Here is a 57671-nt window from a genome sequence, read left to right on the forward strand (position 1 = left end):
GCGTGTTGATCATGATCGTGATCAACGCGGGAGAGTACTTTTTTGTCTTTCGCGTTTTGTTTGGTAGTGAAGATTGATTAAGCGGGGAAAGGTTCTAACAGTGCAGCACGCCGTTAGGGGAACGCAATCGGCACTCGGGGAGTCCAACGGGGGGATTCCGGGTGACCAGCAGGCGGCACTAGACGATCACGCGAAAGCGACATGGCAGGTTGTCCGCGAAAAGCTTCGTTCGGAGTTTGGCGCGACTGCTTATCGCTATTGGCTTGATCCCGTCGCATTGATCGCCGTCGAAGCGGGGGTCGCACGTCTTGGTGCGCCAACGCGTGCGATGCGTGACTGGGTAACCCAGCACTATCTGGATCGTATTCAGTCCTTCTGGCATTCCGAGGACGAGAATATCCATTTTGTCGAGATCGTTGTTGTCCAACCGGCAAATGGAAACGGCCAAAAAAACGCATCTTCTTCCGCAACTTCTAATTCAGCGGCCCAGTCTGCCAATAGCAGTGCACGCGGACGCATCTCTGACGATGTCGCGCGACTGGATAAGGCTGCGAACGAGGTGACTGGTGCCGAAGGTTCCGGCCTGTCCTATGCGGGCAATGCAAAAGGGCTGGTGTCGGGTGGTCGCAAGGCAATTGGCACCATGTCCGACGACGGCATATCGGCGGCTCTTGATCCCCGATATACTTTCGACAATTTCGTGATCGGAAAGCCGAACGAATTCGCCTATGCGGCAGCACGCCGTTTGGCAGAGGCCGAATCGGTGCCATTCAACCCGCTGTTCCTTTATGGCGGTGTCGGTCTTGGTAAAACCCACCTGATGCACGCGATTGCATGGCATATTCGCCGCACGCAGCCGCACCGCACGGTGATTTACCTGTCTGCTGAAAAATTCATGTACCGCTTCATCCGGGCCCTGCGTGACAAGAACACCGTCGATTTCAAGGATCAGTTCCGGTCCGTCGATGTTCTGATGGTTGATGACGTTCAGTTCATTTCGGGCAAGGACTCGACCCAGGAAGAATTCTTCCACACTTTCAATGCGCTGGTGGATCAGGGGCGTCAGATCATTGTGTCTGCTGACAAGTCGCCATCCGATCTGGAAGATATCGAAGAACGCCTGCGTTCGCGTCTTGGCTCGGGCCTTGTTGCCGATATTCATGCTACGACCTATGAACTGCGTCTGGGTATTCTCGAATCGAAGGCAGAGCGTCAGAACATAGAGCTGCCACAGCGTGTGATGGAGTTTCTGGCTCACAAGATCACCGCGAACGTGCGCGAGCTTGAAGGTGCGCTTAACCGCGTGATCGCCCATGCGCAGCTGGTCGGTCGTGAAATCAGTCTCGAGATGGTTCAGGACGTGCTGCACGATGTCCTGCGCGCATCCGAACGCCGGGTTTCGATTGAAGAAATTCAGAAAAAAGTTGCCGAGCATTTCAACATCAAGGTGTCGGACATGCATTCCGCCCGTCGCGCCCGGGCAGTTGCCCGTCCGCGTCAGGTTGCGATGTATCTGTCCAAACAATTGACGACGCATTCCCTACCGGAAATCGGTCGTAAATTTGGCGGTCGTGACCATACGACCGTCATGCATGCAGTTCGCAAGATCGAAGAGTTGCACGTGAGTGATCCGTCGCTGTCGGAAGACATCGACCTGTTGCGTCGTATGCTTGAAGGCTGATCGCAGTTTGAAAATACGCTACGGGTCACGGTCCAGGGACGGTGGCCCGTTCTGATTCCAGTCGGATATTTACGGTAATCGACGGGCTGAAAATCAGGCATCGCGCGGGGGTCCGCCTTTTGCGTGCATTGGGTGGAAAAATATACAACGACTCGTTTTGTTTGCTTGGGTTTAAGCCTTAAAAATCCTTCGATTTCCCAGCATGCATGTTATAATGCGTCTGCCTTGCCCGAAAGGGTGGAGCAAAAGCGACAAAACCGATTATAAATCAATTTGTTAAACCAATACTGACAGACGGATAGGACGGGCATGAAGCTGACCATTGAACGCGCGGCTCTGTTGAAATCTTTGACCCATGTTCAAAGTGTGGTCGAACGGCGCAATACCATTCCGATTCTGTCCAATATTTTGCTGCGGGCGGAGAATGACCAGCTTTCTCTGACGGCAACGGACATGGATCTTGAGGTGATTGAAACCACCACTGCAGAAGTCAGTGAAGCCGGTGCAACCACAACCCCCGCCCATACCCTTTACGAGATTGTCCGCAAGTTGCCGGAAGGCTCGCAGGTGCAAATCGCGCTTGAGCCAGGTGCAGGGCGTCTTACCCTGTCGGCGGGTCGTTCGAAATTCAATCTGGCGGTTCTTCCGGTTGATGACTTCCCGGTCATGTCTGGTGGCGAGCTTCCGGTCAGCTTCGGCCTTGCCGCGGCGGAACTTCGCGGTCTGATTGATCGTGCCGAATTTGCGATTTCGACCGAAGAAACCCGTTATTACCTGAACGGTATCTATTTTCATGCGACAGACGCCGAAGGAACCAAGATCCTGCGTGCGGTTGCAACCGATGGCCATCGTCTGGCGCGGGTCGAAGCACCGCTTCCCGATGGGGCGGAAAACATGCCGGGCGTCATTGTGCCGCGCAAAACCGTTGGCGAATTGCGCAAGCTGATCGAGGAAACCGGCGAAGCGGTCGATATCGCATTGTCCGATACCAAAATTCGCTTTGGTTTCGGAAAGGCGGTTCTGACCTCCAAACTGATCGATGGTACGTTCCCGGATTACGAGCGAGTCATTCCGTCTGGCAATGACAAGACCCTTGATATCGAATGCAAGGCATTTGCAGACGCTGTTGACCGCGTTTCCGCCATTTCGATCGAAAAATCGCGTGCGGTCAAAGTCGTCATGTCGGGTAATACCCTGACCCTTTCTGCGTCGAGCCCGGAACACGGAACCGCATCCGAGGAACTCGAAATCAATTATGATGCTGATGACATCGAAATCGGTTTCAACTCGCGTTATTTGCTCGATATCGCCAAGCAGGTGAAGGGTGACACCCTGAACCTTCTGATGTCGGACGGATCATCGCCGACCATTCTGCGCGATACCGATGATCTGTCGGCATTGTATGTTCTGATGCCGATGCGCGTCTGACGGTTAGCGCACTTTTGCTGTGGCTGTTCTTGCCCATAATCTTCCACACCAAGACGGTACGTCGATGACGAACCGTCTTGCAGTTTCCCGTATACAGCTTGGTGACTTTCGGTGTTACGAAAGTCTGCGCCTGTCGCTTGACGGGGCTCCGGTGGTTTTGACCGGTCCGAACGGGGCCGGGAAAACCAATCTGCTTGAAGCGTTATCGCTTCTTTCGCCGGGAAGCGGGTTAAGGCGAGCCAAGCTGGGCGAGATATCGCGCAGGGTGCCGGGCGAAGACGAGGGTAGCGTAAGGGCCTGGGCCGTTTCAGCGCACCTGACCACACCGGATGGTGAATATCAGGTTGGATCAGGCCTTGATCCTGCGGCTCTTGCGCAGGGGCGCGAAAAACGCGCCGTGCGTATTGATGGTGAAAGCCAGCGTGGGCAGGCATCACTGGGCCGGGTTTGTGCCGCGGTCTGGCTGACACCGCAAATGGATCGTCTGTTTCTGGACGGCCCATCGGCGCGTCGCCGTTTTCTGGATCGTCTGGTTTATGGCCTTGATCCCGAACATAGCAGCCGGGTCGCCGCGTATGAACATAGTTTGCGCAGTCGTGCCAAGCTTTTGAAAGAAGGCAAAGGTGACGACAGGTGGCTGGCCTCGATCGAGGATTCGATGGTGCGTCATGGTATTGCCGTTGCGGTTGCGCGCGCTGAATTGCTGGCAAAGCTTGGCCGGGCCGGGACTATGGTTGTTGGGCCTTTTCCGGCGGCAAGACTTGCACTTGCAGGGGATCTTGAAAACTGGCTGGAGCAGTTGCCAGCGATTGAGGTTGAAGACAGGATGCGGGCGGCATTGCGCGATGGACGGTCACGCGATGCTACCTATGGCGGGGCTTCCGTCGGACCACAACGCAGTGATTTGCTGGTGTGGCATGATGCCAAGAACCAGTCGGCAGATCAGTGTTCGACGGGCGAACAAAAGGCCCTACTGCTATCGATGATTATGGCCAATACCCGCTTGCAGAGCAAAGCACGCGGAGCTGGTCCGTTGCTGTTGCTTGACGAGGTTGTGGCGCATCTGGATGCAGAGCGTCGCCGCTACCTGTTTGATGAAATCGTGGCGCTTGGCGTCCAGGCCTGGATGACAGGCACGGACCGGGCGCTGTTTGAAGGTTTGGACGGACGTGCGCAATTCTTCCGCGTGGAAGATGCCACACTGACCGCTGAAACCACTCCGTGAATGCCGAGGTTGTGACGCTATGACCAACGAAACAGAAGCTCCGAAAACCGCCGAACAGCAGGCGCAGGATTACGGTGCAGAATCGATCAAGGTTCTTAAGGGCCTTGAAGCGGTGCGGAAACGCCCGGGCATGTATATCGGCGATACCGATGACGGCAGTGGCTTGCACCACATGATCTACGAAGTTGTCGATAACGCGATTGACGAGGCACTCGGCGGGTATTGCGATACTGTCTGGGTGCAGCTAAACGGTGATGGGTCGGCAACGATCCGCGATAACGGCCGTGGCATCCCGACCGATCTGCACAAGGAAGAAGGCGTTTCTGCAGCCGAGGTCATCATGACCCAGCTGCATGCCGGTGGTAAGTTTGACCAGAACTCCTATAAGGTTTCTGGCGGTCTGCATGGCGTGGGTGTGTCGGTTGTGAACGCCCTGTCGACTTTGCTGAAACTGCGCATCTGGCGTAATGGCAAGGAGCATTACATGGAATTCTCCGGTGGCGATGCGATCAAGCCGCTGGAAATTGTTGGTGATGCGCCGATGACGGCAGAGGGCAAGCCGCTGACCGGGACCGAAGTTACCTTCTATCCCGATGCCGAAATCTTCACGATGACCGAGTTCAACCTGCCGACGCTTGAACATCGTCTGCGCGAACTGGCTTTCCTGAACTCTGGCGTGATCCTGACGCTGCGTGATGAACGCCATGGCGAACCGGTTGAAACCAAGCTGCATTACGAAGGTGGCATTCGTGCTTTTGTCGAATATCTCGATCGTAACAAGGCACCGCAGATCGAGGAGCCAATCGCCATTGTGGGTGAAAAAGACGGTATTACCGTTGAAGTTTCCCTGCAGTGGAACGACAGCTATCACGAAACCACGCTGTGCTTTACCAACAACATTCCGCAGCGTGATGGCGGAACCCACATGGCCGGTTTCCGTGCGGCTCTGACCCGTCAGATCAACTCCTATGCACAGGAAAGCGGGATTGTGAAAAAGGAAAAGGTCAGTCTTTCGGGGGATGATGCCCGGGAAGGCCTGACCTGTGTGATTTCGGTCAAGGTACCGGATCCGAAATTCTCATCCCAGACCAAGGATAAGCTGGTTTCGTCCGAAGTTCGTCCGGTTGTCGAAAACATCGTGAACGACAGGCTTCAGCAGTGGCTGGAAGAACATCCGCAGGATGCACGCAAAATCGTCACCAAGGTGGTCGAGGCCGCGTCGGCCCGCGAAGCGGCGCGCAAGGCACGTGAACTGACCCGTCGTAAAGGTGCGCTTGATATCTCATCCCTGCCGGGCAAGCTTGCCGATTGTCAGGAACGCGATGCGTCCAAAGCCGAACTGTTCATCGTGGAGGGTGATTCCGCAGGTGGATCGGCCAAACAGGGCCGTGAACGTGGCTTCCAGGCAATCCTGCCATTGCGTGGTAAAATCCTGAACGTTGAGCGCGCGCGTTTCGATAAAATGCTTTCAAGTCAGGAAATCGGTACGCTGATTACCGCCCTTGGCACCGGGATTGGCCGCGATGATTTCAATATTGAAAAAACGCGCTACCACAAAATCATCATCATGACTGACGCCGACGTCGATGGTGCGCATATCCGAACCCTGCTTCTGACCTTCTTCTATCGTCAGATGCCTGAACTGGTTGAACGGGGATATCTCTATATCGCACAACCACCGCTTTATCGCGCCAAGCGAGGTAACTCGGTCCAGTACCTCAAAGATGACCGCGAGATGGAACAGTACCTGACCGCACAAGGGACCGAAGATGCGTTGCTGACGCTCAATGGCGGCGTGCAGGTTGCTGGTTCGGATCTGGTGCGGATTGTGGAACTGGCGCGCAAGGCCAAGGGACTGCTGGAGCCGCTTTCGCTGAAATTGCCGATTTCGATTCTCGAACAGGCCGTACTGGCGGGTGCCCTGAACCCGGCATTGCTTGACGATGATGCCAAACGTCAGGAAGCAGCGAATACGCTTGCTGGTCGTCTTGATCTTCTGTCCGAAGATTTTGATCGCGGATGGAAGGGCGAGGCATCCCAGGATGAAATCGTCATGTGGCGTATGCTGCGCGGTGTCGAAGAACGTCACGTCATTGATGGCAATATCCTGCGTTCAGCCGAAAGCCGTGCGATTGCCGGGTTGCTCGTTGAACTTCGCGAATTGTTCGAAAGTGGTGCTGAATTCGGTGCCAAGGACAAGATCTGGAAAATCAATGGTCCGGTCGATCTGGTCAACGCGGTAATGGAATATGGTCGTCGCGGAATTTCGATCCAGCGCTATAAAGGTCTGGGCGAAATGAACCCCGATCAGCTTTGGGAAACCACCCTTGATCCGAATGTCCGCTCGCTTCTTCAGGTCCGTGTTGATCATGCAGATGAGGCTGAGGAAGTCTTCTCGACCCTGATGGGTGACGTCGTTGAACCGCGTCGTGATTTCATCCAGTCGAACGCGCTGAAGGTTGCCAATCTCGACGTTTGATCGGTTCGGAAGTCGCAGAAATATGCAGGGCAGTCCATTGGGCTGCCCTGTTTGCGTTTGGGAGAAGTACTTTATTAATAGCTTGTCGGTTTACTGTACGTTGGCATAGTAAACCTGTGGGAAAAGCGGAACCGGGCGTGGCAGAAGAAGAACGGGACGAACCGCAACGCGGTGGTGCAAATGCCGCGCAGGCGGCAATGCAGGAAATTACAGAACGTGAACTGCGTATCATCAGGCGCCGGCGTCGTCGTCGGCGCACGCTGCTGATCGGCTTTTTCTCGTTAATCGGGTTCGCTGCCGTGATGGCGATTGTACTGACAATTCAGTCCAATCTTGATTTCAGCCGCAACATGATCAGAAGCCCCGAAGTCCGTATCATGGGCTTTGATGGTGCAACGCTTGAAATTGTTCAGGGGCGATACAGCCAGGACGTATCCCTTACCACCATTCCGGAACGAATACAGAATGTGTTCGTCGCAGGAACCGATCCCGGATTTTATGGCCACTTCGGGGTATCGACCAGCGACTTTGTGCGTGTCTTTTCAAGCAACGATATTCCTGGTTCGACCATCACGATGCGGGTTGCACGAAGCTTCTTCAAAACCCCGGAAGTCAGTGCAGGTCGCCACTTGCAGGAACTTTTGGTTGCGCTATGGCTTGAGTTTAAATTCAACAAGAAAACCATTCTGCGCAGCTATCTTGAACGCAGCTATATGGGGCGCGGGATATTCGGGATCACTGCGGCATCGCGTATCTGGTACGGCAGTCCGGCCGAACGGATAACGCTGCATCAGGCCGCCGTTCTTGCGGCTGCGATGAATGACCCGAAAAAATTTGATCCGCTATATCACCCCCGTGACGCAGCGAATGCGGCCAACGAAATCCTTCTGAATATGGGGCGGTATAAATATATCGAACTTGATCGTGTATCCGCCCTTACACTGGTCGAGCCAAAGCTGGATGTTCAGTACAGGGATGGCGTGGTTTCAAGCTATGTTGTCGATATGGTGATGGATGAGGTCGCTTCTCGGATCGGTTATACAAGCCGCGATATCGAAGTCACCACCAGCATTGATTTGACCATTCAGCGTCTGGCGCAGGACGTCGTGCGCGAGGTTTCCAATCTTCGCCTGAAGCCCAAGGGCGTTGAGCAGGCGGCCTTGTTGTCCATGAGCCCGGATGGTCGTATTCGTGCGATTGTTGGCGGTGCAAGTTACAGCCCGTTTCGTCCCAACCGGGCATTGGATGTTCGCCATTTCCCGGGCCGGATGATCAAAATCGTTCCCTATTACTATGCGATGAATGAAAACAGTGATCCTGCCCAATGGGTGCGTGACAACCGTATGGCAGTGGGGGGCTGGCGACCGGTAAATCCGGATCACGAATATCGCGGACAGATTTCACTGCGCGAAGCCTTTGTGCTTGATGTCAATACTGTGCCGGTCAATCTGGCCGATCAGTTTGGTTTGCTCAAGGTCAAGGAATACGCCCAGGCCATCGGGGTCAAAAGCCCGCTTTCGAACGATATCCGGACGGTAGTTGGTCTTGATCCGGTGACCTTGGCCGATATCGCATCCATTCACGCCCTACCGCAAAATTCAGGTAAACCGGTACAGCTTAGTCTGGTCAACAGGGTGGCTTTTGCCGGAACCGGCGAATTGGTTTACCAGCGCGTCGAGCAAACGGTCCAAAAGCGCCTGACAGACGAAGCCATTCAGGGTGCCTATACGCTGTTTTCCAGCGTCACAGACCCACAGCTTCGTCTGGACCGACCGTTTGCCGGGTATGGCACACAGGATAGCGGTGCGTCCGATGCTTGGTTTACCGGCTTTACGTCCGACCTGATTACGGTTGTCTGGGCGGGGAATGACGATAATAGCCGAATTCCGCAAATCCGCGGCGATGTAGAGCTTGCGTCTCTTTGGCGGTTATTTATGCTGGATGCACATGATGGTTTACCAATTCGTTCGATGATTCGAGCCGCATCACAACGACGCCGTGAAAGTGATGGCGTAGCAGATATGTGGAAAAACGATTTATCGAATGAAAAGCAGTAAGATCGTCGAATGAGCAGGGGATTGGGGTCTCCTGCCGATGTTGGGGCACAACCTGTAAATTTCAGTCGAAATGGCTGAGTGGAGCGGTTTGGCACCTGTCGTCCGCAAATCTGGCAGATATGTTGACAGATCGGGCGTTCACGGGCACAAACCGGCGTCCCTATTTGATATCAAAGGTGCTTCGTGGCCCAAAGACCATTCAAACGACAGCAGACCGTGCGCAAGGGGGCAACGACGCCGCGTAAACGCAACAAGAAGCGTGCTAGTGGCGCCAGCAGCACAAGCAGCAAGAAAAACGGGTCGGGCATTTTAAGCAAAATCGGCGGGATGATCCCGGGGCCCGAGGCGATTGCACGTTTTATTGTTATTATGGGGATTTGGGGGCTGGTTATTGCTGGCGGAGTGGTTGCTTATTACGGTTACGGACTGCCTGAAAAGGTAAGCTTCGAGGTTGCCAGCGAACGTAAGCCTTCCATCCGCGTTGTCAGCGTTGATGGCGTGGTACTCGGTTCTTACGGTGATCGTTATGGTAGCCCGGTAGAGGTCGGAGATCTGCCGGACCATGTCGGACAGGCGTTTGTTTCCATCGAAGATCGCCGGTTTTACGATCACTTTGGTATCGATATTCTAGGGATTCTGCGTGCCAGCTGGGTCAATCTGATGTCAGGGCGTATCGCCGAGGGCGGTAGCACGATCACCCAGCAACTTGCAAAGAATCTGTTCCTGTCACCGGAACGCAATTTCGGGCGTAAAATCGAAGAAGTCCTGCTGGCGCTTTGGCTGGAATTCAAATTTTCCAAGCAACAGATTCTGTCGCTTTATCTGAACCGTATTTATTTCGGATCGGGGATGTATGGCATTGATGCCGCGTCCCGGCACTATTTCGGAACCGACCCTCGGCGCCTTAATCTTTACGAGGCGGCAGTTCTGGCTGGATTGCCAAAGGCACCAAGTCGTTACAACCCGCTGGTTGATCCAGAAGATTCCGCAAAACGCGCCAATATTGTTCTCGATGCCATGGCATCAAATGGGGTGATTACTGGCGCGCGTGCCGAGCGCGCCAAACAGCGGACTGTCCGTACCACTCGACAGGGAAAAAGCGGGCCCGGTGTCCGGCATTTTACCGATTGGGTGCTGGATCGTGTCCGTGATTACATCGGTTACGTTGATCAGGATCTGACGATCAACACCACACTTGATTCCCGTCTTCAGGAAATTGCCGAACTCAATCTCGAACGTGCTTTGGCAAGCCCCGTTGCGCAGCAAAAGCGTGTAGGCCAGGCATCCCTTCTGGCGATGACCCCGGATGGGGCCGTTCGCGCAATGGTTGGTGGGCGTAACTATTTCGAAAGCCAGTATAACCGTGTGACACAGGCACGGCGCCAGCCCGGTTCCGTGTTCAAACTGTTTGTGTATCTGGCAGCCTTGGATAAGGGGATCGGGTCGAACGACTGGATGCGTGACATGGCAATATCCGTTAACGGATGGGAACCGCGAAACTTTGATCGCAAACACCATGGCACCATGTCGATCCGCGATGCGGTGGCAACATCGAATAATTCAATCGCGGTTCAGGTCGCCATGGAAGTCGGGTTGGATAATGTGATCAAAAAGGCTCACGATATGGGTGTTTCTGCCGAACTCGGGCGGGAACCCAGTCTGGCATTGGGCACCAGCGAGGTTTCGATGCTTGAGCTGACCGGTGCCTATGCCATCGTCGCCAATGGCGGATTTTCGGTGTTTCCGCATGCGATCCGTAAAATTGTCGGTCAGGGCGGCGAAGTTCTATATGAGCGCAATGACGAATTCCCTGTCCGTCTGATGAACCCGCTGCACGCGGGGGAAATGAACAATATGCTGTCATCTGTTGTTGCCAAGGGCACGGGACGCAATGCGATCATTGATCGCCCTGCTGCGGGCAAGACGGGCACAACATCGGATTCCCGTGATGCGTGGTTCATTGGCTATACCGCTGAACTGGTTGCAGGGGTCTGGATGGGGAATGATAACGGCAGTCCGATGGATGATGTGTCCGGGGGGGACCTTCCAGCCAAGCTTTGGCATGATTTCATGCTGCATGCTCATCAGAACCTGCCGGTTCGCTCACTTGGCAAGGCTGCGCTTGCGCGGTCGCAAAAGGTGGGCGAAGACGGTAGTTGGCGTGACTTTACTTCTGGCTTCACAACCGGCAACAAAAAGCAGTAACCGGCTTTGACACAAGTACCGCAAAGGTGCTTCAGGGGCGGTGCGGATGCATCGCCCCTTTTCGTTTCGGCCAAGAAAAAATGGCCGGTATCCGTTACGGAAAACCGGCCATCAAGTTTGCAGTTTGCATGGCTTCATCGGGGGAGTCCGACGAAGCCGAGGGAGGTCTCACCTGTCGAATATCGCGATGTGATCAAGGGTCAGGGGTGCAATCTTCCCCTTGCATCGCAAGGACATCCGCATGCACCGTTCAGGGCGGTACATCGGCGAGAGCATCAGGCCGCTACAGCCTGATCACTGAGCTTCTCGAGGAATTCCAGACATTCCTCGATCTGCGAAATTTCGATGAATTCATTGGCCTTATGGGCCTGTTTGATACTGCCAGGACCGCAGATGATCGACGGGATATTGCCCTGCTTTTCGAAAATCCCGCCTTCGGAACCGTAAGAAACCTTGCCCGAAACTTCCGGGACGATGTTGCGAACCAGCTCGAACGCTTCTGCATCCGTGCAATCACCCATTCCGGGATAGGAAAAGATTTCTTCCCATTCAAATCCGGTTTCGGCTTCTTTGGCTTTCATTTCCGCATCGAGGGTTTCAAGGATTTTCTCTTTGATCCCGTCAAGGACGGCCTTGGCGTCGTGTTCCGGCAGATGGCGAATTTCGAACGTGAATTCACAGAAATCCGGTGTGACATTGGTCGCTGTTCCGCCGCCAATGGTGGTGGTCAGCATGGTGCTATGCGGCACCGTGAAGTCATTGTCGAAGGGGCCGTTTTCTTCAAATTCACGTGCCAGATCGGAAATCATCGTAATGGCGCGTGCCGCATATTCGATGGCGTTGACATGGCGGGGGGCAAAGGATGAATGCCCGGCTGTTCCGGTGACGGCAACCCGCATCGAAAATTTACCCTTCTGACCATTGATGACTTTCATCTCGGTCGGTTCGCCAATCACGGCAAGGCGTGGCGGAGTTTTAAGGTTTGCCAGATGATCGACCATCGAACCCACACCCAGGCAACCGACTTCCTCGTCATAGGACAGGCAAAGATGGAACGGGATCGCCAGATCGCGTTTGACCAGTTCCGGAACCATTGCCAGCGCACAGGCCGAAAAACCTTTCATGTCGGCAGAACCGCGACCAAACAGTTTGCCGTCGCGTTCGGTCAGTTCAAATGCCGGGCTGATCCAGCTTTTTTCAAGGGCGGGAACCACGTCTGTATGCCCCGAAAGCGCGATGCCAGGGACATCCTTCGGACCGATGGTTGCCAGAAGGTTTGCCTTCTCGCCGGTTTCGTCATGGAACAGTGTGCTTTCGATGCCATATTGCGCGAGATAGTCACGGACAAAATGGATCAGACCGAGATTCGAGTTCTTGCTGGTGGTGTCGAACGCCACAAGTTTGCCAAGCAGATCAATGGCATTATGCAGGCGGGACATGTTTGGTTTGCTCATTTTATTATCGCTTCTCGTTTCTCGGAATATTAGGCCGACTGCGCCGTATTGCGGGACTTCTCGCGCCATTTCTGCCATTCACGGCGAATGGTCAGGGCGATGAACAGGACGGTCAGGGCAAAGAACGCCCATGAAATCCACGAATGGAAGAATACGCCCAGATCGCCGCGCGAAATTGCCAGCGACCGGCGCATATTGTCTTCGAACATCGGCCCCAGAATGAAGGCAATCAGGAACGGTGCTGCCGGAATGTTCAGGATCATCATGACGAAGCCGACAATCCCCATGACCAGAAGGACGCTGACATCAAACGGGCTGGCACCGATCGAATAGATGCCAAACACGCACAGAACCAGAATGCAGGGCAAAAGCAGCGTCTGGGGAATGCGCGAAATTTTCGCAAAGGCACCTGCCGTCAGTTTGCCGGCAACAAACAGGAACACCGAACTGAACAGGATGCCGATAAACAGCGAATAGACTTCACCGATATTGTTCTGGAAAAGCAGCGGACCCGGCGTCAGGCCATGGATCATAAATGCGCCCAGCATCACACCCGTAATGACGTCACCCGGAACACCGAGTGCGAGAAGCGGGATCATGGTCGCCCCGCAGCAGCCATTGTTGGCAGACTCGGATGCCGCAACGCCTTCTAGTTCGCCTTCGCCGAATTTATCGCCGTTTTTCGATGTCCGGCGGGCTTCGCTATAGGAAAAGAAAGCGGCAGTTGACGGCCCGATGCCCGGAATGGCGCCGAGTATCACACCGATAACACTGCCCCGCAGGATCGATTTCACGCTGCCGCGGAATTCGGCCATGGTCAGGCGGTTATCGCCAAGCTTCATGGCCGCATTGTTGTCCTCGGGCCGGAAGACGATCATCTTGATCAGTTCCGGCAAGGCAAACAGTCCGATCAGCACCGGTACAACACCAAGACCCGATTTCATGTCTTCTGTTACCGCAAAACGGAACGAGCCATATATATCCTCGCCCACGGTTGCCAGAAGCAAACCGATACAGGCGGAAATGATGCCAAGAACAAGTGACCGACCTGAAATGCTGGCAACGATGGTCAGTGAAAAGGCCATCAGCATGAAATATTCCGGCGGTCCGACCCGAAGTGCAAACATCGCAAGCGGCATCGCCAGGAAGAACAGCGAGATATTCGAAATAAAGTCGCCAATGCAGCTTGAAACCAGCGCCATATTAAGCGCCTTGCCACCTTTGCCCTGCTGGGCAAGGGGATAACCATCAAGAACGGTACAGGCCGCAGACGCGGTACCCGGCGTTTTGATCAGGATCGCCGAAATCGATCCGCCATAGGTCGACCCTTTGTAAAGGGCAACCAGAAGCAGAATGCTGGTGACCGGCGGCAGATAGAAGGTAAATGGCAGGGCAAGGGTCACGGCCATCGTACCGGTCATACCCGGTATGGCACCGATGATCACACCACCCCAGATCCCGGCCGCCATGGCAATGAAGTTGGGCAGCGTTGCGACGGCTTCAAAGGCGTAAAGCAGTTCATTCCACATGAAGGGGCGCTTTCAAATCAGATCAGGGTCACGAAATCGGCCGCTAATGCCGAAAACAGATGGCCTTCGGGGAAAGGCGTGTGGGTGACTTCGGTGAAAACAAGATAAAGCAGGATCGGAAAAACGATTGTCAGTCCGATCATCCAGATTTTGCGGCTGTAATTGCCGGTCATCAGGAAAAGATAGGCCAGAAGCAGAATGGTCGCGGGGACAAAACCGATTTCCGGCATCGCATAGGCGAATGCGGCAAAGCCGATCAGGACTCCGGCAAAACGCACAATCAGTTTACGATTTCGGTGCATTGTTGCGCCAATTGACATGACACGGTCGTTCGCGGTCGCCCGCATCTTTGGAATGGCTAAAAGAATGGCAAGGATGCCCATAACCAGCCCGACCACGGTAATAACACGTGGCCACATATCAGGTGGCGGGGCAAATCCTGGAATGAAAGACGGAACCTTCACATAGATCGGGATCAGGACGAACAGGACAAAGGCAAAGAATGCCGTTGCGATCAGTCCGGTATAAAAATCGCGATTGGGAGTCATGGTTCCGTCTCACATTCAGAAAATTAAGGGGTGCGGATTACTGAATGTAACCGAATTTCTTGGCCATGCCGTTATAGAGCTCGTACTGGCTCTTGACGAAGGCAGCCGGGTCCTGATCACCAACGACTGAGACAGAGCCGCGTTTCTTGGCAAGATCAAGCCACTGGTCGTTGGTTGCAACGTTCGAAAGGATGTCTTTCCATTTTGCAACAACGTCTTCCGGCAGATCTTTCGGGGCGAACAATGCGCTCCAGCCGTCAACCTGTCCGGCAAGATTGTAACCAAGTTCCTTGGCAGTTGGAACGTCAGGAAGGGCATCCATGCGTTTCGGAGCGTAAACCATCAGTGCACGCATTTTGCCAGCTTCGATGTGAGGCATCAGCGAACCGGCCGCAATAGCCAGGAAGTCGACGTGACCGCCAAGAAGAGCTGCGGCAAGGGCGCTGCCGCCTTTGTATGGCACGAGGGTGGAAGCAGACAGCGGATCCAGATCGGCATCGGCCAGAAGGGCCTGAACCGTAAAGCCGTCAATCGCGGTGGGGCCGGATGCAGCATAGGTGGTCGCGCCATTGCTTGATTTGATTTTGGCAAGCAGCTCATCAACGGTTTTGATGTCCGAGTTTGCATTGACTGCAAGGATCATCGGGGTTGATTCAAGAATGCCAAGGAAGGTGTAATCATCCCAGGCAACCGGGCTGTCGGTGTAAACGGCCGGGTAAAGCGCCATGCCAACGCGTGACAGCAGCAGGGTGTAACCATCCGGCTTCTGTTCGGTGACGTAACGGGCACCATTCATGCCACCATTGCCGGTTTTGTTCACAACCACGACCGGCTGTTCGTTGGTGTAATTGCGCGCGGTTTCAGCCAAGGCACGACCGGCCAGATCCGATGCGCCACCTGCGCCATAAGGCACGACAAGGGTGATGGCTTTTTCTGGATAGTCAGCGGCCTGTGCGGTCGAAACCAGTGTTGTGGTTGCAAGAACTGCAGCCGCAAAAGTCGCGGCCTTTTTGAGCTGTCGAAACATTTTTCATGTCTCCCTGTTTGGTGGTGGCAGGATTGCCCGAGCTCGTCGTTTTTTGTTTTGTATACATTCCATCGCAAACTATAACTCGTGACGCAAAAAATTAATTTCAGTATAACTAATTTACATACTGAAATGAGTCGCAGGCCAACCGATGAATTTGCGAGAACTTGAAAGCTTCAACGCCTTTATGACCTACGGTTCCGTCACCAAGGCAGCACAGGCCATGAATATCAGTCAGCCCATGGTCAGTCGGTTGTTAAACAGTTTTGAAAAATCTGTCGGGTTTGCGTTGTTCAACCGCAAACGAAACCAGCTTTCGCCAACGACCGAGGCATTGCAGTTTCACACAACGGTTCTGCGGTCGCTTAATTCTCTGCGTGAAATCGAAACACAGGCCCGCGCGATTGCCAACGAGCAGCTTGGCAGCATCCGGATTGCGGCCCAGCCGATCTATGTTGATACCTATCTTCTTGATGTGGTTGCAAAGTTCAAGTGTGCCCATCCCAATGTTGCCGTCAGTATTACCGATACCGGTCTTGAAGGCATGCTTGATATGGTGACGACCCGGCAATGTGATTTGGGAATCGGCATCACGCTTGACCTTCAGGATCCCAATATGGAAGTCATGCCGCTTGCGCAATGTCGCGCGGTGTGCCTGATGCCGCGCAATCACCGGCTGGCCGGATTTGAAACCATTGATATCGATCTTTTGCGCGGTGAAAGCTTTGTCGAACTTTCGATCGGATCGCCTCTTCGCACCAAGATTGATTACATTTTCCAGATCGCAGGCTGGCCGCGCAAGATCGCGGTCGAAGCCCGCACCATCCGAACCATTTCCCGACTGGTTGAACGCAATGTCGGTATCGCTGTTATTGATCCGTTTGCCACTTTGCTGGTCGACGAGGAAAAGGTTGTCGCACGCCCGCTGACCCCGGCAATCGAATGGGACGTCGCACTTTTCCGATCATCGGGGGAACTCAGCGCGGTTGAACGCCGGTTTTTGTCTTTCCTGCGGGCGGAATTGCCTAATCTGCGCAATGCAGGCTGTGTGCTGTAACCTATGCGCGCCGGTCAAAGGCAAGGCGTGCAGCCAGTGCCAGAAATACGCAACCGGTGAAAATCTGAAACGCGCGTGCCAGGCGGGCCGAACGCGATAGGAACTGACCAAGTTTTCCGGCAAAACCGCCCACCAGACAATTGATGATCGTGCCGCCGATATTCAGGATTACGCCAAGGATCAGAAACTGCGCCAGCACCGATCCGCGTCCCGGATCGACGAATTGGGGAATGAAGGCGAGAACGAACACAATGATCTTGGGATTGAGCAGATTGACGACGATCCCGTCGCCCCAGGCTTTCATCGCGGTAGCCGGTGCGGTTTTCGTTGGTTTCAGAACGTCCCCGCGATCCCGGAAGGACTGAATGGCCAGCCATACCAGATAGCCAATCCCCGCCCATCGCAGAATTTCCAGCGCAACCGGATGGGCGGCCACCATGGCAGCCAGTCCCAAGCCGGCAAGAAGCGTATGGATCATGGCCCCCGTCGCAATCCCGAAGCTGGCGGCTAAACCGGCACGCGGCCCGGATTTGATCCCCTGCCCCAGACAAAACAGCATGTCGTTACCCGGCGTCATGTTCAGCGCCAGCGCGGTCGGGATGAAAATCAGCAGGATTTCAATAGGGATCAGCATATCAGGGACTCCGGGTGGGGCGTTTAGCTGCCTGCGCCATAACGATGCAGGGCTGAACCGTTCTTCTTTAACCAGTGCTGCTGTTTCTTTGATGGGCCATAAAGATCTTCGACGACAGCCCAGAAACGCGCACTATGGTTCAGTTCCTGAAGATGGGCGACCTCGTGGGCGACGACGTAATCCAGCACATCTTCAGGGGCGAGGACGAGTCGCCAGCTAAAGGACAGATTGCCATTCGATGAACAACTGCCCCAGCGCGTTCGCGTATCTTTCAGCGAAATGCGATTGACCTTCTTGCCGATCCGTTCGGCATAGGCGTGCGCACGGGGCGCGATTTCAAGCTTTGCCTGCTTTTTCAGCCAGTCGGAAACCCGGCGATTGGTATGCTCCGGAAGTCCCGAAACCCAGATGACACCTGCTTCGGCCCAAACACCGCGCTTGGCGTCGGGCACCGTGCGGATCGCATGTTCATTACCCATGAACGGCACCCAGGCCCCCGGAACGAACTGCACACGTTCAGGCAGGCGGCTCATATGGGCGGTGACCCAGTCGCCATGCTGATACAGCATCGAGATCGCTGTTTTGCGCGATATACCGTTCGGAACGACGATTTCAACACCGTCAAATGCCGGATCGATCCGCAATTTGAGTCGCGTCGCACGCGCGCTTGGCCGCAACCGGACCGGCAAGGGGCCGATTTGCGGCAGATCGATTTCGGTTTCTTCGATATTTCGCAGCATTCAGGGTGAATTTTTCCAAAAGCGGGGTGGAATTTTCGTACTTTTTGCGCCTTTTTGGCCGGAAGGGCATCTTGCCCCTTGCCCGGCAGTAGTGTTTTCCTATACTCCGCGCTCAAGGTCTAGGGGACTTTTGCAATGTATGTGTTGCAACCCCGCAAGGGACGTTGGCCTGAATGTGCCGCGCCCCGGTTTACATCGGAAGAAGAAAGGCGTCACTCCAATGAGCGATCAGGTCAAAAAGGTGGTGCTTGCCTATTCAGGCGGGCTTGATACCTCCATCATCCTGAAATGGCTGCGCGAAGAATATAACTGCGAAGTCGTGACTTTCACCGCCGATCTCGGCCAGGGCGAGGAACTGGAACCCGCCCGCAAGAAAGCCGAGATGTTTGGCGTCAAACAGATTTTCATCGAAGATCTGCGCGAAGAATTCGTTCGCGACTATGTCTTCCCGATGTTCCGTGCGAACGCCCTTTATGAAGGTGTGTATCTGCTCGGTACCTCAATCGCGCGTCCGCTGATTGCCAAACGCCAGATTGAAATCGCCGAAGAAGTCGGTGCAGATGCCGTTTCCCACGGCGCGACCGGCAAGGGCAACGATCAGGTCCGTTTCGAGCTTGGCTATTATGCGCTTAAGCCGAACGTAAAGGTCATTGCGCCTTGGCGTGAATGGAAACTGAATTCGCGTACCGCCCTTCTTAACTTTGCCCGCGAACATCAGATTCCGATCTCGGCTGACAAGCTGGGCGGGGATGAGCCCCCATATTCAACCGATGCCAACCTTCTGCACATTTCCTATGAAGGCAAGGCGCTGGAAGATCCGTGGGTCAAGCCGAACGAACAGATGTTCGAACGTACCGTGTCGCCGCAAAATGCACCCGATGCGATCACCACGATTGAAATCGAGTTTGAACAGGGTAATCCGGTTGCCGTGAACGGTGAACGTATGAGTCCGGCGACCCTTCTGACCAAGCTGAACGACGTTGCGGGCAAAAACGGCATCGGTCGTCTTGATCTGGTCGAAAACCGTTATGTCGGCATGAAATCGCGCGGCGTTTACGAAACCCCGGGTGGCACCATCCTGTCGGTGGCGCACCGCGCAATGGAAAGCATTACGCTTGACCGTAATGCCGGTCACCTCAAGGACGAGCTGATGCCGCGTTACGCCGAGATGATCTATAATGGCTACTGGTGGTCGCCGGAACGTCAGGCCCTGCAGCGCCTGATCGACGAAACCCAGAAAACCGTCAACGGTGTTGTTCGTCTTGACCTGTACAAGGGCAACGTCACGGTTACCGGCCGCAAGTCGCCGAACTCGATCTACTCCGAAGAGCATGTCACCTTCGAAGCTGATACCGTTTACAACCAGCGCGACGCAGAAGGCTTCATCAAGCTGAACGCTCTTCGCCTGCGTCTTGGTTTTGACCGCGACGGGATGAAGTAAGTTTCACCGTTGTGATCCATTACGAAACGAGGGGTGATCATCATCCCTCGTTTTTGTTTTGAAGCTTGGTTATAAGCACCCGATGCAGCGCTATAAATGTACCGTCGAATATAATGGACGTCCCTATCACGGGTGGCAGTTCCAGGACGAGGTGATCTCGGTCCAGCAGGTTTTTGAAACCGCGCTGGAAAAGTTCATCGGCGAATTCGTACGCGTATATGTATCTGGCCGAACCGATGCCGGGGTACATGCGTTTGGCCAAGTCGTGCATTTTGACCTGCCCCGTACCTATCCGGCCGATGCCGTAATGAATGCAATCAATCATCACCTCAAACCTGACCCGGTTGCCGTGATTGACTGCGTTGAAGTCGGTGAAGACTTTCACGCCCGGTTTTCATCCAAGAAACGGTACTACATGTATCGCATCATCAATCGGCGTGCGCCGCTGACGATTGATGCCGGTCTTGCATGGGGCATTTTCAAGCCGCTTGATATTGATGCGATGAACGAAGCTGCGGCCTATCTTATCGGTACGCATGACTTCACAACCTTCCGCGCAAGCGAATGCCAGGCCAAAAGCCCGATCAAAACACTGGAAAAGCTTGTCGTGACGCGCAGCGAGCATGACCCGCTTGATATTCGTGTGCATACCGAAAGCCGGTCATTCCTGCATCATCAGGTTCGTAATATGGTCGGTACTCTTGTTCTGGTCGGCAAGGGCAACTGGAAGCCGATTGACGTCAAAACAGCACTGGAAGCTTGCGATCGTAAGGCAGGCGGCCCGACTGCTCCGGCTGACGGGCTTTATTTCGTCAAGGTCGATTACTGAGCATTACGGATCTGCCGAAATTTGGCTTTCTGGTCGTTTTGATCATTTTTTGCACAAATGTTCAGTTGTTTTGATATTCTGTTCTTGAACTGACAGTTAAAGAACACCAGATTCCAATAGGATAAATGCGATTTTTAAATCGCTATGTTGTTCAGGTCTGATCCATCCTGACTATCGGTCAGGATTATGGGTTGTGGGAGTTTTTTGCGTTGGTGTCTTGGGGGCCAGTGCAATGGGGTCAGGGGGCGATAGATCATGTCCAGAAGTATTGTTTTCAAGGTTGCGTTGGCCGCTTTGATCATTTTGATCAGCGGTATTTTCCTGCTTGGCGTTGTGATCATGCAGCGTATTGATCAGCAGGTCAGTGATACCAGTCTGCAATCGCAAAAGCTCAACCTGCGTGTTGCCGCTCTTTTGTTGCAGGATGCCTATCCGGATTTGAAAGTGACCATCGGCGCCGATGGTGAAACGACCAAACTGGTTATGCCGGAAATTCCCGATCTTTCATCGCATAGCCTGATCGACCGTATCGGAACCGCCACAGGCCAGACGGCAACTGTGTTTTCCTGGGTGCCTGCCGAAAAGGACTTCATCCGCGTTTCGACCAATATCATCAAACCAGATGGCCAGCGGGCCGTTGGTACGATGCTGGGGAATGGCAGTGCTGCCTATGGCCCTACCACCTCGGGAAAAACATTCCGTGGCGAGGCGGTCATTCTTGGCACCGCCTATATCACCCAATATACGCCGATCTTTAATCCGGGCGGTGATGTGATCGGCATTCTTTATGTCGGTATTGCCAAGGCCGAAGTTGCCGAAGTTGCAACTGCTATCGAGCTTCGTATCGCGATTGCAGGTATTGTCGTTGCCCTGATCGCCGGGGTGTTGCTGGTGGTTCTGTTGCGCTGGCAGCTTGGCCCGCTTCACGTTCTGGGCAATACCATCGCCCGATTTGTGGATCGCGATTTTTCCGGTGAAGTCGCCTATACCGGGCGAACCGATGAGATCGGTGTGATTGCCGATGGTCTTGTCCGCTGGAAGGAAACAGCAGGCCAGATCAAGGAAGCCGAAGAAGCACGCATCACAGCCGAAAAACGTAACGAGGATGAACGCGTTCAGCAACGCAACCGTCTTGCTAAGCAACTTGAGGAATCGGTCGGTCAGATCGTTTCGTCGGTGCGTCAGGCGACCGAGGGCATGATGCGCTCGACCCGTCAGATGCGGGATTCTGCCGATCATTCGGTTCGCCAAAGCAGCCATGTCAGCGAAGCGGCCAACGAGTCAGCCCGAAGCGTGCAGACTGTTGCCGCCGCGACCGAGGAACTTTCGGCATCAATTACCGGCATCGGAAGCCAGGTTGACGAATCGACATCAATTGCGGAGACCGCCGTTACCGAAGCATCGCGGGCCAACGAAATGGTTAGCGGCCTCGCCGAAGCTGCCGAGCGGATTGGCGAAGTTGTCAGTCTGATTAACGATATCGCCGCACAGACCAACCTTCTGGCACTAAACGCCACCATCGAGGCCGCCCGCGCCGGCGAGGCGGGCAAAGGCTTTGCTGTTGTTGCGCAGGAAGTCAAAAACCTTGCCAATCAGACGGCAAAGGCAACCGATGAAATTGCCCAACAGATTGGCGCGATCCAAAGTGAAACCAAACTGACGGTCGAGGCCATCGAAAAGGTGACCCAGACCATCGCAACCATCAACGATATCACCAATGGCATTTCGTCGTCAGTGTCCGAACAGAATGCTGCTGTTGGTGAAATTGCCAATAGCGCCTCGACCGCATCGCGTGGTTCAAGCGAGGTTGTCAGCAATATCGAGGAAATCCATCAGGCCGCAAGCAGCAGCGGTGCTGCCGCAAGCGAGCTTGATACAAATGTCGGTGCCCTGTCAGGGCAGATCGAAACCCTTCACAGAACGGTCTCCGACTTCCTCAAACAGCTACGTGCCGGTTAAGGGTTTTGTGGCTTCGGGTGAGTTTCGGCTCACCCGAAGAACCAATGCCACAGGAATGGCAGGGTCAGGGCGGTGGCCAGCGTATTTAACCCCATCGCCAATCCTGAAAACGCCCCGGCTGTTTCATTGACCTGAAACGCCCGTGCCGTTCCGATTCCGTGTGCGGCAACCCCCATGGCAAATCCGCGCGCCCGCCAGTCTTTCAATCGGGCCAAATTCATCACCATCGGGCCCAGTGTTGCCCCGACAATGCCGGTTGCGATCACGCAAACCGCAGTCAGAGCCGGGACACCACCAATTTCATCGGCAATACCCATAGCAACCGGTGTCGTGACCGATTTCGGTGCTAGGGAAGCCAGTGTTTCCGGGCTCGCGCCAAGGATCCAGGCCAGAACAACTGTGCTGACACTCGCAACCAGCGATCCGAACAGCACACCGAAAATAATCACCGGCAATGCCCGTTTCAGTGTTTCCATCTGGCGAAACAGCGGTACGGCAAGTGCCACCGTCGCCGGCCCCAAGAGGAAGTGCACGAACTGTGCCCCTTCGAAATAGGTCGCATAGGGGGTGCCGGTGCTTTCCAGCAGCAACGCAATCAATGCAATGGCGATGACCACCGGATTGCAAACCGGATTGCGGTCGGTTTTCTGATACAGCCAGAATCCGATGGAATAGGCGACAAGCGTAATGGTAAGGCCGGTCAATGGCTTGGTCGAAAGATAAACCCAAAGCTGCGTGATATCTGTCTCGCCCATTATTTTGCGTCCCCGTCGCCGACGGATGCCTTGGGTTTGGGAAGAAGTTTCGACATCAGAAGGGCGGTCAGAACCATCGCAAGCAGGGTGGAAAAGATCAGGGCGGCCGTAATCGGCAACCAGTCCCCACGCAGCCGGTCAAGCTGTGTCACCACACCGACACCGGCCGGAACGAACAGCAGCGAAAAATGGATCAGAAGGTTATCGGCGGCATCGGTCAGAACCTTGGGCGGGTGGCGTTTGACAATCAGCCCGATAAACAAAAGCCCAAGCCCGATCACAGGGCCGGGTACAGGCAAGTCAAACAGTTCCGATATCACCTCGCCAAACAGCTGGCAGACAAGGATCAGGGCAAACGCAGCAATCATCAGCAACCTCCCGACATTTATGTCTTTGGATTAGACATAATGACTTTGCGCTCGTTCGACTTTTATTAATAACGAAAAACGCCCGTGCGGAAATGGCACAGGCGTTTGAAGTCATTCGATATTTCAGGTGACGCTAAAGAATTTCCAGAACACTTTCCGGCGGTCGCCCAAGGGCGGCCTTGTGGCCATTGACCACAATCGGGCGTTCAATCGCGCGCGGATGGGCACACAGGGCCCCGATCAGGGCGTCACCACGAAGATCGGCGATGCCTTCTTCTTTGGCTTCTTTCTTGCGCAGGATATCTTCCGGAGCCATGCCCAGCATGCCAAGAATTTCTTTTAATTCCTGTGGGGTGGGTGGTGTATCCAGATACTCGATCACGTCGGGGGTAATCCCCTGCTCCTCAATCAGTGCAAGAGTCTGGCGCGACTTGGAACAACGCGGATTGTGATAGATACGGACCATCATATTCATGGTTCTCCTTCACGTAAAAGGCAGCCTGTATCGGTTCTTTTTAGGGGCTCGATACCGATTGCACCAGTCTGTTGTTGCCTATTTCACCATCATCCAGATCGCCATCGCGACCATCATGATGTTTTCCGTCAGTGAAATGAAACCAAGCGGAACATTGCTGTCCCCACCGACACAGGCGCATTTGAGGTTGCGTTTGTCGATATAAACCGCCTTGAAAACCGATATCGCCCCGATTGTCCCGATGAAAAGGGCAACGGGAACTGCAATCCACATAAGCGCGCCAACAATCATAAGCACACCTGCCAGTGCTTCACCAAACGGGTAAAGATAGGCATATCGCACCCACCGTTGCGCCAGCAGGTCATACCCCAGAAACATGTTGGAAAAACTTTCGATATCCCGAAGCTTCAGGATGGCAAGGATGCACATCGACGTTGCGATGAACCATTCAACTGCCCGAACGGTCAGGAAATCGCCAAAAGCAGCCCAGCTAAGGCCCAGCGCCATAAGGGCTGCCATGCCAAAAACGGCAATGACCGGCTGATAGGTAACCGAATTGCCATCATTTACCGGCTTGCCGAAATATTCCCGCAATTCGTCATGGCCACCGATCCGTTCGCCATCAATGAATGTCTGCGGTGTCGTATCGACATTGTGTTCTGCCTGAAAGTCGTCGGTTTCTTCCCGGGTGGTCAGCCAGTGATCATCGACGGCGTATCCTTCGCTTTTCAAAAGATCGCGCGATTTCAGGCCGAACGGGCAGATATGCTCGTCCATCACCATCCGGTAAAGCGTTGCCTTGCGTGTCTGTGCGGTCATGACTTGATCTCTCTCGTCTTGCCTTTGGGTCTACGCTTTTATGGAACTTGTCGGGTCGGCATTTGTTCCACATAACGCAGAAACGCCTTCTTTCGGGGATTCGAAAAACCCCAGGGCGACAATCAGATGCCGTCAATCATGGAGAGCAGATCGTTCAGGTGATCCAGATCGCTATCAATGATCCGGGTGGCGGTGTCATAGCCAAACCCCTGTCGTGCAAGTGCGGCCAGATCCTTGTCGCGTTTTTCATCCCGCTGGTCGGGGCGGCGAAACGGGCCAAGCCGACGGCGTCGGGCATAGGCCGCGGCGGCGGCAAGGTTGGGATCAGTACCCCGGACATCTTCATAGGCCGCCTGATCGGCTTCCTGCCTGAGGTCGGTGATGGTGTCATCGATCATGTGCGATGCAATGCCGCGTGCATTCAGATCGGCGGCAATAACCCGTATGGCCTTGCCCTTGCGCAGAAGCGATCTGGCACGTCCCTTGGCATAGGCGGTGTCATTGATAAATCCGGCATTCTCGCAAGTGTTCAGAACGCTTTTCATCCATTCTTCGGCTTCCTGCGGATCGGTGTCGTATTCCGCAACTGAAATCCTGATCTTACCACGCATCAGTTTTTCAAGCCGGGCGCGTGACGCGGCAAAGCGTTCCAGATACCAGGTGGCATAATTCATCAGATAGTCGCGCGTTACCCGGCGCGGCTTTTTGGGTTCGCGTGGGTTATGGTCTTTACCTTTAGCCCTGCCTTTGCCGGTAAAACTGGCGTTTCCGCCAAATTTTTCCGCTTGGCTGTCAGGCGCTAAATCACTGCGGTTTTCGTGTGATTCTTTCATTTCACCCAATGCTGATCGATACGCACCCTTGCACTTGATGCCCGACTCTCCCTATTTTACCGGCAATTGTCTGCATTTTTTCGAAGGATTTTTCATGCAAGAGCTAGCACCGCGTCAAATGGGCGCGATCAACTGGCTCGGTCTGTGGACGCTTTATGCCAAGGAAGTTCGACGTTTTCTGAACGTCCATCTGCAAACCATCGGGGCCCCGGTGGTTACCAGCCTGTTATTCATGGCGGTCTTCCTTCTGGCACTCGGGCGCGCGGTCGAGACGGTCAATGGCGTTCCCTTCGCCACCTTCCTTGCCCCCGGTCTGGTCATGATGACCATGGCCCAAAACGCATTTGCCAATACCTCAAGCTCGATCATCATATCGAAAGTACAGGGCAATATTGTCGATGTTCTGATGCCACCGCTTTCGGCCGGTGAAATGGTTGCCGGTTTTGCCTTCGGCGCGGTTACGCGCGGCATCATGGTGGGTGTCGCCACCACCATTGTCATGGCGTTCTTTGTTGATGTCGGCATCCATAATATCTGGGCTATCCTGTATTTCGGAATCTCTGCATCGCTGATGTTGTCGCTTCTGGGGATTGCCGGTGGCGTCTGGTCGGAGAAATTCGATCACATTGCTGTTGTGACCAACTTTGTCATCACCCCGCTTTCCTTCCTGTCGGGCACGTTCTATAGCGCCGAAAACCTGCCCGAAGCTGGCAAGGTACTGGTCCATTACAACCCGTTCTTCTACATGATTGACGGGTTCCGCTATGGTTTTACCGGGGTTTCGGACGGCACGGTAATGACCGGAGTTGTGGTCTTGGCCGTGGTCAATGTCCTGCTTTGGATTCTGTGCTATCGGATGATCAAAAGCGGCTACAAGCTCAAGGCCTGATCGCCAAAACAGGGCGGATTTCAGCATTAAATTCCGTTTAAGGGCAGCATTCCGCATCGGATGCTGCCCTTTTTCATATCAGCCCTGTCTATCTAAGGGGTTTTGCGTCGTTGACAGAGGTCAGGAATCTCTTGATACTCCGCGGCTTCCCGGTATTCTGCTGGAGCTGACCTGTTGGTCAGGAATGATTTTTTACCCCTGATTGAGGAATGAAGAAGTGATTACTCCCGTCATGCCGACCTACGCGCGGGCCGATCTGGCCTTTGAGAAAGGTGAAGGACCTTATCTCTATGCGCAGGACGGCCGACGATTCCTCGATTTCGGGTCGGGTATTGCAGTGAATACCCTTGGCCATGCGCATCCGCATCTGGTCGAAGCCTTGACCGAACAGGCCAAAAAGGTTTGGCACACGTCGAACCTGTACCGGATTCCGGGGCAGGAAAAGTTGGCAGCACGTCTGGTTGAAAATACCTTTGCCGACACCGTGTTCTTCTGCAACTCCGGGGCGGAGGCCAACGAAGCTGGCATCAAGATGCTGCGCCGCTACCAGTATGTCAGCGGTCATGCCGAAAAGAACCGGATTCTGGTGGCAACCAATGCCTTCCACGGTCGGACGCTTGGTACCCTGACCGCCGGTTATAGCGATAAATACCGCGAGGGCTTTGGCCCGATGCCTGATGGTTTTGATCGTGTGGCATTTGGCAATCTGAACGAATTGCGCGATGCGATCACGCCCGAGACCGCCGGTATTCTGGTCGAACCGATCCAGGGTGAAGGTGGTATCTGCAAGGCCCCCGAAGGGTATCTTGAAGGGCTGCGCAAGGCTGCCGACGAGTTCGGCCTGCTGGTCATGTTTGACGAAGTCCAGACCGGCGTTGGTCGCACGGGCAAACTTTACGCCTATGAATGGTCGGACATGGTTCCTGATATCATTTCGTCGGCCAAGGGCCTTGGCGGTGGTTTCCCTGTCGGGGCTTTGCTTGCCAATGAAAAGGCGGCGGCGGCCCTGACGGCGGGTATGCATGGCACAACCTTTGGCGGTAACCCGCTTGCCATGGCGGCTGCAAATGCGGTCCTCGACGAAGTTCTTAAACCCGGTTTCATGGACAATGTTCTTGCCATGAGCCAGTTGATCCGTGACGGCCTTGCGGTCATTGCCCGCAAACATCCGGGCTTTATCGCGGAAGTTCGTGGCATGGGCCTGCTTTTGGGCATGAAAACTGTGCCGACCAATGTTGATGTTGTCGCCAAGTTGCGTGAACTGGGTCTTTTGACCGTTCCGGCAGGCGATAATGTGGTGCGCCTGTTGCCGCCGCTTAACATCACCAAAACCCATGTCGACGAGGCGCTGGCAGCAATCGATGCCGCCGCGGCAGCCTTGGCGCAATAAGGAAGATTGAAATGACTGATATCAGGCACTTTCTCGATCTCGACAAAATGTCGGCGGGAACGCTGAACGATATTCTTGAACTTGGAGCGGTGGAAAAGGCAGGCAAGGCACCGTTTGGTGACAAACCGCTGGCGGGCAAAACCCTTGCCCTGATCTTTGAAAAGCCGTCAACACGTACACGTGTGTCTTTCGAAGTCGGCATGCGACAGCTTGGCGGTGACGTTGTAATCCTTGATGCCGCAAGTTCGCAACTTGGCCGTGGTGAAACCATTGCCGATACCGCGCGTGTCCTGTCGCGGTTTGTTGATGCGATCATGATCCGTACCACGGACGAATCGAAACTGCTGGAACTGGCGAAATATGCCACCGTTCCGGTGATCAATGGCCTGACCGATCAAAGCCACCCCTGCCAGATCATGGCCGACCTTATGACCGTCAAGGAACACAAGGGCCGCCTTGAAGGACTTAAATTCGCCTGGGTCGGGGATGGCAACAATGTTTCGGCGTCCTTTATTCATGCGTCGCCGAAATTCGGGTTCTCGCTTGATATGGCCTGTCCGGCGGGTTATCGCCCCAATCAGGGCCTGATCGAAACCGCTAATGCGGAGGGTGGCAAGGTTCGCATGACCGATATGGACAGTGCGCTGGACGGGGCCGACGTCATCGTTACCGACTGCTGGGTTTCGATGGGGGACGAGGACGCCGATGCCCGCATGGAAGCATTGGCCCCCTATCAGGTCAATTCCGCCGCGATGGCCAAGGCAAACAAGGATGCGATCTTCATGCATTGCCTGCCTGCCCACCGTAACGAAGAAGTCACCGACGATGTGATCGACGGGCCGCAATCGGTGGTGTTTGACGAAGCCGAAAACCGTCTGCATGCGCAGAAAGGGGTTCTGCTATACTGCTTTAATGGCTTGCCTTCCTGACGGTGCAGACTAAATAGGCATCAGAATTTTGGGGCGGACAGTGATGTTCGCCCCTTTGCTTTGGCGTGACATGGCTGGACAATGCGGTTCTGCTGTTGTTATACGCCCCGGAACACGTAAAAACGCGGAACCCGAAAATGCAGATCGCTGTCGATTTTTGTCAGCCCTTCACGCTGGATCATTCCAATATTCGCGGCCGTTTCGCACGGCTTGGCCCGACGGTGCAGACCATCATCGGTCAGCACAGCTATCCGTCGCTTGCAAATCATCTGCTGGGCGAAATCATCGGGCTGGCTGTCCTGCTGTCCTCGGCGCTGAAATACGAAGGCCTTTTCACCCTTCAGACCTCGTCTGATGGTCCGATTGGCATGATGGTTGTCGACGTCGATAGCGATGGCAACATTCGCGCCTGTGCGCGTGTTGACGAAGACCGCCTCAGCACCATGATTGCAGCCGAAGACGGCGGTGAAGACGCCCTGCGCGGACAGGTGCACAAGCTGATGGGGCATGGCCATATCGCTTTCACCGTGGATCAGGGCGGTGATCATGAACGCTATCAGGGGATTGTATCGCTTGAAGGCAATACGCTTGCGGAATGTGCGGAGGCCTATTTCCGTCAGTCCGAACAGATCGAAGCTTCCTTCAAGCTTGAAGTCCATCAGGGTGAACAGGCCAATGACTGGTGGGTTGGCGGTCTGTTCCTGCAGCGTCTCCCGGCCAGTGCTTCGGGCGATGCGGCAACCCCGGAAGAAGCAGAAAAAATCACCGAGGACTGGAACCGCTCCAAGATCCTGATGGCAAGTGCGACCGAAAACGAACTGGTCGATATTTCGCTATCCGCCCATGACCTGATCTGGCGTCTGTTCCATGATGAAGAACCGCGCGTGTTTGATCAGACGGCGTTGCAGTTCAAATGCCGTTGCTCGCGCCAGAAGATCGAAGGCGCGCTTGTATCCTATCCGCTTGAAGAACTTCTAGATATGCGCGAACCCGACAGCGGCGAAGTCGCGGTTTCCTGCCAGTTCTGCAACACGCGATATGGCTTCAACGAGGCCGATCTGCGTGCGCTCAAATCCGGCGAGGATGCATAAGTTTCTGCATCGGGGCGGTTTTTGATCGTCACAGCCTTGCCTTAATCATCAAGCAACGTCACCATGCCCACACAAAGGTATGGTGGCGTTTTTATTTGAGGCAGGAGAAAGACTTGATGAAGGCATTGTCCATCAATGGAATGCGCATGGCCCTGGCGGGTGCGGTTGTTGCTCTTCTGGCGGCCTGTACCAGCGCACCGGTGCAAACCTATCCCGATGTGACCTGGCGCCATCTCGACCCGATTGTATTTGCAGCCGGGCCGATTGAAAAAGTGGCAGCCTATCCGGCCGGGGGTGACAACAACCTTGAGAGCTATCTGCCGTTCAGCCTTGGCAAGATGGCGATGAACTGGCCTGATGACCGCATCCAGACGGCAGGCACCAGTGATGTTTTGCGTTATAGCGTGACGGAGGCATCCATTACCTCAAGCGTGCTTAAGACGAAGAAGGGTTTTTCGGGTGTTTTTACCGATGATCAGTCCGAAAAGGTCGAAATGAAAGTTTCGGCCAAGCTTGAAGTCCTTGATCCGAACGGCACCCAGAAGGGTGAAGTTGCTGCAACCGCAGTTCGCACCCGGACCCTATCGGAATCGATGTCCGTCGCCGAACGTGAAAAGGCGGTCTATGACGAAACTGCAACGCTCCTGATGGACCTAGATCGTGAACTGGAACGCCAGATCAATAACAATCTGGGGCGTTTCCTGCTGCAGTGATCGACTTCCTGTTTGGGATTTGAACAAAGCCCAAAGACCGCGATGATCGGCCATCGCGGTCTTTTTTGTTGCGCGCCACTGCGACACGCGGGACAAACATCGAGTTACGATTTCCAGTTGCCAGATTGTGCCAAGCCTTATGTTTGAGATCCCGTTGCCCTTCGTTGTTGCCTTGTTGCTGGCGATTTTGCTGGTGCGCCTGACCCTGCGCGGTCCGGCCGGGCCTGTCGGGCGGAGCATGCGGATATTCGTTGCCGCCAGTCTGGCACTGGTGATTATGGTCGGGTTGCGCTGGCAATTTGATCTTTTGGTTTTCCGTTTCTTGCGACCCTTATTTGCCGCGATGCTGCCGCCCATCGCCTGGATATGCTTTGCCGCACTCGGTTCGGAGGAGCGGTCGCAAACCAGATGGCGTTGGCTGCACATTATCCCGGTTTTGGCGATTTTCATCGCAAGTCTGACCTGGCGAAAATGGCATATCCAGGTTGATTTCCTGATTTCAGTGGAGTTTGCCGGATATGGTATTGCGCTAATGATTCTGGCCAGCCGCGGCGAAGACCGTTTTGCGCAGGCACGGCTGGGCGATATCGGATCGGTTCGGGGCATTGTTGCCGTGGTTGGCGGGGCGCTGATTTTCTCAGGGCTCGTTGACGGGCTGATCGCCCTTGATTTCAGCATCACGCAAGGCACAAACGTTACAACAATCGTCGGCTATGCGCAGTTGGTTGTTCTGGTGGTGTTGGCGTTGCTCATGGTCCGGTTAGAGCGGCTCAGTCCGCAGACCACGCAGTTGACTGACAGCGTGACCGAACCCGCACTTGCGCAGCACAAAGACGACCGCAAAGACAACAACGATATCGCCGGGGATGATGCCATCCTTGCTGCGATTGATGAGGTCATGCGCACGCAGCATCTGTATCGGGATCCTGATCTGACACTGGATCGGTTGGCGCGCCGTGTGGTGATCCCGGCGCGGCAAATTTCCGGGGCGATTAACCGCCGGTTCGGGCGCAATGTGTCACAGGTCGTCAATGAATACCGCGTGGCAGAGGCGCAAATTCTGTTGCAGACGACCGCTAAGCCGGTAACCGAAATCATGTTTGACTGCGGGTTTCAGACCAAATCGAACTTTAACCGCGAATTTGGTCGCGTGACCGGGATGGGTCCACGGGCATATCGCGACGCGGACCCAAGTTCTGATCAACTGGCCCCCGATCAACCGTTCGGTCCGATCAGGAAGCTGTTTTTAGAGAATGCAGAAAGTCGAGAATAAGCGTGATGGTCTGTTGATGCAGATCTGATCGATCCGTTGCGTCATCGCCATCGAGACAGATAATGCCATCACCCGGGACGTCCTGTTCAAGGAGGATCGCGGCATTTGGTTTGCATTCCGGCAGGAAGCTGAAATGCGCGGCATCGGGCAGGTCATGATATTGGACTAAGTTGGTCGGCATGTGTTGGATCAGATAACCCGATTCAAGTTCCTTGGGGATTTTCGGATTGGATGAACCGGCAGCAATGACCAGAACCGGGATGTCGATGGCCGCCAGACTTTCCGGGGTAAAACCACGGGCAAGGCCAAGATCAAGCGAGATCGCAGCACGAATGCGTTTGTCTTTAAGGTCGGCGGCAAGCTTTGTGCGTTCTTTTGGTGTACGGCCTACTTCAAGTTCTTTGAGGCCATCACAGGCGGCGAGTTCGGGATGCTGTTTGCAGTCCCCGTCCATGTGATCCATGTCCATCTGCGCGCCTGCGAGCTCAAGTGCAGTCCATCCGCCCAGTGAATGACCAATGACCGTGATGTTGGTTCCGTCCAGATGGGGCGACCATGCGAGATCTTCGGTCAGCGATGTGATCAGGTGACTGATATCAAGCGGGCGGAGCCATAATGCAGATCCGACTTCGGCGGTAACATCGCGGCTGGTGGTTCCGGGGTGATTGATCGCGGCCACCACATAGCCCGCCTGCGCCAGTGCGGTGGCAAGCCATCCCTGATTGCGCCAGTTGCCGCCAAACCCGTGCGACATCACGACCAAGGGATGGCGTCCGTCCTGAATTTTGGCATCAGGCTGCACCATCTGACCGAAAAAGACCGGGTTTTCGCCAACAGGTACTGCCGGGTATGTATCGCTGGTCGGATACCAGATTGCACCAACCAATGCGCGGTTCCCATCGCTTGCGCCGATGGTGGTTTCCGTGAAACCAACGGCATAGGGCGCGCCATGAGATGGTGTGGCCATGACAAAAGCCGCCAGAGTGGCCAGCGTGGTGACGGTAAAACGCAACATGCTTGATCCTTCAAACCAAATGAAATGATGCGATGAGTTTTACCGGTCGGGGAGCTGTTGGCGTCCTGGATCGCGATCAAGGACCTTTCAGTGTGCCGTCCTAAAATACGTTGACGGTTTTTCCAGAAGCCAGCGGCCTAATCATCCGCTGGCTTTTTGATGCACGCATTCTGGTGTTTGCATTGCCAGAGCGATGTGCGGTCGCATGGTATTGTAAGCATTGATGGCTTCGTTGAACAGCTTGGCTAGATCTTCGAATGTTTTGCACCGGTGCAGGATGAACTCCTGTTTGAGAATGCCATTGACGCGCTCGGCCAAAGCGTTCTGATAATGGTCATATCCATCCGTCATCGACGGGGTGATTTGATTTTTCAAAATTTTTTTTCCAGCATCTTGGAATAATTGGGCCTGCCAGCTGTCTAACCTTTATGTCGTCATTGAACATAGAGGTCCCCCGATGTCCCACGCTTCGTTTTCGCCCCGTTCCTTTGTTGCGCGCCGCATCATGGCGTTTGGCGTATTTGCCTGTATGTCGGTTGCCGGAATTGTCGGCATGGCTATTGTCGCCAATGCCCATAACGGTGTTGATCATAGCAAACAGGGTTCAATGCCCCGTGATGATCACGAAGCCCATAGCGGGCATACCATGCCCGAAAGCGCATCGGCTGATATTCCCGAACATGAAAAGCCGTTTCTGGCAAAAAATGCGGCCGCCATGGACAAGATGATGGCTGATATGAATGTCGCGCCGACCGGCGATATTGATCGGGATTTTGTGGTCATGATGGTCCCGCATCATCAGGGGGCAATTGATATGTGCGCGGCCTATCTGCCTTATGCCGGCAATACGCAGCTCAAACGCCTGTGTCAGGAAATCATTGTGACCCAGCAACAGGAAATTGTTGCGATGTATCTCGCCATCGGGGCGGAATTGCCGCCTTCGGCCCCGGCATCGACTCGTTAACCACGAATGCCCATGCCTACGCAGTGGCAACCGTTCACCGCCTAACATTGGCCGCCTGTTACCTGCCTATCGCCTTTCTTCGATATATTTCTACGCCTGCTGCATTTCCGTGCGCCATATCTCCGCCCCTGGTCAGAAGAAACCAAGGGCAGGGTAAGTCGCCTTACGCCAAGGAGTACTCATGAAGAATATTTTTGCCAGAACCCTTATGGCCAGAACCCTTATGGTCTGTACGCTTTTAGCGGGCAGTTCCGCCATCGTTCTCGCCGGACAGGCCCCCTATCCGGCGGCCAGCCCCGACCGGGTGCTGGGCCATCAGGATCGGGTTTATTCCGCCGACCAGTTTTCAAATACAGTGTCGGTGATTGACCCTGCCGATAATAAATTGCTGGGCGTGCTGCGCCTTGGCGATCCGCAGCCGCGCAACCTCAGCCCGCTGTATCGCGGGCAGTTGCTGGTGCATGGCTTGGGATTTTCGCCCGATGGCAAAACGCTGGCGGTTGTCGCGGTCGGCAGCAACGCCATCAGTTTTATCAACACCCATGACAACACTGTCCTGCACACCACCTATCTGGGCCGGTCCCCGCATGAAACCTTTTTCACACCCGATGGAAGTGAAATCTGGGTAACCATCCGCGGTGAGGATTATGTTCAGGTGCTGGATGCCAAGACATTCGAACCCAAAACCCGTATCCAGACCCCTGCCGGTCCGGGCATGCAGATTTTCTCGCCCGATGGGAAATATGGCTATATCTGTTCGTCTTTCAATCCGGAAACACTCGTGGTTTCGGTGGCCGATCACAAGATCGTCGGCCATGTGAAGCAGGCCAGCCCGTTCTGCCCGAACATTGCCGCCAACCCCGACGGCAGTCAGGTGTGGTTCACCCTTAAAGATATTGGCAAAGTACAGATATTTGATGCCAAACCGCCCTTTGATGTGATCAAGACGATTGATACCGGCCCGATCACCAACCATGTAAACTTTGCCCGCACGGCCAAGGGTAATTTTGCCTATGTCACGATTGGCGGCCTTAATCAGGTCAAGGTGTTTGATACGGAAACCTTTGAACAGGTGGCGACCATTCCGGTCGGGCGGCTGCCCCATGGTCTGTGGCCATCTGGCGATGGATCGCGGGTATATGTTGGGATTGAAAACGATGACCAGCTGATGGCGATTGATACCGCCACCAACAAGGTGATTGCATCCATTCCTGTCGGTCAGGCCCCGCAGGCCATTGCCTATGTCCCCGGTGCGGTAACCGAAGGGACGGGAACCGACAATCTGGAACCGCTGAAGGCAACGGAAAATTCGGTGCAGCTGTCATTGCGTGCGGTTGGCGGGGCCAGGGATGGTTCGGCACCCAGCAACGTGTCGCTGTTTGATCAGGGCCTGACACAGGTGGTGCAGGCCTCGGTCACCGGTCTGGAACCAGGAAAGGAATACGTCCTTGCACTGGCGGGCAATCCGGATGGCAGCGGAACATTGCAGGCCCTGTCGAATTTCAAGGCCAACCCGACCGGGGCAAGTATTGTCAATGCGCTTGGTCCGATCCGCCAGTTGGTCAAGGGCGAGGATGAGCAGCCCAAACGTTATCTGGTAGTGGCTCTGAAAACCGCCGATGGTATTGGCGCACCGGTGCAGGTTCAGGCCGACTGACCCGATATGGTATTTCACCCCGGTTCCGATGCGAGCCGGGGTGAAACGGATTATATACGAAACGGATTGCATTATTTGTCCTGCGATCCGTTTGGTGTCCTTCATTGCCAGATGCCCGGCACCGTATTGGCAATGGAGGTGTCTGGCCCCAGCACAAGAATTACCAGTGCCACAACACGCCCCTGTCACAGGACGATAGGAATGCATGACGACATGATCCGGCGGATAGAACCGCTGATCCCGGCCCTTCGGCGATATGCGCGTGCCCTTTGTGGTGATCGCGCGCAGGCCGATGATCTGGTGCAGGATTGTCTGGAACGCGCCATCAGTCGCTGGCACCAGCGCCGCGATGATGGCAATACACGCACATGGATGTTTACCATCCTGCATAATCTAGCGGTCAATTACTGGTGCCAAAACCGGTATCGCGGACCGCATATCGCTCTTGATGATACGGTCGAAACCGCATTTGCCCATGACGGTACACAGGAAAACAGCCTGCATTATCAGGATGTGATGGGCGCGATTGCAACCCTTCCCGATGATCAGCGCAGCATTCTGCTGCTGGTATCGATCGAAGATCTGTCCTATGCAGAAACGGCAAAGGTGCTGGATATACCGTTAGGGACGGTTATGTCGCGTCTGTCACGCGGGCGAGAAAGATTGCGCCAGATTCTGGATGGTGACAGGCGGAACAACGGGGATCGTCAAAGCACCCCAAATTTGCGGAGGGTCAAATGAGCCACAGCCCCATTTCAGAAGACGATCTGCATGCTTTTGTTGATGGTGCGCTTGATGGGGCGCGCCACGATGCGGTGGCGGCCTATATCGCGCAGCATCCCGATATTGCCAGACGGGTTGATGCCTATGCCCGGCATCGCGACCTGATGCGCGCGGCTTTTGCCCCGGTGGCCGATGAACCGGTGCCATCGCAATTGAATTTGCATCACCTGATCGAAAACCGCCGTCATGACGGCACGTCGGTAACCGATCACCGTCAGGATGGATTTCAGGGTGGGAATGCGGGCGGCCGGATTGCGTGGTTTGGCGGTTGGCAGGGGGCGGCAGCCGCGATTGTTTTGCTGTGTGCCGGTGGCGGGGCCGGATGGGGATTGCACGGATTTGTGCAAAATCCCGATGTGCCGGTTTTGACGGCATTGTCGGCGCCTGAAGGGATTGGTGCTTTAGCACGCGAGGCATCGGCCAGCTATGTCGCCTATGCCCGAGATCGCAACCGGCCGGTCGAAATCCGGGCGGATAAAACCGATGATTTGCTGCGCTGGATCAGTGATCGGGTCGGGATGAATTTGCATGTACCCGATCTGACGGCGGATGGATACCGGTTTATGGGCGGGCGGGTTGTCGCTACCGATCACGGCCCGGCGGCAATGCTGATGTATGATGATGATCAGGGGGTGCGTCTGGTGATGCTGGCCCGACCGATGCAGGCTGACCAGAATGCCCCGATGCAGGAACATCATGCCGATGGTGTCACCGGGTTTTCCTGGGCATCGATGGGCACGGGTTACAGTGTGGTCGGGCCGCTATCCGATGACCTCTTGCACCCGGTCGCCGATCAAATGCGCAAACAGCTAACAACCCCGGCATAGGCCGGGACGGTTTGACGAATACCGGATGCAGGACCGTTTTACACAGTCCGGCATCCGGGCCGGTGATAGAGGCCAGAACAGGGCGCTTAGCAACGACTGCGTTCGCTGCTGCCCGATCAGTCATTTAGCGGAACATCATTACCGGCACATGGCAGGACCGAACCATTTCGGTGGTGGTGCTGCCGATGATCAGGTTGCGGATGCGCGAATGGCCGTATGCGCCCATGATCAGAAGGTCGATGCCATCCGCCTCGATCCGGTTTTTGATCACGTCTTCGGGTTCACCGGCCTCGAAACCGGCGTCAACATCGTACCCGGCCTTGCGCAAAATGGTCGCCGCGTCATCAAGCTTTTCCTGAAGGCTATCTGTTGGTTTGCCAACGCACAGCAAGACGCACGGAAGTCCGGTAAACAGCTTGCCACCCGCAATGTGGCGCAAGGCCTTCATCGCACTTTCGCCGCCGTCAAACGCAATCAGGAACTTGTTGATCGGCTTGAATGCGCGCGACGCGACCAGAACCGGTTTGGTCGCAGACCGGACAACCCGTTCAAGATTTGACCCCAGATGCAGTTTGGCAAAATCGGCGGCCTCGCCCCGCTTGCCAATGATGATCAGGTCGGCATCGCCTTCAAACTTGCCAATTGCATCAATCAGATCGCCATGACGAAGCTTGGAGGTAACGGATGAAAGTCCAGCTTCTTCAAGGCCCGATTTGGCTTCTTCAAGCAACAGCCGCCCGCGTTTCAGCTCCAGCTTGGCCTTTTGTTCATCAAGGTCGGCCAGTTCCTGCAAAAGGGCGCTACGTGCACCAAGTTTGAGGTTACCACTAAGGTCGGCGGGTTCGGAGCCCACGCCGCGACGGCCCAGCACATGCATCAGCTCAACCGATGCTTCGGTGCGTTTGGCTACCCAGCAGGTCAGGTCGCGAACGCTTTGCGAATAGCCCGATCCATCGATCAGTGCGATCAGATGTGTCATTGAACGTTCCCCTTAGTGGCCCATCAGGCGTTCAAGCGCGCCGGGCTTGTCATGGATCGCCAGCTTATCAACAATTGTCTCGCTGGCTTCATTGAGACCGATCAACTCGACCTCGGCTCCCTCACGGCGGAATTTCAGCACGACCATATCAAGGGCCGCAACACTTGAAATATCCCAGATATGGGCGTGGCTGACATCAATCGTGACTTTATCAAGTGCCTCGCGGAAATCGAATGCCTTGGTGAAATCCTCGACCGAGGCAAAGAAAATCTGCCCGCGCACTTCATAGGTCCGCCATGTGCCATCGTCTGAAAGCGTGCTGGTAACCCGGAAGATCTGCGCGATTTTCCACGCAAAGAATATCCCCGAAAGCAAAACCCCGATCAGAACGCCAATCGCAAGATTATGCGTGCCGACCACGGTCACAACGGTTGCCAGCATCACGATGGATGAACTGCGCGGATGTTCGCGCAGGTTTTTGATCGAAGACCAGCTGAATGTCCCGATTGATACCATGATCATGATTGCGACGAGTGCTGCCATCGGGATGATTGCCACCAGATCGCCCAGAACCACAATCAGGATCAGAAGGAAAATACCGGCAAGGAAGGTCGAAAGGCGGCACCGCCCGCCCGACTTCACGTTGATTACCGACTGGCCGATCATCGCACAACCGGCCATGCCACCGATGAAACCGGTAAAGAAGTTGGCAATCCCCTGACCATAGCATTCGCGAATGCGGTTCGATGGTGTATCGGTCAGCTCGTCGACGATCTGTGCCGTCATCAGACTTTCCAGAAGCCCGACCGCCGCCACCGCCGCCGAATAGGGCAGGATGATCAGGAAGGTATCAAGGTTCAGCGGCACATCAGGCAGATAAATCGCCGGGAAGGCATCAGGCAATGCGCCCATATCACCGACCGTGCGCAAATCACCATCAATAAACAGCGACAGGATCGTCAGAACGATAATGCAGATCAGTGGCGAGGGGACAATTTTCGTGATCCGCGGGAACAGGTAAATAATTGCAAGGCCACCGGCAACCATCACATAGGTCATGATGCTGACATTGGTCAGTTCTGGAAGCTGCGCCATGAAAATCAGAATGGCAAGCGCGTTGACAAAGCCCGTCATCACCGATTTCGAGACAAACCGCATCAGGTTCCCAAGCCGAAGCGCCCCGGCCAGCATCTGGATCACCCCGGCAAGCACGGTTGCCGCCAGCAGGTAATCAAGCCCGTGATCGCGTACAAGCGAGCCCATCAGAACGGCGGTTGCCGCGGTCGCGGCCGAAATCATGCCCGGGCGTCCGCCAAAGATCGCGGTAATCACGGCAATCGAGAAGGATGCATAAAGCCCGACCTTCGGGTCGACCCCGGCAATGATGGAAAAGGCAATGGCTTCGGGGATAAGTGCAAGTGCCACCACAAGGCCTGAAAGCACATCACCACGGATATTGCCAAGCCATTCGGCCCGCAAACGCGGAAGGAAATCGGTATTCACAGAATTTCTCCGTATCAAACAGCCCAGTCTGTCCCCGGGGCTGGAGTGTCATCTGGCGGCATGAAAGCCGTCCCTAACGGTCAGTATTGCAATGCAGAAGGCTGTACCTATACCAATTTAAAATATGGCACAACCGCAGGGGGCGTGATCTTTGCCGGGCATTTTGTGCAAAACCCAGTCTGGAACGGAAAAACCCGCCGGAATAGCGGCGGGTTTTGTCCTGAAGTTCTGATCTCTGCGATTTAGGCAGATCAGACTATTTCCGGTTTTGGCGGTTTTCGATCAGATCATCAACCACGCCCGGGTCGGCAAGGGTCGATGTATCGCCAAGCTGGTCATATTCGTTGGCGGCAATCTTGCGCAGGATACGGCGCATGATTTTGCCCGAACGGGTTTTCGGAAGACCCGGTGACCACTGGATATAATCGGGGCTGGCAATCGGGCCGATTTCCTTGCGCACCCACTGAACCAGTTCCTTGCGCAGTTCTTCGGTCGGTTCTTCACCGGCATTCAGCGTGACATAAGCATAGATGCCCTGTCCTTTGATGTCGTGGGGAACACCGACCACGGCGGCCTCGGCCACCTTGGAATGTGCGACCAGTGCACTTTCAACCTCGGCGGTGCCCATCCGGTGGCCTGAAACGTTGATCACGTCATCAACGCGGCCCGTGATCCAGTAATAACCATCTTCGTCCCGTCGTGCACCGTCGCCGGTGGTATAGACATTGGCGAATGTGCTGAAATAGGTCTGGATGAACCGTTCATGATCGCCATAAACCGTGCGCATCTGCCCCGGCCAGCTATCCTTGATCACAAGGTTGCCATCGGTTGCGCCGGCAAGTTCCTTGCCTTCATTATCCAGAAGGGCAGGCTGAACACCAAAGAACGGAAGCGTCGCTGACCCCGGTTTAAGGTCGGTCGCACCCGGAAGCGGCGTAATCAGGATGCCGCCGGTTTCGGTCTGCCACCAGGTATCGACAATCGGGCATTTCCGTTTGCCGACATGCTCGTGATACCATTCCCATGCCTCGGGGTTGATCGGCTCGCCCACCGAACCAAGGATACGCAGGGACGAAAGATCCGCCTTGTTGACCCAGCTTTCGCCTTCGCGCATCAGGGCACGGATCGCGGTTGGCGCGGTATAGAAGATATTGACCTTGTGCTTCTCGCACACCTGCCAGAAACGCGATGCATCCGGATAGCTCGGCACACCCTCAAACATCAGGGTCGTTGCCCCGTTGGCCAGCGGCCCGTAAACAATATAACTGTGCCCGGTGACCCAGCCAACATCGGCCGTACACCAGTAAATATCGCCTTCGTGATAATCAAAGACATACTGATGGGTCATTGATGCGTAAACAAGGTAACCGCCCGACGTATGCAAAACGCCCTTTGGCTTGCCGGTCGAACCCGACGTATACAGAACAAAAAGCGGGTCTTCGGCATTGACTTCGGTCGGCGGGCAATCAGGGGATGCTGCCTCGCAGACCTCGTGATACCAGACGTCGCGGGCATCGTTCCACGCAATGTCCTTGCCGGTGTGCTTGACGACAACAAGCTTTTCGACGGATTTGACACCGGGATGCGAAAGCGCTTCGTCCGCATTGCGTTTCAGCGGCACACCGCGCCCACCACGAAGACCTTCATCCGATGTGATGACAACCTTCGCACCGCAATCTTCAACGCGGCCGGCCAATGCTTCGGGCGAAAAGCCGCCAAATACGATGGAATGGATCGCACCGATGCGCGCGCAGGCCAGCATCGAAACCGCTGCGGCCGGGATCATCGGCAGATAAATGACAACGCGGTCGCCCTTGCCCACACCCATCGATTTAAGTGCGTTGGCAAACCGGCAGACACGTTCATGCAGGTCTTTATAGGTGATATGTTCGGAAACGGACGGATCGTCGCCTTCGAAAATGATCGCGGTCTGATCACCGCGTTTTGCCAGATGACGATCAAGGCAGTTGGCCGCAACGTTCAGCGTACCGTCTTCATACCATTTGATATAAAGGTCCTTGGTGTCAAAGCTGACATTCTTGACCTTGGTAAACGGCTTGATCCAGTCGATGCGTTTGCCATGTTCGCCCCAGAAGCCTTCGGGGTCTTCGACCGACTGCTTGTACATGGCGTCGTATTTTGCCTTGTCGATCAGCGCGCCCTTCGCGATGTCGTCGGATACGGGATAAACGTTCGCAGACATATGTGGCCTCTTGTTCGTTTCCTGTTGTCTGTACGTTCGCACCGGTTACCTGCCCGCTGAAAGGTCTTTGGGCCGGTGCGATATTCTTGTGCGTTTCAGGTACCGGTTTTCGCAGTCGCAATAATTGGTGCGGGACAACCGAACGGGCGATGCAAGATCATCCGGTCGATATGGCGTAAATCGGTTCCTGTCGCTTGCGCCCTATGCTAGTGCGCTGATGGATTTCAGGGAATACAACTTAAGACGGGGGGCAAAATGGCGCGCAACTGCCGCGGCACCGTTCTGATTTCCCTGCCTTGCGTTTGAATGCATTGTTGCAACACAACCAATCCATCCCAGCAATCCTGTCTCGATGCTGACAAACGAGCATTCCCCGAAGTAGGTAATTGAAACATAGTCATATTATTGCGATTTCGCCAGTCACGATCTGACGTTTTGCGACGTTTCACAGCGATATATCAAATCGGTTGCGTTCTGGATTTAATGGAACAAAACAGATACAAAGAAATCAGGCTATAACCAAACGGTGGGAACATGGATCCGATCTCTCTTGCAGCGGGCGCAATTGCGGCACTTGTCGTCGCACTGGTTTTCAGTGTGCTGATGGTCAAACGCACCAAAGAAGCCGTGATGGCAGAGGCAGAGTCGCGAACCGCCTTGCTGGCGGCACAACTCGATCAGGTCGATGCAACCCGGCGTGAACTGACAAACGAATTGGCAACCACGCGTAACCGGCTTTCCGAAGAATCCGAAAAGCGCGCCATTGCCGAAACCAGACTGGAAAAAGAGCGCGAAGCCACCACCGAAAAGCTCGCGATGCTTGATGATGCGCGCACCAAACTGCTTGATAGCTTCAAGGCATTGTCGTCTGACGCGCTTAAAGTCAACAATGACGAGTTCATGAAGCTGGCGCGTGAGAATTTCTCGCGCATGCAGGAAGGGGCCAAAGGCGATCTGGAAAAACGCCAGCAGGCCATCGACAGCCTCGTCAAACCGATTCAGGAACGTTTGCAGGCGTTTGATACCAAGGTCAATGAACTGGAAAATTCGCGCAAGGAAGCTTATGGCGAATTGCGCAATCAGGTCGGCCAGCTGGTTGAATCGCAAACCCGTCTGTCCAAGGAAACCCAGACGCTAAGCTCTGCCCTGCGGTCTAGTTCGTCGGTATCAGGCAAATGGGGTGAATTGCAGCTGCGCCGGATCGTTGAGCTGGCCGGCATGCTCAAACATTGCGATTTCGAAGAACAGGTGCATTTCAATACCGACGAAGGCGCGCAGAAGCCCGATATGGTCATTCATCTGCCGGGTGGTAAAAACATCGTCGTCGATGCCAAGGCCCCGACATCGGCCTATCTTGAGGCGATCGATGAAAAGCACGACGACATCCGTCGCGAGGCCCTGATGGGCACCTATGTGACCAATGTGCGCAAGGTGATTTCCGACCTGTCAAAAAAATCCTATTGGAAATCGGTCGATTCGCCCGAATTTGTTGTTCTGTTTCTGCCCGGCGAAAGCTTCTTTTCGGCGGCCCTTGAACGAGATCCCCGCCTGATCGAAGACAGCTTCCGCGATGGTGTCATTCTGGCGACCCCGACAACCTTGTTGGGACTTCTGAAGGCCGTGGCCTATGGCTGGCGCCAGGAAGCCTTGGCCGAAAATGCCCGCGATATCAGCGAAATCGGTCAGCAGCTTTTTGATCGTCTGGGGACCCTTGCCAAAAACTTTGCCTTGATGGGCAAGTCGCTTGAAAGCACGGTCAAAAACTACAACAAGACTCTTGGCACGCTTGAAGGAACGGTTCTGGTTTCAGCGCGCAAGCTCAAGGAAAAGCATATCGTTGCCGACGACCGCGCCATCGAAGAACCACTTCATGCTGAAACCCATGTGCGTGAAATCACCAAAACCGAATTGCTTGGCGCACCTTCTGATGTTTTGACGGCCCAAACCGATGATGATGACGATGAAACGCCCCATACCGGTACCGATCATGGCTGAGTTGCACGTTAATCGCGTTAATATGGGGCTGTTGCTTGACTAAGCTGCGACGAAACCTTATCTCGAAGCGCTGATTTCGCTATAATGCGATGAACGCATAGATTTCCAGACCGGACAGAAGACACATGGCCCTGCGCGACATTCTCATTGTTCCCGATCCCCGCCTTAAGCAGGAATGCGAAGAGGTGGCAGAGGTGAATGACGAAATCCGTGAATTGCTCGATGACATGCTTGAAACCATGTATGCGGCACCGGGTATCGGCCTTGCTGCGCCCCAGATCGGCGTGATGAAGCGTGTGGTTGTCATGGATGTGTCCGATGACAAGGAAAAGCCCCAGCCGCTGAAGCTCGTGAACCCGGAAATCATCTGGGAATCCGAGGATACATCTGTCTATCAGGAAGGCTGCCTGTCGATCCCGGAACAATATGCCGATGTCGAACGCCCTGCCGAAGTTGGCCTGCGCTACCTGGATGAAAACGGCAAGGAGCATGAAATTGAGGCCGATGGCCTGCTCGCCACCTGCATCCAGCATGAACTTGATCACCTTGATGGCATTCTGTTCACGGATTATCTCAGTGCGCTTAAGCGCAACATGATCCTGAAAAAGGTGCAGAAGCTGCAAAAGACGAAAAAGTCTGCCTGAGTCGATCAGTTTTCAGTCTTAAGAAGGGCCGTATGATCGGCCCTTTCATTTTGCGCGCGGTTTGAGGGAGCCGATATCCATTCCGATGATCCAGCCTTCGCGTTTGCGGATGATCGGGCGATCAGGCAGATATTCGGGATGTTTGCCATCGGCAATGCGGATCAGTCCCAGGGCTCCGACCAGCGCATCAAACGCATCGTCCTTGCCCTCGTCAGGGCCGAAACCTGATTTGATGTCGGCCGCAACTGCGGTGTTTATTTCAATTCCATTTCCCACGGCATAGTCGATCAGGGCCGCAACAGCCAGAGTACGGCTTTTATGATTTGATTTGGTCACCTCATCAATACCGAGCCAGCCATAGATTTCACCGGGATAGGTTTCAATCAGGGTTACGCCGTTCTGTTGGCAGCATGTCGAAAGATCACCAGTAAAGGGCCATATGTTAAATCCATCGCGATAGCCGGGAATGATCAGATGTTCGAGCCCGTGCAACATTGCTTTGCCAACCTGATTGGCACCAAGGGTCCAGAAAGACGGGCAGGCGGCGGGGCGGTGATAGGTGGCCCCTTCGCACAGGCGATAAAGCTTATCAAAGCTTGATACACCAAGGGCATCTACAAGATGTCCACGCTTTACACTGCCTTTTACGCGGGCTGTTTTGGGATAGAACGGTCTGTGATGGGTGATTTCGTCCGGGTTTGTGCAGACGTCGGAAAAGCTATCCCATTTGCCAGTGAAAATAATATCCAGCAAAGATTTAAAATCTTGAATATTTGCGCCATCATACCAGTGATCGACAAAGCCGACCGGCATATCAAGACCAAGCCAAAGGGCGTGGTCCCGACCGTATTGTGAAAGTGACTGGCGAAACTGGTTTAACAGTCCGACCGGCTCGATCGCATAAATCAGCCATCCGGATGTATTGCGGCGTGCTTTGGCGACCCATCGGGATTTGGCAGATATGCTCCAGTCTGCATGCCATATATGTTCGACCGGGTATTTGCGCGGCTCGGGAAAGGCTTGGCTTGTCATTTCCACAAGATAGCGCCAAATTGCCGACCAGTAATCGAAAAATACCCCCGACATTGTGATGAATGGACGTGACCGATGACCAAGCTGCGCATTGCCTTTATGGGAACTCCGGATTTTGCCCTTGTGGCGTTAAAGCAACTGGTCGCAGCCGGTCATGATATTGTCTGCGTCTATTCCCAGCCGCCACGCCCGGCCGGTCGCGGGCAAAAGGAAACGCCGACCCCGGTTCATGCATGGGCGCAAGAACAGGGGATCGAGGTCCGCACGCCTGTTTCCCTGAAATCAGATGACCAGAAACAGGCCTTTGCCGACCTTGATCTTGATGTTGCGGTGGTCGCGGCCTATGGCCTGATCCTGCCAAAGGCTATTCTCGATGCGCCGAAATATGGTTGTCTGAACATTCATGCGTCCCTTTTGCCGCGCTGGCGTGGTGCGGCCCCGATCCAGCGCGCCATACTGGCGGGGGATGACAAGACCGGTGTGACCATCATGCAGATGGATGTCGGGCTTGATACCGGTGACATGCTGTTGGTCGGTGATATTCCGATCACGTCCGAAACTTATGCCAATGCCCTGCATGACGATCTTGCCGAGCTGGGGGGCAAACTGATTGTCGAGGCGCTTGAAAAGCTTCCGGTCAGTGGATTACGGGCAACCAAACAGCCTGAAGACGGCGTGACCTACGCTGCCAAGCTTGAAAAATCCGAGGCAAAGCTTGATTTCACCGATTATGCTGCGGCACTTGAACGCAAGATCCGCGCATTTACCCCATGGCCGGGTGCCTATTTCGAATTTGGCAAGGAACGTATCAAGGTGCAGGCCGCCATCGTTACCGACCAGACCGGTCCGGTGGGCACCATCCTTGACGATAATCTGACGATTGCGTGCGGCACCGGTGCGCTGCGCCCGACCCGCATTCAACGGCCGGGCAAGGCAGTTATGGATACCGATGCGGTGTTGCGCGGCTATGACAAGCTTGCCAAGGGCGTGGTTTTGCAGGGCTAAGTCCATGGAAATGGTATTCGACATTCGCAAAGCCACTAACCGGGACGGCGATCAAATCGCAATCCTGATTGATGCGGTCTTTTCTGACTATCCCGGTTGCATCTTTGACCGTGCGGGCGAGTTTCCTGAACTTGATGCGATTGCCGATGATTTCACCGCCGGGAATGGTTGTATCTGGGTTGTCGAGGGGGATGGGCGTGTTTTGGGATGCCTTGGCATCAAATACGATCCGGCACAAAAGCAGGCGGAATTGCACAAGGTCTATCTGGATCGGGCCACCCGCGGGCAGGGCGTTGCACAACGCATGCTGACAAAGGCACTTGATTGGCTGATGCAAACCCATCCTGATAGCACCGAACTTGTCCTTTGGACCGATACACGGTTTGAAGCCGGACATCGCTTTTATGAAAAATGCGGGTTCACCCGAACTGGCGAAACCCGCATTCTTGATGATCTTAGTGCCTCGTCGGAATACCGGTTCAAAGCTCGACCGAACGATGTTCTGCTTCGGATTACCTGACCGCTTGCGAACTCAGCTTTGCTGCCCGGTAACCGGGGCTGCAATGGCCTTGGTTTCGGTAACAGCTTCGGGTTTGCGGACGGAGCGAGCATCGCGCAGGCCGAGCTCCCATGGCGGGATCGGGGTGAATTTTTCGGCCAGAAAGTCTACAAAGGCACGGACCTTTGGCGACAGGTGACGTTTGTGTGGATACACAGCCGAAATCCACGCCAGATCGTGAACATATTCTGTCAGAACCGGCGTCAGGCGGCCCGCACGGATATCTTCATGAACCAGATATTCGGCCAGTCGCGCCATGCCGAGTCCGGCAACGACCGCTTCGTGCAATGCGTCACCGTCATTGGCGGAAAAACTGCCCTGTGCCCGGAACGAAACATGACCTTCGGGGGTATCGAAATGCCAGTCGTTGAAGCTTTCGCGCGAAGACAGATGCAGACAGTCGTGGTTTTCAAGTTCCTGGGGTTTACGCGGGATACCGTTCTTTTCCAGATATTCCGGCGATGCGACGATCATGCGGCGGTTGACCGCATATTTGCGCGCGATCAGGGATGAATCTTCAAGGGCGGACAGGCGAATCGCCAGATCGTAACCATCGTTGACCAGATCGGTGAATTTATCATCCAGCGTCAATTCAATCCTTACATCGGGATAACGCGCCAGAAATTCCGGAATCAACGGCACGACCTGATATTTGGTGAAGGCCACCGATGCGTTGATACGCAACGTTCCGCGCGGGGCTGCGTAAAGCTGGGTCACGACTTCTTCGGCTTCTTCGATCTCGTTTAAGATCGTGCGGGCGCGTTCGTAAAAGGCACGGCCTTCTTCGGTCAGGCTAAGCTGGCGGGTGGTGCGCATCAAAAGACGCGCGCCAAGTCTGTCTTCAAGGCGCGAAATGTATTTTGAAACCGCCGAAGGTGACAGACGCATGGTCCGTGCAGCAGCTGAAAAACTGCCTTCTTCAACGGCATGGACAAAGATTTCCATTTCTGCGGCGCGATCCATCGGTGTATTTCCTATTTATGACCAATATTCACAAGTAATGTGCATATTGAGGTAATTCTCTTCTGCCGTAAAGGAAATTAGATTGGGTTCATCAAACGCGACACGTTGTCGCAATGAACCAAATTCTTAAAGGAGGTCTGCCATGACCACTTATGCTGACATCACCAAGCTGAACATCAAAACCAGCGAGATTGAAGCTGGCGTGCGCAAAGGCCAACAGCTTCGCGCTGAATATATCGGCAGCCTGTTCCGCAGCCTGTTCAAAGGCTCTGACAAGTCCGCCGACATCAAGCATCCGGCTGGCACCGTTGGCGGTGCTGCCTAATTGACGACCTCGCGGTCGAGCGACGTTTGATCTTCCTCCCCAAACGACGCTCCCGCGATGGACTACCGCGTTTTTTCTAGCGTCTTCCTCCCTAGACGACGCTGTTTTCCCGACTGGCCCGGGCTCTTTTGAGCTCCGGGCCATTTTTTTGTCTCATCGTCGATTTCCGACTTTGAAATCCCCCGGCCTTATTCACCGGTTTGGCGGGCGACGCCCGGCGGGATATAGAAGCCCGGCCGTTCCGACATCCATGACAGCACCGAAACAACCGCCATTGCGACGATGGTGATCCAAAGCGTCGTGCCGATATCAATATCGGCGGCAAACATCCAGCCATAGATCGCCGGGCCAATCGCCGATGCCAGAACCATGACCGCAGTCAAAGTGCTTCGAACCGCACCAATTTCATCCAGTGGCACCAGTTCCGGGATAATCGCGGTGCGTAATGTTGTGGCAAAGCCGGTGGTGATCCCCAGCATCCCCATATAAACCGGGATCATGACCGGGGTTTCGGTGATCGCCAGCAACGATACCGCCCCGATGGCCGGGATCAGATGATAGGGGAACAGCTTGCGAGCGGTATGGCTGTCAATCAGCGGTCCGCTGCCAAAGGCCCCGATCACCGATGTGATGGCGAAAACCGTAAAGCCCGCTGCAAACCAGGTGAGGTCGATGTCTTTACTGGCTGAAATCGATCCCTGATGGAAGAACAGGGCGGTCATCACCAGCGGCGGGGCGGCCAGCATCGGCATGCAGAACCAGATATAGCGTGACCGGAACAGGCGCGGATGGCTGCCTGTGGGTGACGTATCCCGGGCGACCTCCTGATTCGCACTAGCGGTCTTGCTGTTGTTTTCCATTTTGCCCGGTGCTTCGCGGAATTTCGCGTTATCGCGGATCAGCAGGATCGCAATCGGCATCAGGATAACCACGATGAAAATACCGGCCCCGGCATAGGTGGCCCGCCAGCCAAATCCGGCAATAAGTGCCAGCAGGGTTACCGGCATGATTGCCTCTGCCAATGGAAAGCCAAAGCTTGCAATGGCGAGGGCACGTCCACGACTGCGGTCAAAATAACGCGCAATGCCGGTCATGCTGACATGGCTCATCAATCCCTGTCCAGCCAGACGCAGAATAAACAGGGCCGCAATCAGCATCCAGGCCGACTGTGCGGCGGCAATCACAAGGCAGCCGATGGTCAGCAATACCATGGTCGCCAGGCTGTAGCGCAGCATATCGATGCGGTCGATCAATCGCCCGATGAAAGGCAGGCAAAGCGCGCTTGCGATGGTGATCCCGGCATAAATATTGGCAAACTCGGTTTCATTGATCGAAAGGCTGGCGCCGATGAACGGAACGAAAAGGGCGACCAGAAAGGTCTGACCGAATGACGAGCCAAAACTATGAAGCGCCCCGAATGCCAACGGGCGGGGTGCCTGACGCAAAAGACTGAGGAATTGCATGAGGTTCAATCAATAGTATGAGGAATTCTTCCGGCGATATTATCTAGGGCGGTGAAAAGCGTCTACTGCCCGAATGCATAGGTATTATGTAAGCAAATAATAAGAAAAAACCCCCGCAAGAACATGTTCTTGCGGGGGTTTTCGGATCAAAAGTAAGTCGTTTCAGCGGTGAAATCAGGCAGCTATTTTGGCTGCCGGACCATCCGAATGACGGCTTTTCCACCAGTTCAGGCCCAGTATCGCCAGAATGACGACCGTGCCTGCGATCTCTGCCCGAATGTCAGGATAGAAGATGCCAATTGTCGCTGGAACAATCAGAATGCGTGACACCAGATCAATCTTGGCAAACATGAAGCCTTCGAGTGCGGCGGCAAAAGCCGCCAGCGACAGGATCGCGGTAAAACCAGTCCAGAGCACAAGCGGCAGCGGGCCACCAGTGATGATTTCCGGATTGAACACCATGAAGGCCGGGATCAGATAGAGGCCCTTGGCAAATTTCCAGGCCTGCATACTGGTTTCCAATGGACTGGCCCCGGCAATCGCGGCCCCGGCAAAACCGGCAAGCGCAATGGGCGGGGTCACGTTACTGTCCTGAGAATACCAGAACACCACCAGATGAGCGATCAGCAACGGAATGCCGAACTCGTTGGACAGTGCCGGTCCGACCAGAACGATCAGAACGATATAGGATGCCGTCACCGGCAGGCCCATGCCGAGAATCAGGCTGGCGATCAACACCAGAACCAGTGCCAGAACAATATGGCCGCCCGAGAAAGCGATCATCATCGACGAGAATTTCAGACCCAAACCGGTCAGTCCGACGACGCCGACAATAATACCGGCAACAGCGCAGGCCATGCTGACCGCAACCGCATTTTTTGCACCGAGTTCAAGGGCGGCAATTGTAATCCTGACGCCATTGGCAAGGGCAACCTTGAGGCGATCATGGCTTGCCTTTTCGCCGTTCTGCGGCGCGACATAGAAGAACCAGATCACGTATCGCAGGGCGGCAACCGCAAGGACGGAAATGATCGCCCAGAAACCGACACGCATCGGTGAAATGTTCAGCACCAGAAGGTAAATCAGAACGCCAAGCGGCAGAATGAATTGCCAGCCTTCCTTAAGCACCTGCTTCCAATCGGGCAGTTCTTCGACCGGCATGCCACGCATACCGTTTTTCAGCGCGACGATATGGACAAACAGATAAACCGTGCCGAGATACAGGATCGCCGGGAAGATCGAGACCATGACGATTTCAAGATACGGAACCTGTGTATATTCGGAAATCAGGAATGCACCTGCCCCCATGAGAGGTGGCGTGATCTGGCCGCCGGTCGAGGCAGCGGCTTCGATACCACCGGCCTGTGCGGGGCGATAACCCAATTTTTTCATCAGTGGAATGGTAAAGGCCCCGGTGGTGACAACGTTGGCAATCGCCGAACCGCTGATTGATCCCATACCGGCAGACGCCAGCACCGCGGCCTTTGCGGGACCGCCAGCCTTTCTGCCGGTCGCCGCATAGGCCATGTCGATAAAGAATTTACCCGCACCGGTCACTTCAAGGAATGCGCCAAACAGGACGAACATGAAGATGTAGGTCGCTGCAACTCCCATCGGCAGGCCATAAATGCCTTCCTGACCAAGATAAAGCTGACCGACTAGGCGATCCACATCAGCGCCCCGGTGGCTAAGGATGCCGGGCAGCCATTCACCAAGCCATGGCAATGCACCACGTGGACCGGAAAGTGCATAGACGATTGCAATGATGCCAATCACAGTCATGCCAAGGCCAACAGCACGACGGCTGGCTTCGAGTACGGTGACGGTTGCAATGATGCCGATGATCAGATCGGTACTGGTCCAGAAACCCGCACGGTTGAAAATCTCGTCCAGATAGAAGGACAGATAGAATCCCGTAATGAACGCACCAGCCAGAAATCCCAGATCGATGACCCAACCCAGAACGCCCCGTTTGCGGTTCGATCCGAAAACGGGGAACATCAGAAAGGCCAGAAACATCACAAAGGCCAGATGGATCGAACGCTGATAAAACAGGCCAAGCGGCTCGATCCCAGCGCCATACATCTGGAACAGTGAAAGTGCAACGGCGACAACAGAAATTGCCAGTACAACCAGTTTGGGTTGTGGCAGTTTGTCCGCCAAGGACGGAAGCGGTGCCGGTTCAGACATGAAACTTATTCCCCGGTATCAAGGCGGATGGTGACACGGGTGTGTTCAGCCATCTTTGAAAGATATATTTCGTCACCCTCTGTCGTGACGATACGATGGTCGACTGCAAGACTTCCGACGCGCAGGGCATAGGCATTGCCCGGCACAGGTTCGTCGATGTCCTCGATCCAGTATCCGCCACCTTTGGCGCTGGTCAGGACTCCACGACCCGGATAATGGCCAAGACCTGCTGCAAAATCGGGTTGGTATGTACGATGCAGGACCATCCTGCCCAGATCATCGACATAACAATCGATAACCCCGTCACCAGTGACCGAATGGTTCCAGTAAAGGCACCAGCCAGATTGGCGTGGAATTGGTGTTCTGGCCAAAACCGATCCGTCAGCGGCAATGACTTCCAGGTGGTCCGTTGCCGTACCCGGCGTGGTTTCAGCATGACGAGCTGGCCCGCTACATGCCGATATCAGAAGGGTAAAGGCGGCCAATGCTGGCCGCCCCCAATTTAGTGAAATCATGGATAAAGCTTAGGCGGAATCGGTGAACCGGTTTCTTCGTAGTAACGAAGGGCACCCGGATGCATCGGAATCGGCGTCGAGTTCAGAGCGAAATCAACGGTGGTGTCGTTGGCAGCCGGGTGAATGGCGATCAGTTCATCAACTTTTTCAAACAGGGTTTTGGTGATCTGATAGGCCAGTTCGTCATCCATTTCTGCATTCACGAACAGAACGTTCGGGGTTGAAACGGTGTTTACCGGTGCGGTTACACCGTCATAGAGCCCTTTGCGCAGCGCATAGGGTGCGAAGGTCGGTTCGGCATCAAGAGCAGCAACGATTTCCTCATCGCTGAGAGCGATCAGCTTGATCTCACGCGTGGTTGCGAGGTTCAGGATCGAGCTGGTGGGCGGGCCGACGCTCCAGAAACCTGCATCGATATCGCCGTCACGAAGTGCGTCGGCGGTTTCGTTGAAGTTCAGGCGCTGTTCTTCGATGTCATCATAAGAAATGCCGTTGGCTTCAAGCAGGGTTTTGGCAGAAACTTCGGTGCCGGAACCTGGCGCACCAACAGAAACGCGTTTGCCTTTAAGATCGGCAAGGCTGGTAATGCCGCTATCTGCCATGGTCACGATCTGAACGGCATTCGGATAGATCGAAGCCAAGGCGCGAACATTGTCAAGTTTGCGGCCTTCGAATTTGCCTGTACCCGTGAAGCCGGCATAAACAGTATCGGCCAAACCGATTGCAATGTCGCTGTCGCCACGGGAAATAAGGCCCATGTTTTCAACAGATGCACCGGTGACTTCGGCAACTGCGGTCGCACCGTCAACATATTTGCTGATCAGTTCCGCAAGACCGCCGCCATACGGATAATAAACGCCACCGGTACCGCCGGTCGCGATGGAAAGCTGACTTTGGGCGAATGCCGGGGCACCGAACATCATCAGTGCTGCCGCTGCAGAAAGCAGATTCCGCAATTTCATACTTAGTCCTCCCTAGGATTAGTGTTTACTGCGTTGATAACAACAGAAACGGTCAATAAAGAAATATTGGCAGTTATCTTTTGGTATCTCCTCAGTTGTTGGTCGTCCTGTTCTCTAACGAATATGGTGTCGGGTAGGCACTTAACAGGTCGTTGGGATAATAAAGCAGTGTCCGATCCGGTCGCCAAATACGGCACGCGCAAATCGCCCGTGAAACTGATTCACAAGGATGCTGTCAGAAATCCGACAAAATGCGGTGGCATTCAGATGCGATTGACCCGTTATCGGGCCGATCAAGCGTCATGCGATGAAAGCATGCCTTCCCGGACATTGGTTATTCTCCCTGACGAATGTTGTTTATTGTTTTGCCCTAGTGATTGGCAAACATCATGCCAACCGGGGATTCTATTTTTCTATTTATATATCAAACAGATACAAAAATCAGCCAGATCATATCGGCGGAAAATTGCCGATGCACCATTTCTTTTTCGGCGGATTTTTGCCGATAGACCCGATTCACAAATATCCTAACACTTTAAAGCTGCGGGACAAATTATCGCTCTTCAATGGTATCACGGCGAATGTTCAGCTTTTTCATTTTTTCGTTCAGGGTGCGACGCGGAATGTCGAGTTCGTCCATTACTGTTTTGACGTTGCCGTTATGGCGCGTCAGAGCATCGCGGATGATGTGCTGTTCGAAATGGCGAAGCTGATCTGCGAGTGATCCGGTTTTGTCGGCAGGGTCGGCGGCACCATTGCCAATGCTGTTGCCAAACAGACGTGCCCAGCGTTCTTCGGCGTTGCCGGTCAGGAGCACATAGCGTTCCGCGAGGTTTTTAAGTTCGCGCACATTTCCCGACCATTCATGAGCCAGAAGTCCGCCCCAAAGTTTTGCAGGCGGTTTTTCATACGGGCGATCAAAATTTTCGGCCGCCCGTTCGGCAAAAATGTCAAACAGCAGCGGCAGGTCATCCTTGCGCTGGCGAAGCGGGGCGATTTGCAGTTCGAATGTGTTGATCCGAAACAGAAGGTCTTCGCGGAAACGCTTATCAGCAACGGCGGTCGGCAAATCTTCGTTGGTGGCACAGATCAGCCGGAAATTGACTTTTACCGGGGTGTTTGACCCAAGTCGGACGATTTCGCGCTGTTCAATGACGCGCAGAAGCTTGGCCTGCAAGGCCAGCGGCATGCTTGATAATTCATCAAGAAACAGGGTGCCATTATCGGCATGTTCGATCCAGCCGATCCGGCGGTTGGTTGCGCCGGTAAAGGCCCCTTTTTCATGACCGAAAAGCTCGCTTTCGGCGGTACTTTCTGGAATTGCCGCGCAGTTAACGGCAACAAATCGCCGATCATTCCGGGTGCTGAGGTCATGAATGGCACGCGCGACCAGTTCCTTGCCGGTACCGGTTTCTCCGGAAACCAGAACCGGGACTTCGGTCGGGGCGATATTGGCGATTTCGGCCTTGAGGGCACGCATCGACGGGCTGTTGCCGATCAGGCGGCTGTCAAGCGTGCCCTGTTGGGCGATTTGCGTGCGCAGGGCGCGGTTTTCGATGACAAGCTTGCGTTTTTCAATTGCGCGCTCAAGGCTTTCGAGGATGTCGTTCGGCTCAAACGGTTTTTCAACGAAATCATAGGCCCCGCTTTTCATCGCTTCGACCGCCATCGGGACATCGCCATGACCGGTCATCAGGATCACCGGAATGTCACGGTCGATCGCCAGAACCGATTTGGTAAAGGCGATGCCATCAAGCTTTGGCATTTTGACATCGGTCAGGATGACGCCGGCGAAATCGGGTGTGATATCTTCAAGGGCTGAAATCGCGTCGGCATGAACACAGATGGTGTAGCCTGACAGGTCAAGCCATTGCGACAGGGAAACACGCAGGGCTTCTTCATCATCGACGATGATCACCTGTGCCGTTTGTGGTTTTGCGCTGGTGGTATCGATTTTCGAGTGCGGCATTACGTCTGCGTCCCCCGCATCAATGGTAATTGTATTTCAAAGCAGGCCCCGCCACCCGCCCGGTTATAGGCGCGGATCGTTCCACCAAAGTCACGAACAATTCCATAGCTGACCGACAGGCCAAGCCCCACACCCTGTCCCGGGTCCTTGGTGGTGAAGAACGGGTCAAACAGCAAAGCCAGGCTTTCCTCGCCGATGCCAGGACCGGTATCGGAAATGCGAATGGTGGCTTTATCCCGGGTTTGCGTAAGATCGACGATGATGCGTTTTTCCGTCTTGCCGTTCGCATTATCCGTTCCCGGTATTTCGGCCATGGCATCAAGGGCATTGCGGATGATATTGACGAAAACCTGTTCGATCCGAACCAGATCGGCATGGACAATCAGATCACCGTCAAATGCCGACTGTTCAAGCACACAGCCTTCATTGTGCAGCTGTGATGACAGTAATTGTATCACATTATCAAGGGCAGCCCGGATATTGACGGGTTCAAGCACGCCGGTTGATTTGCGCGAGAAGGTTTTAAGTTGCCCGGTGATCGATCCCATGCGTTCGGTCAGGGCAGAAATCTGTTCGATATTGGTGCCCAGATTTTCCGGCTTTCCCCGTTCCAGCATCAGTCTGGCACTGGCGCAAAAGGTTCGGATTGCGGCAATCGGCTGGTTGATTTCATGCGCGATTGCGGCGGACATCTGCCCAAGGGCGGCCAGTTTACCCGCCTGAACCAGTTCATCCTGCGTGCCGCGCAATTCGGCCTCGGTCTTGCGGCGTTCGGTGATTTCCTGTTCAAGACGTGTGTTAAGCGCCTGAATGCGGGCAAATTCCATGGATTTGCGCTGGGATGCCAGTTTCAATTCACGTTCGCGCAGGAACAGCACAATCAGGATGATCAATCCCGACCCGATCAGGGTGATCAGCATGACGCTTGTGCGTCGCTCTGCGACATAGTCCATCGGAGTCAGATAAAACAGATTCCATTCACTGCCGCTGATCGGTTTGATGTCAAACAGGAAGCGTTCATTACCGATTTCAAGCAAGCCATCCTCGCCAGAAGGATTTTCAGCAATGTTCAGTGACCGGAGTTCCTGACCGGAATATTGGCGATTGCGCAAGATGCGCTCACGGTCGGTTTCGGTCAGCGGGCGAATGGTGCGATATTTCCAGTCGCCGCGACTGGTTAACATGATCACACCGTCGGCATCTGAAACAAAGACTGTTTCGCCCCCGTCCTGCCAGTTCCGTTCAAGCTCATCGAGTTCAATTTTGACAGCAACCACGCCGACAATTTCGCCGGATTTCGATATCGGATGGGAAATGAACAGGCCTGATCGCCCGGTGGTCACACCGATCCCGTAGAAAAATCCTTCCTGCCCGGCGAAAGCTTCGGTGAAATAGGGGCGGAAACTGTAATCCTGACCCACGAAACTGTCGGGCGTTCCCCAGTTGCTTGCCGCGACCGTTTTGCCGGTTCGGTCCATGACATAAAGTGCGGCCGCGCCCGACCGTCCGTTGACCTTTTGCAGATACTGGTTGGCAATATCCACAGTGCCGTTTCCGGTGACGACATTGACGATTTCATGATTTCGGGCAACGACATAGGGCAGATATCGATAGCGATCGACAGCGGCGCGCAATGTGCTTTCATAAAGTGCAAGGCGGGCCTGGGATGTTTGCTGTAACTGGCTGATGGCAAGGGTTTCGGTCGAATTGACAGCAAGCCAGACGACCAGTCCGGCAATGACAATCCCGGCAAAACTCAACGATGCGCGACTATAGGTGCTTAACCAGTAGAACAATCCTGCCTCTCGCGCGTTAGAGTTTGGTCTTTTGCTTCATACAGGGCGTTTTGGCGCCCGGTCTGTTGGCGGGGGTGTCCGGCTTCCTGTTCGGGTGCACGATAGTTATGTGGCATCGGGACGGGGAGTCAATAAAGACGCAGGGCAGTACCGGTATTGAATGTCGCTTTCCCATGGGGTGGAACGGCAGAAATCAGGTAGGGTCTTGGTGTCGTACATGAACAAAGCCTCAAATATGCCTCAAGTGGTTATTTTTTCGCCACAATGGGATGTATTTTGTTAGGCTTGTTTCAAATTTTAATCTGTCTAACTGACGAGGTTCAGGTGAGTAAGATCGCACTTGTTGATGACGACCGTAATATCCTGACATCGGTTTCGATGGCGCTTGAAGAAGAAGGGTATGAGGTCCAGACATATTCCGACGGGTCTGAAGCGCTGCATGCCTTGACCAAGGAAGAGCCCGATCTTGCCGTGCTCGATATCAAGATGCCGCG

Annotated in this window: 49 protein-coding genes and 1 pseudogene (1 of these 50 running past the window's edge); 26 read left to right on the top strand and 24 right to left on the bottom strand. The window is 54.6% G+C overall.

Annotation, left to right across the window (positions count from 1 at the left end; all coding sequences use genetic code 11):
* Nucleotides 1–100: 100 nt before the first annotated feature.
* The 6 genes from dnaA to IT971_RS00030 all read left to right on the top strand — a co-directional run bounded on the left by dnaA (nt 101) and on the right by IT971_RS00030 (nt 11075).
* The gene (gene dnaA, locus IT971_RS00005) at nt 101–1681 is read left to right on the top strand and encodes a chromosomal replication initiator protein DnaA (protein WP_082822665.1); all 1581 of its coding nucleotides are present in this window, start codon (nt 101–103) and stop codon (nt 1679–1681) included.
* Between the two features lie 309 nt (nt 1682–1990).
* Nucleotides 1991–3109, top strand: coding sequence for a DNA polymerase III subunit beta (dnaN, locus tag IT971_RS00010; RefSeq protein WP_007088333.1), 1119 nt, complete (start codon nt 1991–1993; stop codon nt 3107–3109).
* 64 nt (nt 3110–3173) lie between these two features.
* Nucleotides 3174–4334 (top strand): DNA replication/repair protein RecF, encoded by a 1161-nt coding sequence (gene recF / locus IT971_RS00015; protein WP_007088332.1) that lies wholly within the window; start codon nt 3174–3176, stop codon nt 4332–4334.
* A gap of 19 nt (nt 4335–4353) precedes the next feature.
* Nucleotides 4354–6813: a DNA topoisomerase (ATP-hydrolyzing) subunit B gene (gyrB, locus tag IT971_RS00020; protein WP_063092090.1), complete on the top strand. Its 2460-nt coding sequence runs from the start codon at nt 4354–4356 to the stop codon at nt 6811–6813.
* A 137-nt stretch (nt 6814–6950) separates the two neighbouring features.
* Nucleotides 6951–8870: a transglycosylase domain-containing protein gene (locus tag IT971_RS00025; protein ID WP_063092091.1), complete on the top strand. Its 1920-nt coding sequence runs from the start codon at nt 6951–6953 to the stop codon at nt 8868–8870.
* A 183-nt stretch (nt 8871–9053) separates the two neighbouring features.
* The gene (locus IT971_RS00030) at nt 9054–11075 is read left to right on the top strand and encodes a transglycosylase domain-containing protein (RefSeq protein WP_063092092.1); all 2022 of its coding nucleotides are present in this window, start codon (nt 9054–9056) and stop codon (nt 11073–11075) included.
* A gap of 275 nt (nt 11076–11350) precedes the next feature.
* Here the strand turns inward: IT971_RS00030 and argE are convergent, their stop codons facing one another.
* From argE to IT971_RS00050, 4 genes are read right to left on the bottom strand one after another with little or no spacing between them, the layout of a single operon-like run.
* On the bottom strand, nt 11351–12529 hold the full coding sequence (gene argE / locus IT971_RS00035; protein ID WP_007088310.1) for an acetylornithine deacetylase: 1179 nt from the start codon (nt 12527–12529) through the stop codon (nt 11351–11353).
* A 29-nt stretch (nt 12530–12558) separates the two neighbouring features.
* The gene (locus IT971_RS00040) at nt 12559–14058 is read right to left on the bottom strand and encodes a tripartite tricarboxylate transporter permease (protein ID WP_063092093.1); all 1500 of its coding nucleotides are present in this window, start codon (nt 14056–14058) and stop codon (nt 12559–12561) included.
* Between the two features lie 17 nt (nt 14059–14075).
* A complete protein-coding gene (locus IT971_RS00045) occupies nt 14076–14606 on the bottom strand; it encodes a tripartite tricarboxylate transporter TctB family protein (protein ID WP_063092094.1) in 531 nt (176 codons plus the stop codon).
* Nucleotides 14607–14643: 37 nt separating this feature from the next.
* Nucleotides 14644–15633, bottom strand: coding sequence for a tripartite tricarboxylate transporter substrate binding protein (locus IT971_RS00050; RefSeq protein WP_007088307.1), 990 nt, complete (start codon nt 15631–15633; stop codon nt 14644–14646).
* Nucleotides 15634–15784: 151 nt separating this feature from the next.
* Between IT971_RS00050 and IT971_RS00055 the strand changes: the two genes are divergently transcribed.
* The gene (locus IT971_RS00055; RefSeq protein ID WP_007088306.1) at nt 15785–16690 is read left to right on the top strand and encodes a LysR family transcriptional regulator; all 906 of its coding nucleotides are present in this window, start codon (nt 15785–15787) and stop codon (nt 16688–16690) included.
* Nucleotide 16691: 1 nt separating this feature from the next.
* On the opposite strand, the gene IT971_RS00060 is transcribed toward IT971_RS00055, so the two are convergent.
* Together IT971_RS00060 and IT971_RS00065 are read right to left on the bottom strand one after the other, a co-directional pair.
* Nucleotides 16692–17324 carry a LysE family translocator gene (locus tag IT971_RS00060; RefSeq protein WP_063092095.1) on the bottom strand — a complete coding sequence of 211 codons (633 nt, stop codon included), beginning with the start codon at nt 17322–17324 and terminating at the stop codon, nt 16692–16694.
* A gap of 23 nt (nt 17325–17347) precedes the next feature.
* A complete protein-coding gene (locus IT971_RS00065; RefSeq protein WP_063092096.1) occupies nt 17348–18064 on the bottom strand; it encodes a M48 family metallopeptidase in 717 nt (238 codons plus the stop codon).
* Between the two features lie 220 nt (nt 18065–18284).
* Between IT971_RS00065 and IT971_RS00070 the strand changes: the two genes are divergently transcribed.
* From IT971_RS00070 to IT971_RS00080, 3 genes are all read left to right on the top strand, one after another.
* Nucleotides 18285–19505: an argininosuccinate synthase gene (locus IT971_RS00070; RefSeq protein WP_063092097.1), complete on the top strand. Its 1221-nt coding sequence runs from the start codon at nt 18285–18287 to the stop codon at nt 19503–19505.
* An 82-nt stretch (nt 19506–19587) separates the two neighbouring features.
* Nucleotides 19588–20334, top strand: a complete 747-nt coding sequence (gene truA, locus IT971_RS00075) for a tRNA pseudouridine(38-40) synthase TruA (protein WP_063092144.1) — start codon at nt 19588–19590, stop codon at nt 20332–20334.
* 255 nt (nt 20335–20589) lie between these two features.
* Nucleotides 20590–22293 carry a methyl-accepting chemotaxis protein gene (locus IT971_RS00080; RefSeq protein ID WP_063092098.1) on the top strand — a complete coding sequence of 568 codons (1704 nt, stop codon included), beginning with the start codon at nt 20590–20592 and terminating at the stop codon, nt 22291–22293.
* Between the two features lie 29 nt (nt 22294–22322).
* Here IT971_RS00080 and IT971_RS00085 read toward each other — a convergent pair whose 3' ends face one another.
* From IT971_RS00085 to IT971_RS00105, 5 genes are all read right to left on the bottom strand, one after another.
* Nucleotides 22323–23048 carry an LrgB family protein gene (locus tag IT971_RS00085; RefSeq protein WP_062949716.1) on the bottom strand — a complete coding sequence of 242 codons (726 nt, stop codon included), beginning with the start codon at nt 23046–23048 and terminating at the stop codon, nt 22323–22325.
* Nucleotides 23048–23416, bottom strand: coding sequence for a CidA/LrgA family protein (locus tag IT971_RS00090; protein WP_062960199.1), 369 nt, complete (start codon nt 23414–23416; stop codon nt 23048–23050). Before IT971_RS00090 ends, IT971_RS00085 begins: the two co-directional genes overlap by 1 nt.
* A 133-nt stretch (nt 23417–23549) precedes the next feature.
* Nucleotides 23550–23891, bottom strand: a complete 342-nt coding sequence (arsC, locus tag IT971_RS00095; RefSeq protein WP_063092099.1) for an arsenate reductase (glutaredoxin) — start codon at nt 23889–23891, stop codon at nt 23550–23552.
* 78 nt (nt 23892–23969) lie between these two features.
* The gene (locus IT971_RS00100; protein ID WP_063092100.1) at nt 23970–24710 is read right to left on the bottom strand and encodes a MauE/DoxX family redox-associated membrane protein; all 741 of its coding nucleotides are present in this window, start codon (nt 24708–24710) and stop codon (nt 23970–23972) included.
* Nucleotides 24711–24832: 122 nt separating this feature from the next.
* The gene (locus IT971_RS00105) at nt 24833–25543 is read right to left on the bottom strand and encodes a regulatory protein RecX (RefSeq protein WP_063092101.1); all 711 of its coding nucleotides are present in this window, start codon (nt 25541–25543) and stop codon (nt 24833–24835) included.
* A gap of 94 nt (nt 25544–25637) precedes the next feature.
* Between IT971_RS00105 and IT971_RS00110 the strand changes: the two genes are divergently transcribed.
* From IT971_RS00110 to IT971_RS22315, 6 genes are all read left to right on the top strand, one after another.
* Nucleotides 25638–26432, top strand: coding sequence for an ABC transporter permease (locus IT971_RS00110; RefSeq protein ID WP_037989340.1), 795 nt, complete (start codon nt 25638–25640; stop codon nt 26430–26432).
* Between the two features lie 232 nt (nt 26433–26664).
* Nucleotides 26665–27822 carry an aspartate aminotransferase family protein gene (locus IT971_RS00115; RefSeq protein ID WP_063092102.1) on the top strand — a complete coding sequence of 386 codons (1158 nt, stop codon included), beginning with the start codon at nt 26665–26667 and terminating at the stop codon, nt 27820–27822.
* An 11-nt stretch (nt 27823–27833) separates the two neighbouring features.
* Complete coding sequence (argF, locus tag IT971_RS00120) at nt 27834–28751, top strand: ornithine carbamoyltransferase (RefSeq protein ID WP_007088293.1); 918 nt, start codon at nt 27834–27836, stop codon at nt 28749–28751.
* Between the two features lie 137 nt (nt 28752–28888).
* The gene (locus tag IT971_RS00125) at nt 28889–29842 is read left to right on the top strand and encodes an Hsp33 family molecular chaperone HslO (protein ID WP_007088292.1); all 954 of its coding nucleotides are present in this window, start codon (nt 28889–28891) and stop codon (nt 29840–29842) included.
* Between the two features lie 116 nt (nt 29843–29958).
* Nucleotides 29959–30555 carry a hypothetical protein gene (locus IT971_RS00130; RefSeq protein WP_063092103.1) on the top strand — a complete coding sequence of 199 codons (597 nt, stop codon included), beginning with the start codon at nt 29959–29961 and terminating at the stop codon, nt 30553–30555.
* A 139-nt stretch (nt 30556–30694) separates the two neighbouring features.
* The gene (locus tag IT971_RS22315) at nt 30695–31828 is read left to right on the top strand and encodes an AraC family transcriptional regulator (RefSeq protein ID WP_063092104.1); all 1134 of its coding nucleotides are present in this window, start codon (nt 30695–30697) and stop codon (nt 31826–31828) included.
* Here the strand turns inward: IT971_RS22315 and IT971_RS00140 are convergent.
* Nucleotides 31788–32843 carry an alpha/beta fold hydrolase gene (locus tag IT971_RS00140; protein ID WP_063092105.1) on the bottom strand — a complete coding sequence of 352 codons (1056 nt, stop codon included), beginning with the start codon at nt 32841–32843 and terminating at the stop codon, nt 31788–31790. The genes IT971_RS22315 and IT971_RS00140 overlap by 41 nt on opposite strands.
* A gap of 141 nt (nt 32844–32984) precedes the next feature.
* A pseudogene (locus tag IT971_RS00145) lies at nt 32985–33215 on the bottom strand (integrase core domain-containing protein); the annotation flags it as partial.
* Nucleotides 33216–33300: 85 nt separating this feature from the next.
* Between IT971_RS00145 and IT971_RS00150 the strand changes: the two are divergent.
* From IT971_RS00150 to IT971_RS00165, 4 genes are all read left to right on the top strand, one after another.
* Entirely contained in the window at nt 33301–33807 is a 507-nt protein-coding gene (locus IT971_RS00150) for a DUF305 domain-containing protein (protein WP_007088290.1), read from the top strand.
* Nucleotides 33808–33988: 181 nt separating this feature from the next.
* Complete coding sequence (locus IT971_RS00155; protein WP_223304950.1) at nt 33989–35464, top strand: beta-propeller fold lactonase family protein; 1476 nt, start codon at nt 33989–33991, stop codon at nt 35462–35464.
* A gap of 201 nt (nt 35465–35665) precedes the next feature.
* Nucleotides 35666–36205 carry a sigma-70 family RNA polymerase sigma factor gene (locus IT971_RS00160; protein WP_063092107.1) on the top strand — a complete coding sequence of 180 codons (540 nt, stop codon included), beginning with the start codon at nt 35666–35668 and terminating at the stop codon, nt 36203–36205.
* Complete coding sequence (locus tag IT971_RS00165; protein ID WP_063092108.1) at nt 36202–37074, top strand: anti-sigma factor; 873 nt, start codon at nt 36202–36204, stop codon at nt 37072–37074. The genes IT971_RS00160 and IT971_RS00165 overlap by 4 nt, the downstream gene beginning before the upstream one ends.
* 124 nt (nt 37075–37198) lie before the next feature.
* Here the strand turns inward: IT971_RS00165 and IT971_RS00170 are convergent, their stop codons facing one another.
* The 3 genes from IT971_RS00170 to acs all read right to left on the bottom strand — a co-directional run bounded on the left by IT971_RS00170 (nt 37199) and on the right by acs (nt 41759).
* Nucleotides 37199–38053 carry a universal stress protein gene (locus IT971_RS00170; protein WP_063092109.1) on the bottom strand — a complete coding sequence of 285 codons (855 nt, stop codon included), beginning with the start codon at nt 38051–38053 and terminating at the stop codon, nt 37199–37201.
* Between the two features lie 12 nt (nt 38054–38065).
* Nucleotides 38066–39556: a SulP family inorganic anion transporter gene (locus IT971_RS00175; protein ID WP_063092110.1), complete on the bottom strand. Its 1491-nt coding sequence runs from the start codon at nt 39554–39556 to the stop codon at nt 38066–38068.
* A gap of 256 nt (nt 39557–39812) precedes the next feature.
* Nucleotides 39813–41759, bottom strand: a complete 1947-nt coding sequence (acs, locus tag IT971_RS00180; protein ID WP_007088284.1) for an acetate--CoA ligase — start codon at nt 41757–41759, stop codon at nt 39813–39815.
* Between the two features lie 534 nt (nt 41760–42293).
* Between acs and rmuC the strand changes: the two genes are divergently transcribed.
* Both rmuC and def read left to right on the top strand, forming a co-directional pair.
* Nucleotides 42294–43754, top strand: coding sequence for a DNA recombination protein RmuC (rmuC, locus tag IT971_RS00185; protein ID WP_063092111.1), 1461 nt, complete (start codon nt 42294–42296; stop codon nt 43752–43754).
* A 125-nt stretch (nt 43755–43879) separates the two neighbouring features.
* Complete coding sequence (gene def, locus IT971_RS00190) at nt 43880–44398, top strand: peptide deformylase (RefSeq protein WP_037989353.1); 519 nt, start codon at nt 43880–43882, stop codon at nt 44396–44398.
* 45 nt (nt 44399–44443) lie between these two features.
* Here the strand turns inward: def and IT971_RS00195 are convergent, their stop codons facing one another.
* Complete coding sequence (locus IT971_RS00195; protein ID WP_223304952.1) at nt 44444–45430, bottom strand: methyltransferase type 12; 987 nt, start codon at nt 45428–45430, stop codon at nt 44444–44446.
* Nucleotides 45431–45505: 75 nt separating this feature from the next.
* On the opposite strand from IT971_RS00195, the gene fmt reads away from it, so the two are divergent.
* Nucleotides 45506–46435 carry a methionyl-tRNA formyltransferase gene (gene fmt, locus IT971_RS00200; protein WP_063092113.1) on the top strand — a complete coding sequence of 310 codons (930 nt, stop codon included), beginning with the start codon at nt 45506–45508 and terminating at the stop codon, nt 46433–46435.
* Nucleotides 46436–46439: 4 nt separating this feature from the next.
* Complete coding sequence (locus IT971_RS00205; RefSeq protein ID WP_063092114.1) at nt 46440–46955, top strand: GNAT family N-acetyltransferase; 516 nt, start codon at nt 46440–46442, stop codon at nt 46953–46955.
* A gap of 12 nt (nt 46956–46967) precedes the next feature.
* Here the strand turns inward: IT971_RS00205 and IT971_RS00210 are convergent, their stop codons facing one another.
* Nucleotides 46968–47957: a LysR family transcriptional regulator gene (locus IT971_RS00210; RefSeq protein WP_037989424.1), complete on the bottom strand. Its 990-nt coding sequence runs from the start codon at nt 47955–47957 to the stop codon at nt 46968–46970.
* A 142-nt stretch (nt 47958–48099) separates the two neighbouring features.
* On the opposite strand from IT971_RS00210, the gene IT971_RS00215 reads away from it, so the two are divergent.
* Nucleotides 48100–48282: a hypothetical protein gene (locus tag IT971_RS00215; protein WP_007088277.1), complete on the top strand. Its 183-nt coding sequence runs from the start codon at nt 48100–48102 to the stop codon at nt 48280–48282.
* A gap of 188 nt (nt 48283–48470) precedes the next feature.
* On the opposite strand, the gene IT971_RS00220 is transcribed toward IT971_RS00215, so the two are convergent.
* From IT971_RS00220 to IT971_RS00245, 6 genes are all read right to left on the bottom strand, one after another.
* Nucleotides 48471–49745, bottom strand: a complete 1275-nt coding sequence (locus tag IT971_RS00220; RefSeq protein ID WP_063092115.1) for an MFS transporter — start codon at nt 49743–49745, stop codon at nt 48471–48473.
* A 174-nt stretch (nt 49746–49919) separates the two neighbouring features.
* Nucleotides 49920–51935, bottom strand: coding sequence for a TRAP transporter permease (locus tag IT971_RS00225; protein WP_063092116.1), 2016 nt, complete (start codon nt 51933–51935; stop codon nt 49920–49922).
* Nucleotides 51936–51940: 5 nt separating this feature from the next.
* A complete protein-coding gene (locus IT971_RS00230) occupies nt 51941–52450 on the bottom strand; it encodes a DUF1850 domain-containing protein (protein ID WP_063092117.1) in 510 nt (169 codons plus the stop codon).
* A complete protein-coding gene (locus IT971_RS00235) occupies nt 52447–53412 on the bottom strand; it encodes a TAXI family TRAP transporter solute-binding subunit (protein ID WP_063092118.1) in 966 nt (321 codons plus the stop codon). Before IT971_RS00235 ends, IT971_RS00230 begins: the two co-directional genes overlap by 4 nt.
* 553 nt (nt 53413–53965) lie before the next feature.
* On the bottom strand, nt 53966–55381 hold the full coding sequence (locus IT971_RS00240; RefSeq protein ID WP_063092119.1) for a sigma-54 dependent transcriptional regulator: 1416 nt from the start codon (nt 55379–55381) through the stop codon (nt 53966–53968).
* Complete coding sequence (locus IT971_RS00245) at nt 55381–57177, bottom strand: ATP-binding protein (protein ID WP_063092120.1); 1797 nt, start codon at nt 57175–57177, stop codon at nt 55381–55383. Before IT971_RS00245 ends, IT971_RS00240 begins: the two co-directional genes overlap by 1 nt.
* A gap of 324 nt (nt 57178–57501) precedes the next feature.
* On the opposite strand from IT971_RS00245, the gene IT971_RS00250 reads away from it, so the two are divergent.
* On the top strand, nt 57502–57671 hold the 5' portion of the coding sequence (locus IT971_RS00250; protein WP_007088270.1) for a response regulator transcription factor. Its footprint extends 547 nt past the window's final position; 170 of the gene's 717 nt are visible here — the first part of the coding sequence; its start codon is at nt 57502–57504; its stop codon lies off the right edge, out of view.

Source organism: Thalassospira sp. B30-1, assembly GCF_015767575.1.
Classification (GTDB): domain Bacteria; phylum Pseudomonadota; class Alphaproteobacteria; order Rhodospirillales; family Thalassospiraceae; genus Thalassospira; species Thalassospira xiamenensis.

Excerpts from the sequence above, each read along its gene's own strand:
- dnaN (WP_007088333.1), top strand. The coding sequence starts at position 1,991 with ATGAAGCTGACCATTGAACGCGCGGCTCTGTTGAAATCTTTGACCCAT.
- recF (WP_007088332.1), top strand. The coding sequence starts at position 3,174 with ATGACGAACCGTCTTGCAGTTTCCCGTATACAGCTTGGTGACTTTCGG.
- gyrB (WP_063092090.1), top strand. The coding sequence starts at position 4,354 with ATGACCAACGAAACAGAAGCTCCGAAAACCGCCGAACAGCAGGCGCAG.
- argE (WP_007088310.1), bottom strand. The coding sequence starts at position 12,529 with ATGAGCAAACCAAACATGTCCCGCCTGCATAATGCCATTGATCTGCTT.
- IT971_RS00040 (WP_063092093.1), bottom strand. The coding sequence starts at position 14,058 with ATGTGGAATGAACTGCTTTACGCCTTTGAAGCCGTCGCAACGCTGCCC.
- IT971_RS00045 (WP_063092094.1), bottom strand. The coding sequence starts at position 14,606 with ATGACTCCCAATCGCGATTTTTATACCGGACTGATCGCAACGGCATTC.
- IT971_RS00050 (WP_007088307.1), bottom strand. The coding sequence starts at position 15,633 with ATGTTTCGACAGCTCAAAAAGGCCGCGACTTTTGCGGCTGCAGTTCTT.
- IT971_RS00055 (WP_007088306.1), top strand. The coding sequence starts at position 15,785 with ATGAATTTGCGAGAACTTGAAAGCTTCAACGCCTTTATGACCTACGGT.
- IT971_RS00060 (WP_063092095.1), bottom strand. The coding sequence starts at position 17,324 with ATGCTGATCCCTATTGAAATCCTGCTGATTTTCATCCCGACCGCGCTG.
- IT971_RS00065 (WP_063092096.1), bottom strand. The coding sequence starts at position 18,064 with ATGCTGCGAAATATCGAAGAAACCGAAATCGATCTGCCGCAAATCGGC.
- IT971_RS00070 (WP_063092097.1), top strand. The coding sequence starts at position 18,285 with ATGAGCGATCAGGTCAAAAAGGTGGTGCTTGCCTATTCAGGCGGGCTT.
- truA (WP_063092144.1), top strand. The coding sequence starts at position 19,588 with ATGCAGCGCTATAAATGTACCGTCGAATATAATGGACGTCCCTATCAC.
- IT971_RS00080 (WP_063092098.1), top strand. The coding sequence starts at position 20,590 with ATGTCCAGAAGTATTGTTTTCAAGGTTGCGTTGGCCGCTTTGATCATT.
- IT971_RS00085 (WP_062949716.1), bottom strand. The coding sequence starts at position 23,048 with ATGGGCGAGACAGATATCACGCAGCTTTGGGTTTATCTTTCGACCAAG.
- IT971_RS00090 (WP_062960199.1), bottom strand. The coding sequence starts at position 23,416 with ATGATTGCTGCGTTTGCCCTGATCCTTGTCTGCCAGCTGTTTGGCGAG.
- arsC (WP_063092099.1), bottom strand. The coding sequence starts at position 23,891 with ATGAATATGATGGTCCGTATCTATCACAATCCGCGTTGTTCCAAGTCG.
- IT971_RS00100 (WP_063092100.1), bottom strand. The coding sequence starts at position 24,710 with ATGACCGCACAGACACGCAAGGCAACGCTTTACCGGATGGTGATGGAC.
- IT971_RS00105 (WP_063092101.1), bottom strand. The coding sequence starts at position 25,543 with ATGAAAGAATCACACGAAAACCGCAGTGATTTAGCGCCTGACAGCCAA.
- IT971_RS00110 (WP_037989340.1), top strand. The coding sequence starts at position 25,638 with ATGCAAGAGCTAGCACCGCGTCAAATGGGCGCGATCAACTGGCTCGGT.
- IT971_RS00115 (WP_063092102.1), top strand. The coding sequence starts at position 26,665 with ATGCCGACCTACGCGCGGGCCGATCTGGCCTTTGAGAAAGGTGAAGGA.
- argF (WP_007088293.1), top strand. The coding sequence starts at position 27,834 with ATGACTGATATCAGGCACTTTCTCGATCTCGACAAAATGTCGGCGGGA.
- IT971_RS00125 (WP_007088292.1), top strand. The coding sequence starts at position 28,889 with ATGCAGATCGCTGTCGATTTTTGTCAGCCCTTCACGCTGGATCATTCC.
- IT971_RS00130 (WP_063092103.1), top strand. The coding sequence starts at position 29,959 with ATGAAGGCATTGTCCATCAATGGAATGCGCATGGCCCTGGCGGGTGCG.
- IT971_RS22315 (WP_063092104.1), top strand. The coding sequence starts at position 30,695 with ATGTTTGAGATCCCGTTGCCCTTCGTTGTTGCCTTGTTGCTGGCGATT.
- IT971_RS00140 (WP_063092105.1), bottom strand. The coding sequence starts at position 32,843 with ATGTTGCGTTTTACCGTCACCACGCTGGCCACTCTGGCGGCTTTTGTC.
- IT971_RS00150 (WP_007088290.1), top strand. The coding sequence starts at position 33,301 with ATGTCCCACGCTTCGTTTTCGCCCCGTTCCTTTGTTGCGCGCCGCATC.
- IT971_RS00155 (WP_223304950.1), top strand. The coding sequence starts at position 33,989 with ATGAAGAATATTTTTGCCAGAACCCTTATGGCCAGAACCCTTATGGTC.
- IT971_RS00160 (WP_063092107.1), top strand. The coding sequence starts at position 35,666 with ATGCATGACGACATGATCCGGCGGATAGAACCGCTGATCCCGGCCCTT.
- IT971_RS00165 (WP_063092108.1), top strand. The coding sequence starts at position 36,202 with ATGAGCCACAGCCCCATTTCAGAAGACGATCTGCATGCTTTTGTTGAT.
- IT971_RS00170 (WP_063092109.1), bottom strand. The coding sequence starts at position 38,053 with ATGACACATCTGATCGCACTGATCGATGGATCGGGCTATTCGCAAAGC.
- acs (WP_007088284.1), bottom strand. The coding sequence starts at position 41,759 with ATGTCTGCGAACGTTTATCCCGTATCCGACGACATCGCGAAGGGCGCG.
- rmuC (WP_063092111.1), top strand. The coding sequence starts at position 42,294 with ATGGATCCGATCTCTCTTGCAGCGGGCGCAATTGCGGCACTTGTCGTC.
- def (WP_037989353.1), top strand. The coding sequence starts at position 43,880 with ATGGCCCTGCGCGACATTCTCATTGTTCCCGATCCCCGCCTTAAGCAG.
- IT971_RS00195 (WP_223304952.1), bottom strand. The coding sequence starts at position 45,430 with ATGACAAGCCAAGCCTTTCCCGAGCCGCGCAAATACCCGGTCGAACAT.
- fmt (WP_063092113.1), top strand. The coding sequence starts at position 45,506 with ATGACCAAGCTGCGCATTGCCTTTATGGGAACTCCGGATTTTGCCCTT.
- IT971_RS00205 (WP_063092114.1), top strand. The coding sequence starts at position 46,440 with ATGGAAATGGTATTCGACATTCGCAAAGCCACTAACCGGGACGGCGAT.
- IT971_RS00210 (WP_037989424.1), bottom strand. The coding sequence starts at position 47,957 with ATGGATCGCGCCGCAGAAATGGAAATCTTTGTCCATGCCGTTGAAGAA.
- IT971_RS00215 (WP_007088277.1), top strand. The coding sequence starts at position 48,100 with ATGACCACTTATGCTGACATCACCAAGCTGAACATCAAAACCAGCGAG.
- IT971_RS00220 (WP_063092115.1), bottom strand. The coding sequence starts at position 49,745 with ATGCAATTCCTCAGTCTTTTGCGTCAGGCACCCCGCCCGTTGGCATTC.
- IT971_RS00225 (WP_063092116.1), bottom strand. The coding sequence starts at position 51,935 with ATGTCTGAACCGGCACCGCTTCCGTCCTTGGCGGACAAACTGCCACAA.
- IT971_RS00230 (WP_063092117.1), bottom strand. The coding sequence starts at position 52,450 with ATGATTTCACTAAATTGGGGGCGGCCAGCATTGGCCGCCTTTACCCTT.
- IT971_RS00235 (WP_063092118.1), bottom strand. The coding sequence starts at position 53,412 with ATGAAATTGCGGAATCTGCTTTCTGCAGCGGCAGCACTGATGATGTTC.
- IT971_RS00240 (WP_063092119.1), bottom strand. The coding sequence starts at position 55,381 with ATGCCGCACTCGAAAATCGATACCACCAGCGCAAAACCACAAACGGCA.